This window comes from Pantoea sp. RCC30.1 (assembly GCF_058148845.1).
The window spans coordinates 155135-212020 of sequence record NZ_JBXUHX010000003.1; the positions used below are offsets into that span (position 1 = coordinate 155135).

Below are 56886 nucleotides of genomic sequence, written 5' to 3' on the forward strand. Positions count from 1 at the left end.
CTTCTTAGTAACAGACTGTAATAAGATTATAAATTTATCGATTGTTATGCGTAAATGCAACTATCACCCACTCAAAACGGTTGTCATTTTGCAACTCTCTTTAAATATATATATGAAATCAATCCGGGTGCGATATCCAGTGATCATTAAGTGTTTTTATATAAAAAAATCGTCCAAAATAATAATTAATGAAAGGATGCCATTACTAATTAAATCCACGAGCAACATTTTTACTCTCAAAAAAACACATGCGCATTTAAAATCCGTTCTGACATTATCGATAGTATTGCTGAAACAGCAGCCTGAATGTCATCCTGTGCATGCGTGGCCAGCCTTAATGTTTATCGTCTCTGTTATCCGCTCATTCCATGATCGCTTCATAGTCCCCACCTGAAAAAATACGACCAATCCCGCCCGACTTTTCTGCTAAGCGAGCCTTCCCATTAAAAAACCATTTACGGATACTCTTTGTTGAAATTACGCATCAAAAAAAGAAAGCAGTGAACCGTTCAACGTTTATTCAGATGATGACCGCAGGAACAGATATGACTGCCCGCTCTGGTTCGGCTTTCAGCAGATTTGAGGGGTAATAAAGTGGTGATGCCATCGGGCCATCTTATGATCAGGCCTGCCTGGTGGCTTATCGGAGAGGAGTAAACTGGCTGTACCCTCTTTTAAGTACAAGTAACACATGCATGCCATTCTCCTTAAAATCTGTGGAAAATGTGTCAAGGCTATTCTGGGCGGGTCACAGAGTAAAAAAGGGGACGATTTCTCGTCCCCTCTGTTTATGTCAACCGGCTTTAATTACTGCAGCAGCGAAATATCCGCGACCTGCAGGAACAGCTCACGCAATTTTGACAGCAGCGTCAGGCGATTGACCCGCACCGCCTGATCGTCGGCGTTAACCATCACTTTATCGAAGAAGTTGTCCACAGCAGTACGCAGTTGCGCCAGTTCGACCAGCGCATCCTGATAGCGGCCTTCAGCGAAGTAAGGCTGCAGCTTGCTGCTCAGCGCGGTGACAAACGTCGCCAGCTGGATCTCTTCGTTCTCTTTCAGCAGTGACGCCTGCACGCTCTCATTCAGCGTTTCAGTCGATTTCGCCAGAATGTTAGAGACGCGCTTGTTCGCCGCCGCCAGTGCTGCAGCGGCCTCCAGGGTACGGAAGTGCGATACCGCTTTCATGCGTGCATCAAAGTCAGCCGGACGGGTCGGACGACGCGCCAGAACCGCCTGCAGCGTGTCGATGCTGTGACCCTCTTCCTGATACCAGGCGCGGAAGCGACCCAGCATAAAGTCGATGACATCATCCACCACGCGGGCGTTGCTCAGCTTGCTGCCATACAGGCGCACCGCTTCTTCGGTCAGGGTTTGCAGATCGAGCGGCAGGTTCTTCTCAACGATGATACGCAGCACGCCCAGCGCCGCACGACGCAGTGCGAACGGATCTTTGTCGCCTTTTGGATGCTGACCAATACCGAAAATCCCGGCCAGCGTATCCATTTTATCGGCAATCGCCAGCGCACAGGCGACCGGGCTGGACGGCAGCTCGTCACCGGCAAAGCGCGGCTGATACTGCTCATTCAGCGCCACCGCCACATCTTCGGCTTCGCCGTCGTGACGCGCATAGTGCATGCCCATCACGCCCTGGGTGTCGGTGAACTCGAAGACCATGTTGGTCATCAGGTCACACTTCGACAGCAGGCCCGCGCGGGTGGCGTGATTCACATCGGCGCCAATTTCACCGGCAATCCAGCCCGCCAGGGCCTGAATGCGATCGGTTTTATCGCGCAGCGTGCCCAGCTCTTTCTGGAACAGCACGGTTTCCAGACGCGGCAGGTGATCTTCCAGACGCTTTTTGCGGTCGGTATTAAAGAAGAACTCCGCATCGGCCAGGCGTGGGCGTACCACTTTTTCGTTGCCGGAGATAATCTGGCGCGGATCGCTGGATTCGATGTTAGTGACGAAAATGAAGTTCGGCATCAGGTTGCCGTCATTGTCATACACCGGGAAATACTTCTGATCGCCTTTCATGGTGTAGACCAGCGCTTCCGCAGGCACCTTGAGGAATTTCTCTTCAAAGGTCGCAGTCAGGACTACTGGCCACTCCACCAGCGACGTCACCTCTTCCAGCAGGCTATCGCTGATATCAGCGTTGCCGCCTAAGCGACGTGCGGCTGCTTCAGCATCGGCTTTGATCATCGCTTTGCGGACCTGATAGTCGGCAATGACCTGGCCGCGTTTTTCCAGCACATCAGGGTACTGATCGGCGTTATCGAGCGTGATTTCGCTTTCTCCCATAAAGCGGTGACCACGAATAATCCGATCTGACTTAATGCCCAGAATAGTGCCTGGAATAAGCTCGTCGCCCAGCAGCATCGTCACGGTATGAACCGGACGGACGAACTGCACATCGCTGTCGCCCCAGCGCATCAGTTTTGGCACTGGTAGCTTGCTGAGTGCGGTCGCAATCATCGCCGGCAGCAGTGCCTGGGCCACTTCGCCTTTAACCTGGGCGCGATAGACCAGCCATTCGCCTTTATCGGTGGCGAGGCGTTCAGCCTGATCGACGGTAATGCCGTTACCCCGCGCCCAGCCTTCAGCAGCTTTGGTCGCGTTGCCGTCAGCGTCAAACGCAGCAGAGATCGCCGGTCCGCGTTTCTCCACTTCCCGATCGGGTTGTGAGGCGCTCAGGTTTGCAACTTTCAGCGCCAGACGACGCGGCGCAGCAAACCAGCTGACCTCGCCGTGGCTCAGGTTAGCGGCATCCAGTTCAGCGGTGACCTGCGCGGCAAAGGCTTCTGCCAGGCTGCGCAGGGCTTTTGGTGGCAGCTCTTCGGTGCCGATCTCCACCAGGAAGGTTTGTTCAGTCATGGCTGCCTCTTACTTTTTGTTATTGCACATCGGGAAGCCCATTGCCTCGCGAGAGGCGTAGTAAGCTTCAGCCACGGCTTTAGTCAGGGTACGAATGCGCAGAATATAGCGCTGACGCTCTGTTACCGAGATCGCTTTGCGGGCATCCAGCAGGTTAAAGCTGTGTGCCGCTTTCAGAATGCGTTCGTAGGCGGGCAGTGGCAGCGGTTTTTCCAGCGCCAGCAGATGCTGCGCCTCTTTCTCGTACTGCTCGAAGCAGGTAAAGAGGAAATCAACGTCGGCGTATTCGAAGTTATAGGTGGATTGCTCCACTTCGTTCTGATGGAACACGTCGCCGTAGGTGGTTTTGCCCAGCGGGCCATCGCTCCAGACCAGATCGTAAACGCTGTCGACGCCCTGGATATACATCGCCAGACGCTCCAGACCGTAGGTGATCTCACCGGTTACCGGCTTACACTCCAGGCCGCCAACCTGCTGGAAGTAGGTGAACTGCGTCACTTCCATGCCGTTGAGCCACACTTCCCAGCCGAGTCCCCAGGCACCCAGCGTCGGGTTTTCCCAGTTATCTTCCACGAAGCGAATGTCATGCACCGTCGGATCCATACCCAGCTCTTTCAGCGAGCCAAGGTAGAGCTCCTGAATGTTGTCCGGTGACGGTTTGATGATCACCTGGAACTGGTAATAGTGTTGCAGACGGTTCGGGTTTTCACCGTAGCGGCCATCGGTAGGACGGCGTGATGGCTGCACGTAAGCGGCAGCGATCGGCTCCGGGCCGAGTGCGCGCAGACAAGTCATCGGGTGTGAAGTGCCAGCGCCCACTTCCATGTCCAGCGGTTGGACAATGGTGCAGCCCTGACGCGCCCAGTAATCCTGCAAGGTCAGGATCAGCCCCTGAAAGGTTTTGGTATCAAACTTTTGCATGTTGAGTGTGCACGCGCTTCGGTTAGATTAAAAAAAGAGGCCGACAGTATACCCTTTGACCGCGCGATGTGCAGCCGTAAATCCCAGGCGGTGCCGGCGCGTTTAAGCGGCGATTCCGGACGCTGGCATACAGATGGCTCCGAATCCTGCTGGCAGCAGTTGTTGCGCTGGTCGCATTTGACTACCCTCTTGCGCACGGAGCGATGCGCAAGAGGACACCATGCCGCAAAAGATTTACTGGATCGACAATTTACGTGCGGTTGCCTGCCTGATGGTGATCGTGATTCACACCACCACCTGGTATATCACCGGGCCGATGGCGGTGACAGGCACGACCTGGGATGTGGCTAATCTCCTGAACTCGGCATCACGCGTCTGTGTTCCGCTTTTCTTTATGATCTCCGGCTACCTGTTTTTCGGCGAACGCAGCGCTCAGCCGCGCCATATGCTCCGGCTAGTGCTCTGTCTGCTGTTTTACAGCGCGGTCTCGCTGGCCTATATCACCTGGCTGACGCCGATCAGCGAAGGACGTTCGATCCTGAAGATGCTGCAGAAGCCGGTGTTCTATCATCTGTGGTTCTTCTTTGCGCTGATCGGCATCTATCTGATGTCGCCGCTGATTCAGGTGAAAACCGTGCAGGCGCGTTACGTCGCGCTGCTGGTGCTGGTGCTGGCGGTGCTCGCCAACCCCAATACGGTCAGCCAGTCGCTGGGCCCGTTTCACTTTCTGCCGGTTAATCTCTATGTCAGCGGCGACAGCATTTACTACCTGCTCTATGCGCTGCTGGGACGGGCGATTGGCACCATGGAGACCAGCCGACGCGGCCTGACGCCGCTGGCTGCCGGGCTGTTTATCGCCTGTGTGATTGGCATTACGCTGGGGACGAAAAAGGCGCTGATCGTCAACGGAGCGTTTAACGATACCTGGTATCTCTACTGCGGACCGCTAGTGTTTATCGCCGCGATCAGCCTGCTGATCGTGTTTAAAAACAGCCTGAACCAGCGCACCCTGCCAGGTTTTACGGTGATTGCACGCTATTCACTGCCGATCTACGGCTTTCATGCGCTGTTCATTCACTACCTGCGTACTCATCACTACGATGATATGTCGCGTCCGTGGCTCGACCTGCCCTGGGTGTTCGGGCTGACGCTGGGCGGCAGCCTGCTGCTGGGAATGGTGCTGAAACGCGTCGATACCCGTCACTTCGTCAGCTGATCGGTTTCGCGCTGGCGGGCGCGTCGTAGCTGGCGTGCCGATGAAAACCCCGCCGCCAGCGCCGCTTTTTCGGCAGATTCACCCTGCTGCTGACGCTGGCGCGCCACGCCAACCCGCAGCTGCTCATGATATTCCCGCACGCTGATCCCCAGATGCTGACGAAACAGCCGCGCCAGATGGCGGCTACTGACATGGGTGCGTCCGGCCAGTTCAGTCAACGTCCAGCCATGCTCTGGATGGGCAATCATCAGATCCTGCGCCCGATGAATGGCCGGATGCATGTGATTGCGATAACGCAGCCAGGGTGAAAGCTGTGGATCGTCACCGGCACGGCGGAACCAGACCACCATTTCCCGCGCCACCGCCAGCGCTGTGGGCGTATCGCAAAGCTGAGAGATCAGATGCAGTGCCAGATCGATTCCCGCCGTGATGCCCGCGCTGGTCCAGATATTTTCATGCCCGACAAACACCCGATTCTCCTGCACCTGCGCGCGCGGGGCCGCCGCTTTCAGACGGGCAATCACATCATGATGAGTGGTGCAGAGTACGTCATCCAGCATACCCGCCTGCGCCGCCAGCAGCGCACCCGAACAGACGCAGACCAGCATAAAGGTCTGCGCGCGCAGCGCGCTGTGCTGACGCATCAGCCATTCGCGTGCTTCTGCGGCCTGCGGTGTGGCATAACAGATCTGCGAGTCATAGACGCCAGGCACCACCAGCAGGCTCCCGGCGGGCAACTCTTTCGGTAAGGGTTCGATGCCACCAATGGTCATGCCGGTGGAGCAGACCACCTCCGGCTGCGGGCCGATGTAGCGCAGCGTAAAGCGATCCCCCGCCAGCTTCAGCGTCTCGGCCGGGCCGGCCAGATCAAGCGCCATGACGCCAGGCAGGGTTAAAAACCAGACGGTGTGTGTCATGCTGGCCCGCGCTACACCAGATCCCAGCCACGGGCGCGCCACAGCGCAGGCAACTGCGCCATGTCGTCGAAACGCGTCACCAGCGGATGATCCAGTTCGGGGTTGTGCGGGTCAGCACAGTAGTAGTAGACCGGAATGCCGGCAGCGATACCGGCGCGGGCACCCGCTTCGGAGTCATCCACCAGAATGCAGCGCTCAATCGGCACCTGCATCTGTTCCGCCGCGTGGTACATCAGTTCCGGATCGGGCTTCCAGTGCAGAATGTCATAACCGCTGTAGAGGTGCTCCGCAAACAGCGGCAGCATGCCGGTTAAGCCCAGCGAGTGCTGCATCTTTTTTACCGTCCCGTTTGAAACCACGCACATCGGCACCTTTATCTGTTCAACCAGCGCTTTCGCGCCTGCGATTGGCTGCAGTTGCTGATCAAACAGTCGCGCGACTTCCGTGCGGTAAGCCGTTTCTACCTCTTCCATCGGCAGCGACACCTGATGCGCGTCGCCCACGTCACGAATGATGTCGTAGAGTTTTACCCCCTTATACTTTTCAAACATCTGCTGCAGCGACAGGTCCAGGCCGTAACGGGCAAAGGTATTGACGTAGGCCTGGGTGCAGAGCAACTCACTGTCCACCAGCGTGCCATCGCAATCAAAAAAGACGCATTCTACTGACATCAGACTCTATCCTTCGATTCAGGGGTGTGCTCCACACTCTACCGTACTCAGCGCAGATTGCGAGACTGGCAATCGGTTGCGAAAAATCATTGTATTGGCCAGGTAAAATCGCCAGGATACGCGCCGATGATTTTTTCTTCTGGATGGATGGCATGAGCAAGCAAGGCGTTTTGCAGCGCATCTTCAGGCTGCAGGAACATGGCACCACGGTGCGCACCGAAGTGATCGCAGGTATCACCACTTTTCTGACGATGGTCTATATCGTCTTCGTCAATCCGCAGATCCTCGGCGTCGCTGGCATGGATACCCAGGCGGTGTTTGTAACCACCTGTCTGATTGCCGCCTTCGGCAGCATTCTCATGGGACTGTTTGCCAATCTGCCAGTGGCGCTGGCGCCCGCAATGGGGCTGAACGCCTTTTTCGCCTTTGTGGTGGTCGGCGCGATGGGCTATTCGTGGCAGGTCGGTATGGGCGCGATCTTCTGGGGTGCAGTCTGCCTGCTGATCCTGACGCTGCTGCGGGTTCGCTACTGGATGATTGCCAATATCCCGCTGAGCCTGCGCGTGGGTATCACCGCCGGTATCGGCCTGTTTATCGCCATGATGGGACTGAAGAACGCCGGTATTATCGTGCCGAATCCCAATACCCTGGTGGCGGTGGGGAACCTGACCTCGCACAGCGTGCTGCTGGGCGCACTGGGCTTCTTTATTATCGCCATTCTGGCATCACGCAATATCCATGCGGCGGTGCTGATCTCGATGGTCGTCACCACGGCGATTGGCTGGATGCTGGGCGATGTGAAATTTGTCGGCCTGTTTTCTGCGCCGCCTTCCATTACTTCGGTAGTCGGGCAGGTCGATATCAAAGGTGCCTTTAACATTGGCATGGCGGGCGTGATCTTCTCCTTTATGCTGGTCAATCTGTTCGACTCCTCCGGCACGCTGATCGGCGTCACCGACAAAGCGGGACTGACCGATGAAACCGGCACCTTCCCACGGATGCAGCAGGCGCTCTATGTTGACAGCATCAGTTCGGTAAGTGGGGCGCTGGCGGGCACTTCATCCGTGACCGCCTATATCGAGAGCACCTCGGGCGTGGCGATTGGTGGCCGTACCGGCCTGATGGCGGTGGTCACCGGGCTGCTGTTCCTGCTGGTGACCTTCCTGTCACCGCTGGCGGCAATGGTGCCGTCCTACGCCGCTGCGGGCGCGCTGATTTACGTTGGCGTGTTGATGACTGCCAGCCTGTCGCGCGTACGCTGGAATGATTTGACCGAAGCCGTTCCGGCATTTGTAACCGCCGCCATGATGCCCTTCAGCTTTTCAATTACCGAAGGCATTGCGCTGGGGTTTATCGCTTATTGCGTCATGAAGCTGGGCACCGGCCGCTGGCGTGAAATCAGCCCCTGCGTGGTGATTGTTGCTCTGCTGTTTGTGCTGAAGATTGTTTTTATCGACGGGCACTAAGCGTATTGAGGGCTATTGAGGGCCGCAATCTCTGGGTTGCGGCTTTTTTATATTTCAGGATGCAGACTGCGCTCGCTGGGCAGGCTGGTCAGCCGCAGGGCATGAGGCCCGATGTTGGGCTTACCCATCTCTATTTCGCGTAATGGGTGCCACTGAAAGGCACTATCCATCTCCCACAAATGCAGACGCTGGGTCGCAGACGACAGCGCGCACGACCAGACCAGCACAAGCTCCGCGTCACACACCACCTGGATGTCGGGATAGAGTGACGATCGCAGCCGACCCGCACCGGGTAACAGGCGCAGCGAATCCAGTCCCCGATCACCTTCTCCCGTCAGCTTGAGAATGCTCTGGCGTAATGTCCAGATCTGCGTCACTGCCTCCATGGCATCCTGCTGGGCATTGATCCAGGCGATCTCGCCCGAGGTTAATCCCTGAATCAGTTGCTCCTGAGTCTGGCGACTCCGAGCATGCACAATCTCCATATCCAGACCGGCACGTCCACCCTCTTCGGCCAGCAGCACACCCACCGTATTACCCGCATAAGCGATACTAAAGTCGGGCAGATCGCTGTCAGCAAATACGGGACGTCCGTTGCTCTGGATAATCAGGCGCGGCAGCTCATTAATGCCATAAACCCGCAGCATCAGCTGTGCCAGCAGGGTACGCGCGGCAAGAAATCGCCCACGGCGTTTGTCAGCAAACTGCTGTGCCGTGTCGGAGATAGCCTGGGGAATGCGTAAATCATTAGCCGGGAAGCCGGGATCGCCCGTCCAGCGTACAAAATGACCAGCCATCTGTCGCTCCGTGAAAATGGTCAGATAATCATCAGAAGCATTGTAGGAATTTTCTTATCGGAATGCACCTGGCAACGCACAGATTAGGTTAAATTCGGAATAGGATGAGCGGAGTAGCGCAGATTGGCGGGATCGATCTTAGATACGCGTCGCGAACCGAATCGCGACGCGGGTAGCATCAGGCGAAGCGGCTCGCCTGCTCAAAGCTCAGGCGCGGCAGGCGCGGATGCAGTTTTGATGCCTCACCGTAGCCGAGGTTAATCAGCAGGTTAACCTGATACTGACCGTCGGGGAAAAAGGCATCATTGACTTTGGCCGGATCAAAACCGGACATCGGACCGGCATCCAGACCCAGCGAACGGGCCGCCAGGATCAGATAACCCGCCTGCAGGCTGCTGTTACGGAAAGCGGTCTCTTTTGCCGCTTCCGGGCTGCCGGTAAACCAGCTGCGTGCATCCGCATGCGGGAACAGCGCGGGCAACTGCTCATAGAACTCGCGGTCCCAGGCCACAATCACCGTGACCGGCGCGCTCATGGTTTTGTCCAGATTGCCGGAAGAGAGTGCCGGTTTCAGCTTCTCTTTGCCTTCCGCCGAGGTCACGAAAACAAATCGCGCAGGCGAGCAGTTCGCCGAGGTCGGGCCCAGTGCCGTTAAGGCATAGAGCTGTTCCAGCAGGGCGTTATCGACGGACTTAGCCTGCCAGTAACTGTGAGTGCGGGCGTCATTAAACAGCGTATCCAGTGCGGCAGTCTCAAGCGGTGTACTCATGCAACTCTCCTGTTTCAGGCGAAAAAGTTCGCCCAAGGGTGTTCACGTAATGGGTTTGCGTCCGGCCCGATGTGGCGGGATGAGGGGGGATTCACTCACCGCAATTCATAGCCTCAGGTCAGATCGGCGCTTCAACCGTTATACGTCAAAGCGGTGCCGCCGCAAAATAACATATCAGCAAGAATCAACGCGGAGGCGGGTATAACAGAGGAGGCAGCGTGGCGGGAATTCAGGCCTGACAGCGCGATGCCGTCAGGCCTGCACGGTTATTTACCGATACAGAAGCTGGAGAAGATACGACCCAGCAGATCGTCAGAGGTGAACTCGCCGGTGATCTCGCTTAACGCCTGCTGAGCGACTCGCAGCTCTTCTGCCAGTAACTCACCGGCGCGGGCACCGAGCAGCTGCGCTTTACCCTGCTGTAAGTGTGTGGCCGCCAGCTCCAGTGCCTGCAGATGGCGGCGGCGTGCCAGGAAGCCACCTTCCATGTTGCCAGCGAATCCCATGCTCTGCTTCAGGTGATCCCGCAGCTCATCGACGCCTTCGCTGGTACGTGCCGACAGGCGAATCAGTGAGTGACCATTTACTTCTGTCAGGCCGGGAGACTCACCGGTGACGTCGGCCTTGTTGCGTACCACGGTAATCGGCAGTTCCGGCGGCAGACGGGAGACAAAATCGGGCCAGATAGCCGCCGCTTCGGTGGCATCAGTGGTGGTGCCGTCTACCATAAACAGCACGCGGTCAGCCTGTTCGATCTCCTGCCAGGCGCGCTCAATCCCGATGCGTTCGACTTCGTCGCTGGCCTCACGCAGACCGGCGGTGTCGATGATATGCAGCGGCATGCCATCTATATGAATATGCTCACGCAGTACGTCACGGGTGGTGCCCGCAATGTCTGTGACGATGGCGGCATCACGGCCCGCCAGCGCATTCAACAGGCTCGATTTGCCCGCATTAGGCCGGCCCGCAATCACCACTTTCATCCCTTCACGCAGCAGGCTGCCCTGACGCGCTTCGGCACGAACCGCATCCAGGTCCCCGATCACCGTATTCAGCTGCGCTTCGATTCTGCCGTCAGAGAGGAAATCGATCTCCTCATCCGGGAAGTCGATAGCGGCTTCGACATAGATCCGCAGGTGAGTAAGTGCTTCCACAAGATGAGTGATGCGGGTTGAGAAAGCGCCCTGCAGCGAATTCACTGCTGAACGTGCCGCCTGCTCCGAGCTGGCATCAATCAGGTCGGCAATCGCTTCGGCCTGCGTCAGATCGAGCTTGTCGTTCAGAAACGCACGTTCAGAAAACTCACCCGGCTGCGCGATACGCACGCCCGGCAGCATCACGATGCGCTTCAGCAGCAGATCGAGGATGACCGGGCCGCCGTGGCCCTGCAGCTCCAGCACATCTTCGCCGGTAAAGGAGTTGGGGCCAGGAAACCACAGCGCAATCCCCTGATCCAGCACGCTGCCGTCGCTATCGGTGAACGGCAGATAATCGGCATAACGCGGCTTAGGCAGTTTACCCAGCAGCTGGCGGGCGACCTCTGCCGCCTGCGCGCCAGAGACGCGCAGAATGCCTACGCCGCCGCGTCCGGGTGGCGTCGCCTGGGCAACAATGGTATCGCTGTGGCTCATAAATTTTCTCTCGCTACAAAAAACACAGGCGGTCGCTTTGACCGCCTGAGAATAGACTATTTTAAGGCGGGATTGCTCCCGCTTTGGATCGCTTACGCTTTCTTCTTGTCGCGGCTATGCAGACCACGTTTTTCCAGGCCGCGATAAATCAGCTGCTGCTGGAGAATGGTGACCAGGTTGCTGACGATGTAGTACAGCACCAGACCTGACGGGAACCACAGGAAGAACACCGTGAAAATCACCGGCATGTAAGTCATGATCTTCTGCTGCATCGGATCGGTCACGGTGGTCGGTGACATCTTCTGAATGAAGAACATGGTGATGCCCATCAGAATCGGCAGGATGTAGTACGGGTCCTGCGCTGACAGGTCATGGATCCACAGAATAAATGGTGCATGACGCAGTTCAACCGAGCCTGACAGCATATAGTAGAGCGCCAGGAAGATTGGCATCTGAATCACCAGCGGCAGACAGCCACCCAGCGGATTCACTTTCTCTGCTTTATACAGCGCCATCATTTCCTGGCTCTGTTTCTGCTTGTCATCACCCAGACGCTCACGCATCGCCTGAATCTTCGGCTGCAGCATGCGCATCTTAGCCATCGAGGTGTACTGCGCTTTGGTCAGCGGGTACATGATGCCGCGCACGATGAAGGTGATCACGATAATGGAGAAGCCCCAGTTACCGATGAAGCTGTGGATGAATTTCAGCAGTTTGAACAGCGGCTGAGAGATAAACCACAACCAGCCGTAATCCACGGTCAGATCAAGGTGCGGCGCAATGGCTGCCATCTTGTCCTGAATTTCCGGGCCGACCCACAGCGTTGCACCCAGATTCTGCTGTGCGCCCGCGGCAATGGTGACCGGTGCAGATTTATAGCCAATCGCCGCTACGCCGTTACCCAGGTTGCTGGTGTAAAGGGTGTTGGTGCCTTCGGTGCGCGGAACCCATGCCGTCGCGAAGTACTGCTGCAGCATCGCAACCCAGCCATTGCTGGTCGTCGCGTTCAGGTTCTCGTTATCCGCGATATTGTCGAATTTATACTTCTCATATTTCGACTCGCTGGTGGAGTAGGCCGCGCCACGGAAGGTGTGCAGAGCAAAGTTGTTGCTGCCGGTATCACGATGCTTAGGCAGATCAATTGTCTGCTTCAGCTGGCCAAACAGCGACACTTCCAGCGGCTGCTGGGTGGTGTTGTTGACATGATAATCGACATTAACGGCATATTCGCCACGCTTGAAGATGAAGGTTTTGGTGTAAACCACGCCATTTTCAGCGGTGTAGGTCATCGGCACACGCAGTTCGGACTGGCCATCTGCCATCTCGAAGTGATCCTGCGCAGCGTTGAACAGCGGACGCGCGCCGTTGTTCGGGTTATCCGGGCCATTACGACCGGTTAAACCGCTCTGTGCCTGATAAAGGAACGCTGGGGTTGTTTCAAGCAGCTGGAATGGCTGACTGGAACCCAGTTTGTCCGGGAAAGTCAGCAGCTGTGCTTGTTCAACATCACCGCCTCGGGTGTTGATATTCAATGACAGGACATCAGTCTTAACGGTGATCGTCTGGCCCTGACCGCTGGCCGGTACACCCTGACTGGCGGTATCACCCGCTACGCTGTTAGTGCCTTGTGTGGTCTGCGTCTGCTGTGGCTGCGGAGCGTGGTCCGTCTGCCAGGCTTGCCAGATCATAAAGGTCACGAACAGAAAAGCGATGAGAAAGAGATTGCGTTGCGAATCCATCGTTAATGTTCTCTGGTATCAAAGGTTTTTGGCGGCACAGGATCGTCACCACCCGGGTTCAAAGGGTGGCATTTTAATACGCGTTTTAATGTCAACCAACTGCCTTTTATCAGGCCGAACCTGCGTAACGCCTCAATTCCGTAATGAGAGCAGGTCGGGTGAAACCGACAGTGTGGTCCCAGTAATGGACTGATACCGCGTTGATAGACGCGTATCAGGACGATCAGGAGCCGCGCGCCAGGCGACAGTGACGACGCCATAATTTCTCCAACGCTTCCGCCAGCATACGGTTATCCAGATCGGCAACCCCCTTCTTCGCGACCACCACGAAGTCCATCGACGGCAGTTCATGTTGACGCAGACGAAAGCTTTCGCGGGTCAATCGCTTGATCCGGTTGCGTTCATGAGCGCGTTTCACATGTTTTTTAGCGACGGTGAGACCGATGCGGGGATGCCCCAGCGCGTTAAGGCGGCCGAGAATAGTAATTTGCGGCGTGCCAGCCCGTTGTGGCTGCTGGAAGACGAAAGTGAAATGAGTGGGAGTTAACAAACGTAACTCCCTGGGAAATGCGAGCTTACCCATCAGGGCTTGCTTTATTACTTAGAAACGGTCAGACGAGAACGGCCTTTAGCACGACGACGTGCCAGAACCTGACGACCATTTTTTGTTGCCATACGAGCACGGAAACCGTGTGAACGGTTGCGCTTCAGTACGGACGGTTGAAAAGTGCGTTTCATGGCGGTTTCTACCTAAACTTGAAAATTTTCACTGGATGACGCGTTTCGGGCCAATAAATCGACCTACGCCTCAATGTGTCTTTAATAAAGAGGCGGGATTGTAATAATTGTACAGTCCCGAGTCAATTTACTTCGCGTGTTGTAGTACCTGAAAACCCGCATACAGTCCGCTGAGTCCCGACGTTGCGCCTTACAGCATAATGTCGGGTGAAGGATTATACGGGCTCCTTACTAAAGCGCAAGGATCGTACGGGATCTTATTGCGATCGGCCTGCCGGATCCTGGGGATAAAATGAGATGTCGCCCGAAAATTTATTGCATTGCGTCAGATCCCTGCTGGTTTTTCCCGCAACTGGCGTAAACTTCTTTGCGCGTCTCTGGCCTGTGGATAAAAAGGATCAAAACTGTGTAGAAAGGGAAGATCTCTGTCTCGCTTTGCGCTATGATCCGCCCTTCCGCTGACGATCCTCCGGTGATTGCAGGACGGAAAACCGCTGATAGCGGTCGCAGGCGCTTTCTTAGCGTCTGTGTCAAAAATGAACGTTTCTTAGAGTAACGCCTACTATTCTTTTCGAATTTGTACGAGTGGAGTCCGCCGTGTCACTTACGCTTTGGCAACAGTGTCTTGCCCGTTTGCAGGATGAGCTTCCTGCCACCGAATTCAGCATGTGGATCCGTCCACTGCAGGCTGAGTTAAACGACAATACGCTTGCCTTGTATGCTCCAAATCGCTTCGTACTCGACTGGGTTCGGGACAAATACCTTAATAGTATCAATGCACTGCTGAATGAATTCTGCGGTCCAAACGTGCCAGCGCTGCGTTTCGAAGTGGGTACGCGTCCGGTTCAGCAGCAGGCGGCAGCGTTCAGCCAGCCAGTCATGGCCAGCGTCAGCGCACCCGTGATGCCCGTGCAGAGTCACATCCGTCCGGCCCCGACGCAGATCATGCGTCCCAGCTGGGATAATGTCCCGGCACCGGCCGACGTCACCTATCGCTCGAATGTGAATAACCGTCATAACTTCGATAACTTTGTCGAGGGTAAATCCAACCAGCTGGCGCGCGCGGCGGCACGTCAGGTGGCGGATAATCCTGGCGGCGCTTACAACCCGCTGTTTCTGTATGGCGGCACCGGTCTTGGTAAAACACACCTGCTGCACGCGGTAGGCAATGGCATCATTGCCCGTAAACCGAATGCAAAAGTGGTTTACATGCACTCCGAGCGCTTTGTTCAGGATATGGTTAAAGCGCTGCAGAACAATGCGATTGAAGAGTTCAAACGCTATTACCGTTCTGTCGATGCGCTGCTGATCGATGACATTCAGTTCTTTGCTAATAAAGAGCGATCGCAGGAAGAGTTCTTCCACACCTTTAATGCCTTATTAGAGGGCAATCAGCAGATCATCCTCACCTCGGATCGCTATCCAAAAGAGATCAACGGAGTGGAAGATCGTCTCAAATCACGTTTCGGCTGGGGTTTAACGGTGGCGATCGAACCGCCTGAGCTGGAAACGCGTGTGGCGATCCTGATGAAAAAAGCGGATGAGAACGACATCCGTCTGCCTGGTGAAGTCGCCTTCTTTATTGCCAAGCGTTTACGCTCTAATGTGCGTGAGCTGGAAGGCGCGCTGAATCGCGTGATCGCCAATGCCAACTTTACCGGTCGGGCAATCACCATCGACTTCGTGCGCGAAGCGCTACGCGATCTGCTGGCGCTGCAGGAAAAGCTGGTCACCATCGATAATATTCAGAAGACCGTGGCTGAGTACTACAAGATCAAGGTGGCGGATCTGCTTTCCAAGCGCCGTTCGCGCTCGGTAGCGCGTCCGCGCCAGATGGCGATGGCGATGGCGAAAGAGTTGACGAACCACAGCTTGCCAGAAATTGGCGATGCTTTTGGGGGTCGCGACCACACAACGGTGCTTCATGCCTGCCGCAAGATTGAGCAGTTGCGTGAAGAGAGCCACGATATCAAAGAAGATTTCTCTAATCTCATCAGAACATTATCTTCCTGACGCTATGAAATTTATTGTTGAACGTGAGCAGCTGCTGAAGCCGCTGCAACAAGTAAGTGGCCCACTGGGTGGTCGTCCGACACTGCCGATCCTCGGAAACCTGCTGCTGCAGGTAACCGAAGGTTCGCTGTTGCTGACCGGTACCGATCTGGAAATGGAGATGGTCGCACGCGTGGCGCTGACTCAGCCGCATGAGCCTGGCTCTACCACCGTTCCGGCGCGCAAATTCCTCGATATCTGTCGCGGATTGCCGGATGGCGCAGAAATCACGCTGGCGCTGGAAGGCGATCGCATGCTGGTCCGCTCTGGCCGCAGCCGTTTTTCGCTGTCGACCCTGCCCGCCAGTGACTTCCCGAATCTTGACGACTGGCAGAGTGAAGTTGAATTCACCCTGCCGCAGGCGACCCTGAAACGGCTGATCGAAGCGACCCAGTTCTCGATGGCGCATCAGGATGTGCGTTACTACCTCAACGGCATGATGTTTGAAACCGAAGGGGAAGAGCTGCGCACCGTCGCGACTGACGGTCACCGCCTGGCTGTCTGCTCCATGCCAATTGGCCAGGCACTGCCGAGTCATTCGGTGATTGTGCCACGTAAAGGCGTGATCGAGCTGCTGCGTCTGCTGGATGGCGGCGATACCCCGCTGCAGGTTCGTATTGGCGGCAGCAATATCCGGGCACACGTCGGTGATTACATCTTTACCTCTAAGCTGGTTGATGGCCGCTTCCCCGATTATCGCCGCGTATTGCCGAAGAATCCCGACAAAGCGCTGGAAGCGGGCTGCGATCTGCTAAAACAGGCTTTTGCCCGCGCGGCGATTCTCTCTAACGAGAAGTTCCGCGGTGTTCGCCTCTATATCACAGAAAATCAGCTGAAAATCACCGCCAATAACCCTGAACAGGAAGAAGCGGAAGAGATGCTGGATGTCAGCTACAACGGTACGGAACTGGAGATTGGCTTCAATGTCAGTTACGTGCTGGATGTGCTGAACGCGCTGAAGTGCGAAAACGTCCGCCTGCTACTGACGGATTCGGTGTCGAGCGTGCAGATCGAGGATGTGGCGAGTCCCGCAGCGGCCTATGTCGTGATGCCCATGCGTCTATAGTCTGTGCCGGGCTAACTTACTCGCCATTTTGCGCCCGGGCAGTACTCGTCCCTGGTCACATACTTCAGTATGCTCCCAGGGCCTGTGCGCTGGCCGTGCGCAAACTTGCTTCGCCGTCGACGCCCTGGATTGTTAAAGGTAAAACCTGAATTTTACAAGGCAAAACCATTTCATCCCGATCATTGCCCTTCACGCTGGATTGATTCATGGCTTTAACCCGCCTTCTTATCAAAGATTTTCGTAATATCGAGCAGGCTGACCTGCAGCTGGCACCCGGCTTTAATTTCCTGGTGGGTGCTAACGGCAGTGGGAAAACAAGCGTTTTAGAGGCGATCCATACGCTGGGGCATGGCCGCTCGTTTCGTAGTTTGCAAGCGGGCCGGGTCATTCGTCACGACGAGGCTGCGTTTGTGTTGCACGGACGTCTGGAAAATAAAGAGCGGGAAATCTCTGTCGGGCTGACCAAAAACCGGGCCGGTGACAGCAAAGTGCGCATTGATGGCAGCGATGGTCACAAGGTCGCGGAGCTGGCGCAGTTGCTGCCGATGCAGCTAATCACCCCAGAAGGCTTTAGTCTGTTGAATGGCGGCCCCAAATACCGCAGAGCCTATGTCGACTGGGGCTGTTTTCATAACACGCCCGGCTTCTTTAACGCATGGAACAACATGCGTCGCCTGCTTAAACAGCGGAACGCGGCGCTGCGCCAGGTTTCACGTTACAGCCAGATTCGTCCCTGGGATCAGGAGCTGGTCCCGCTGGCTGAACAGATCAGCCAGTGGCGTGCTGAATACAGTGCGGCGATTTCCGCGGAGATCACCGCCACCTGTGGCCAGTTCCTGCCGGAGTTTGAGCTGCGCTTCTCCTTCCAGCGTGGCTGGGACAAAGAGAGCGACTACGCCGAACTGCTGGAACGTAACTTCGAGCGCGATCGTGCGCTGACCTATACTGCCAGCGGTCCCCATAAAGCCGATTTTCGTATTCGGGCTGAAGGAACGCCGGTTGAAGATTTACTCTCACGCGGGCAGTTAAAACTGCTGATGTGTGCATTGCGTCTGGCACAGGGCGAGTTCCTGACAAGCCAGAGCGGACGCCGCTGTATTTACCTCATTGATGACTTTGCTTCTGAGCTGGATGAGAGCCGCCGACGCCTGTTGGCGGACCGGTTAAAAGCCACTCAGGCGCAGGTGTTTGTCAGCGCAATTTCTGCCGGACATGTAATCGACATGACCGACGAAAAGGGCAAGATGTTCCGCGTGGAACAGGGTAAAATAGCGGTTCAACCTGAAGATTAAAATGAGCGAGAAACGTTGATGTCGAATTCTTATGACTCCTCAAGTATTAAAGTCCTGAAAGGACTTGATGCGGTACGCAAACGCCCGGGCATGTATATCGGCGATACCGATGACGGTACCGGTCTGCATCACATGGTATTCGAGGTCGTGGATAACGCAATCGACGAAGCGCTCGCTGGTCACTGTAGCGACATTGTGGTCACCATCCACGCGGATAACTCCGTTTCGGTGCAGGATGATGGACGCGGCATTCCAACCGGTATTCACGAAGAAGAAGGCATCTCTGCCGCTGAAGTGATCATGACCGTGCTGCATGCTGGCGGTAAGTTCGATGATAACTCCTATAAAGTCTCCGGCGGCCTGCACGGCGTGGGCGTCTCCGTGGTTAACGCCCTGTCACAGAAGCTGGAGCTGACGATCCGTCGCGAAGGCAAAGTGCATCAGCAGGTTTACGTCCATGGCGTACCGCAGGCTCCGCTGGCCGTGACCGGTGAGACCGACATTACCGGGACCCGCGTGCGTTTCTGGCCGAGCCACGAAACCTTTACCAACGTGCGCGAATTTGAGTATGAGATCCTGGCGAAACGCCTGCGTGAACTCTCATTCCTCAACTCAGGCGTGTCGATTCGTCTGGATGATAAGCGTGATGGCAAAAGTGATCACTTCCACTATGAAGGCGGCATCCGGGCATTTGTTGAGTACCTCAACAAAAACAAAACCCCGATTCACCCTACCGTGTTCTATTTCTCTACCGAGAAAGATGGCATTGGTGTGGAAGTGGCGCTGCAGTGGAACGACGGCTTCCAGGAAAATATCTACTGCTTTACCAACAACATCCCGCAGCGCGACGGCGGTACTCACCTCGCCGGTTTCCGTTCAGCGATGACCCGTACCCTGAATGCCTACATGGAAAAAGAGGGTTACAGCAAGAAGGCCAAAGTCAGCGCCACCGGTGATGATGCCCGTGAAGGTCTGATCGCTGTGGTTTCGGTGAAAGTGCCGGATCCTAAATTCTCCTCGCAGACCAAAGATAAACTGGTCTCCTCCGAGGTGAAAACAGCGGTTGAGCAGCAGATGAACGAACTGCTGGCAGAATACCTGCTGGAAAACCCGTCAGACGCCAAAATCGTGGTCGGAAAAATCATCGACGCCGCCCGTGCCCGTGAAGCAGCACGCCGCGCCCGTGAAATGACCCGCCGTAAAGGCGCGCTGGACCTGGCGGGTCTGCCAGGCAAACTGGCGGATTGTCAGGAGCGCGACCCGGCGCTGTCTGAAATCTACCTGGTGGAGGGTGACTCCGCAGGCGGCTCGGCTAAACAGGGGCGTAACCGTAAGAACCAGGCGATTCTGCCGCTGAAAGGTAAGATCCTAAACGTTGAGAAAGCGCGTTTTGACAAGATGCTTGCCTCTCAGGAAGTCGCCACGCTGATCACCGCGCTGGGTTGCGGCATTGGTCGCGATGAGTACAACCCGGACAAGCTGCGCTATCACAGCATCATCATCATGACCGATGCCGACGTAGATGGTTCACACATCCGTACCCTGTTGCTGACCTTCTTCTATCGTCAGATGCCTGAAATCATTGAGCGCGGCCATGTGTACATCGCCCAGCCGCCACTCTACAAAGTGAAGAAAGGCAAGCAGGAGCAGTACATCAAAGATGACGAGGCGATGGATCAATACCAGATCGCTATCGCGCTTGATGGTGCGACTCTGCACACCAATGCCAGCGCCCCGGCGCTGGGCGGTGAGCCGCTGGAGACGCTGGTTTCTGACTTCAACAGCACCCAGAAGATGATTAAGCGTATGGAGCGCCGTTATCCGATGGCTATGCTGCGTGCGATGATTTATCACGACACGCTGAGCGATCTGAGCAACGAAGCAGAAGTCACCACCTGGCTGAACGGTCTGGTGAGCTATCTGACCGAACGCGAAGCGCACGGCAGCACCTATCTGGCACAGGTGCGTGAAAACCGCGAATCGAACCTGTTCGAGCCGGTACTGCGCGTCCGTACCCACGGTGTGGATACCGACTATCCGCTGGACGCTGATTTCATTCAGGGTCCTGAGTACCGCAAAATCTGCGCCCTGGGCGGCAAACTGCGTGGTCTGTTGGAAGAAGATGCTTACATCGAGCGTGGCGAGCGTCGTCAGCCAGTGGCAAGCTTCGAACAGGCGATTGAGTGGCTGGTTAAAGAGTCGCGTCGCGGCCTCTCCGTCCAGCGCTACAAAGGTCTGGGCGAGATGAACCCGGATCAGCTGTGGGAAACCACCATGGATCCAGACAGCCGTCGTATGCTGCGCGTCACCATTAAAGATGCGATTGGCGCTGACCAGTTGTTCACTACGCTGATGGGCGATGCGGTTGAACCGCGCCGCGCCTTCATCGAAGAGAATGCGCTGAAAGCTGCCAATATCGATATTTAACCGCCAGCGGACGTAACAGGCCATCACTCAGGTGATGGCCTTTTTTTTTGCCGTACGGGCGGAAACCGGTCGGGAAGCGCCTTCCTGCCCGCATGCTGCGATCACCATCACGTTTTAACCCGGTCAGCTCCCTTACTCTTGCCTCTCTTTGCGCTATTCCGGCGCACTATTCATTACAGGGAGTGTCTCCATGATTGTTTGCGATCGTCACGACTGGAACAGAGAACGTCACGCCTTTCATCCGGTAGTCGATCAGGCGATAAGCTGGATTGCCAGAACAGATTTCAGCCAGCTGGAAACCGGAAAAGTTGAGATCCTGCCCGACAATAAAATGTTCTGTCTGGTGCAGGAGATGATGACCGAACCGGTCAGCGCGCGTCGTGCGGAGTCCCACTTCAACTACATCGATATTCAGTATCTGCTGGCAGGCACCGAAAATATCGGCGTGGCCCGCGCTCATCCCGACCAGCACATCACCGAAGATTTCGCCCAGGAGCGTGACGTCGTTTTTTATCAGAAGATATTAAATGAGTCAGTGATTACGCTGATGCCCGGTATGTTCGCGCTCTTTTTCCCGCACGATATTCATCGTCCCTGCTGCGCGCCAGGCGAACCCGCAACTATCCGAAAAGCCGTGATTAAAATCCACCGCGACCTGTTTACCGCCTGAACCTGACGATTTGCTGGCCGTTCTCGCCTGCCATGGAACTGGTCAATGTGCGCTGAATCGCGCTAGCATTGAACAAAACCCATTCGCTACGAGGACTCTATGGCTATTAAATTGATCGCTATCGACATGGATGGCACCCTGCTCAATCCGCAACATGAGATCACACCGGGGGTAAAATCTGCCCTGGATCGCGCCCGCCAGAAAGGCGTGTCGATTGTGCTGACCACCGGCCGGCCATTTGTGGGTATCCAGCGCTATCTGATGGAGCTGGATATGCAGGCACCCGGCCAGTATGCGATCAGCAATAACGGTGCGCTGGTTCACCAGGCCGAAGATGGTGAGTGCGTGGCGGAAGTGACGCTAACCTTTGACGACTACCTCTACATTGAAAATCTGGCGCGTGAGCTTGGCGTGCATTTCCAGGCGTTCGACAAATCCCATCTCTACACGCCGAACAAAGACATCAGCGAATACACCATCCATGAGGCGAGCCTGACCGGCATTCCGGTGCGCTATCGCGCTGTGGAAGAGATGGATCGCGCCACGCGCTTCCCGAAACTGATGATGATCGACCGGCCCGCCTTGCTCGACGCGGCGATTGCCCGTCTGCCCGAACATGCTCACCAGACTTACACCATCCTGAAAAGCGCGCCTTACTACCTGGAAATCCTCGATCGTCGGGTGAATAAAGGTCAGGGCGTCAAAATGCTGGCTGAGAAGCTCGGTCTGAAGCAGGAAGAGGTCATGGCGATTGGCGATCAGGAGAATGACCTGGCGATGATCGACTATGCCGGAACCGGCGTCGCGATGGGAAATGCGATTGATTCCGTTAAGAAAATCGCGCAGTTCATCACCAAAACCAATATGGAAGATGGCGTCGCGCATGCCATCGAAGAGTTAGTGCTGTAACGGCCCTGTTCTCTGCCGGGCCGCACCGGCCCGGCCCGGCTCCATTAACCCGCCAAAAAAGCTGCACCGCAAAACAGAATCGCGTAATTTGTCGGGCAACTCTTTCTCCGCGGGTTTCATCATGTCAGAAAAACAGATCACCTTTGCTGCCCGTCAGCATCAACTCACCAATATCAATGTCTGGACTGCCGACAGCCAGTGGCTGGCGTTTGACGTCCGTCCCTCGGGCGCGTCGTTTACCAGCCAGACCATTGAGCGGGTCAATGTGATGACCGGCGAGGTGGAGGTGCTCTATCAGGCCCGACACGGTGCCCACGTCGGCGTCGTCACGGTCAGCCCCGATCTGCCCCCGCGCTACGCCTGCATTCATGGCCCGGAACATCCCGATGCCAGCTGGCAGTATGACTTCCATCACCGGCGCGGTGTGATCGTTCAGAACGGCGCGGCGGTGAATCTGGATGCCTGTGATATCACGCCGCCCTTTACCCCTGGCGCGCTGCGCGGCGGCTCGCATGTGCACGTTTTCAGCCCCGACGGTTCACGCCTGAGCTTTACCTACAATGACCACGTGATGCATGAGCTGGATAGCCGCCTCGATCTGCGCAACGTCGGCATCGCGGTGCCGCTGCACGCTGTAACGCCGGTTAAACAGCATCCGCGCGAATATGATGGCAGCTATTTCTGCCTGCTGGTGAGCCTGACGCATGTGGAACCGCTGCCAGGCAGTGACCAGATCAATCGTGCCTATGAGGAGTGCTGGGTGGGTGAGCGCGGCTATCAGAAACCGGACGGCAGCTGGCAGCGCTGGGCCATCGCCTTTATTGGCGACACGCTGACGCTGCAGGGCGAGAAGCGGCCTGAAGTTTTTATTGTCGATCTGCCTGACGCGCTGGAGGATTACGCTCTCGCAGGAGACATGCCGCTGGAGGGCAGCAGCCAGCTGTTACCTGCACCACCGGCTGGCGTGCAGCAGCGTTGCCTGACGCACAGCCGTGGCGTGTCTCTGCAACCGCGTCACTGGCTGCGTGCAGCACCGGATGGCAGCAAGATCGCGTTTCTGATGGCGGATGCCGGAGAGGTGATCCAGCTCTGGATGGTGTCACCTAACGGCGGCGAACCGCGTCAGATTACCCAACTCAGCCACAGCATTCAGTCTGCTTTTAGCTGGCATCCTGATGGCCAGGCGATCGCCTTTATCTGCGATAACAGCGTGATGCAATGTGACGTTGAGAGCGGCGCGTGTCAGCGACTGACCCGCAGAACGGAGGAGGCGCCATCAGGTGACGCGGTGGTCTGGTCACCTGATGGTACACAGATTGCTTTTATGCGTGAGGTGAATGGCTGGCGGCAACTCTTTACGGTTACGGCTGTGACCGCATAGGAGGCATAGGCTGCGCCTGCGCCAGGCTTTCGTTGGTATGCGCCAGCCTTTCGCTCTGCAGGATGCGTTCACGTGGTGAGTCGAGAGTTTTGTCTTTATCGCTACGGTAGTAGTCCCACGGCAGCAGCAGCGTATCCAGCACGGCAGAGAAAGGAAGATCGATTAACGCCAGCGGCTTCAGTGCCCAGCTGGTATCACCATCTGCCAGCATATCAGCGCTGGCACGGGTGCCGGGATAGTAGCCCTGACTCGCACCTGTGTGAGACATCACGCTGGAACAGCTGGTTGTTGCCATTGCGCAGCACACCATTCCAGCCAGAGGTAAGGTCTTCATTAATTTCATCATCATCATCCCTTCAGTCATAGCATAAGCCTGGCTGAGTTGGCTTGCCAGACAACGTCAACACTCTGGGGCGAAGTCCGTCTGAGTCTGGCAAAAGTAGTCCTGAGTGTATGTCATTTCCACAATATGGCGAAAAAAATTGCATTTCGCCCTCTTGAAAATCCTTTTCTGACACCCACTTTTATTTTACGGACGCACTCACCGTTGCCGCAAGGGACAGTGAGGTGCCGTATCCAGCCTGTCCAATAGTGGAAGGTTGCCAAAACTTGCTGAACTTCAGGAGTCTTAATATGCGTAATTTTGATCTCACCCCACTTTATCGCTCTGCTATCGGTTTTGATCGCCTGTTTAACCTGCTCGAATCTAATCAGAATCAGAGCAACGGCGGCTATCCTCCTTATAACGTAGAACTGGTCGATGAAAATCACTATCGCATTACCATTGCGGTGGCCGGTTTTTCGCAGAGCGAACTGGATATCACGGCGCACGACAACGTGCTGATCGTGCGGGGTGCCCATCCTGAAGAGCAGGCCGAGCGTAAATACCTGTATCAGGGAATCGCTGAGCGTAACTTCGAGCGTAAATTCCAGCTCGCCGACCACATTGTGGTGCGCGATGCCCGTCTCGAAAATGGTCTGCTAAGCATCGATCTTGAACGACTGGTGCCGGAAGAGGCGAAACCACGCCGTATTGAGATTCTTAAATAATATTGAGATTCTGAAGTCACCATGAAAAAAACGCCGCTTATGCGGCGTTTTTTTAACTTACGGCTGAGTGCGCATCGCTAAACGCTGACCCAGCACGCCACCAAACACATTGACCAGCAGCCCCAGAATAATCACCACCGCCCCCAGCATCTGCTGCCCGGAGAGACGCTCATCCAGCACCAGCGCAGCGGTAATAATCCCCACCACCGGCACCAGCAGCGAGAGCGGTGCGACGCGCCAGGTTTCATAGCGACTTAGCAAATTCCCCCAGATGGCATAGCCCACGATGGTGGCGACAAACGCCAGATAGATCAGCGCCAGCACGGTCTGCAGGCCGATATGCAGCAGACTGTTAACGATGGCGGCTTCGCCATCAAACAGCAGCGAACAGGCAAAGAAAGGAATAATCGGCACCAGTGCACTCCAGACCACCAGCGACATGATCGGCACGCTACGGTTTCGCATGATGATCTTGTTGGTGATATTCCCCAGCCCCCAAGACAGCGCCGCCGACAGTGTCAGCATCATGGTAGTCAACGTAATCCCGGCGCTGGTCTGCCCTTCCATTCCTGCCGTCGCCAGCATAAACATCCCCAGCGTGGCGATGATAATCCCGACGATATGATTCCAGCGCAGCTTCTCCGCCAGCAACAGCGCGCCCAGCAACAGGGTAAAGAATGCCTGTGCCTGCAGCACCAGTGAGGCCAGCCCGGCCGGCATGCCGAGCTTGATCGCCAGGAACAGAAACGCGAACTGACCAAAACTGATGGTCATGCCGTAAACCACCAGCCAGCGCAGCGGGATCGGCGGGCGACGCACAAAGAAAATGGCGGGAAAGGCGACCAGAGTGAAACGCAGTCCGGCGAGCAAAAAAGGCGGCATGCCCTGCAGCCCCAGCTTAATCACCACAAAATTCACGCCCCACGCCACCACCACGCACAGCGCTAACAGCATATCTTTTACCGACATCAGAAACTCCTGGTTCCGCCGTCAGGCGGTGATCGCAATCGGGGACGCGATATCCGCACAGCACGCTTCACCCACGATGCGAAAATAATCGTCTACGGCCAGCGCGATCGACTTCTCCAGCTCGCCCGCGTTAAACCATAACGTGCCGACCTGTTGCAGCCGGGTATCCACCCGCAGCGCCAGCCGGTCATCAAAACTAAACGGTGGCACCGCGCCCATCACACAGCCAGTCAGCGCCTGAGCCAGCTCCGGCGCGGCGAAAGAAGATTTTTTGCCGCCGATGGCGCGCGCCGCGTTTTTGAAATTGATCCGGCAGTCGCCCGGCACAATCGCCAGCAGCTGACGCGACGGCGCACCGTCCGGCATACTGACCTCCAGCACCATCGCTTTGGCCGCCTGACCCAGCGCGTTGTCGCGTATCTTGCTGATCTGCTCGGTCTGCCCTACCGCCTCATGCTCCACCACACGGTAGCTGGCCTGATGCTGATCCAGCAGCGCAGTAATCTTTTCAAATGTCGTCATTCCCTTCTCCTTTTCTGGCACAACGTCTGACACAACCCGGCTTAACTCCAGGCGATAGCATGTTTCATCTTTTTATCGGTCAGCCCGAAAAAGAACCCCATGGTGATGCGGGTATTGCCTTCGACGCGGTCGATCTCATGATAAAAAGCAGGATTAAACAGATAGATATCGCCACTGCGCGGTGAAAACTCACAGATCTCATTGTGATCAATCACCCCACTGCGATAACCCAGCTCACCGGCGGTCTTGAACTGCTCATCCTCCGGCGTCCACTTTTTGTTGTAGATACGCAGCGCCCCGCCCGCATTGCACTCCTGCAGGCAGACCACACAACTGAGCTGATGCAGGATCTGCGTCACCACCAGCGAGCTCTCTGCGGCGTCGCGCACGATATTGTCGTTATGCAGCGGGTTTGCGACGCCATCGGCGTGAAAGCGCACGATTGAACCGGCGTAGTCACCCCGACCCGGTTCATGGGCGATGTTTAAACTTTCCAGCCGCAGCGCATGCTGCACCCAGCGGTAAATCTGTTCGCGCAGCTGGTTCAGCGAGGGTGGCAACGCAGGCTGGATATCACGCAGCTCAGTGAAATAGTTATCGGGTGCCGCAGTATGGCGCGCCAGATAAGGGCCAAGCGTTGTCAGCGCGCCATTGGGGTAGTGCGAGACACGAATCTTTTCCCGGCAGCTCTGCAGGTCAGCCACTACCGCTTGCCGCACTTCGGGCGTCAGGAAATTACGCAGCACCAGCAGCGGCACCCGTGCAGTGACGATGTCATCCAGCCAGGTCGATTCCACAAACATGTTGGGATTAATCACGCGGAACTGATTGAAAATTGCCATGTTTATCACTCCCTAAACGGTATTTCATAGAGTTCATGATTATTCATTCGCCGCCAGCTGCCGGCGCTGCCTGGTATTGCCACGGGTTCAGAGGCGATCAGCGTGCAACCGTCCTGTTGCCGAAAATGCATCGTAAAATAGTCGGGCCAGGGGGTGTCGTGCGGATACCACTGCCACGCCCAGGCTTTGTCGCGAGTGATGAAAATGGCATTGCCTGCGCTCCCGCCGGGCTCAACCTGCGCCATCTTTGCGCGCAGATAGTCGCGGGTGAAATCGGCGGGCGTAGTCTGGTCCACCAGATAGCGCAGATACTCTTCGGAATCGAAGCGTGACTCCGCCAGGCCAAGCTGGCGGTAAATGGTCGGCAGAAAACCGTTATGCATCATGTACCACTGATGTCCGGCGCTGTTGCGCCACAGCGGATGCGAAAACTCTATCCCCTGATTTTTACTCAATGTGGCGTGACGCACATGCACCGCCAGAAAGCGGCTGCGCAGGCGATCAACATCAATGCCCGGCAGGGCGTCTGCGAACGGGCCGGTGCCGTGCAGGGTCCGAATTTCACCCTCTTCCAGCCACAGACAGCCCCAGCCGTTGGGATGCGATTTAATAGGACCATCGTGTTCGGCGCCTTCACCGCAGCTCATGGCGCGCGCCGCCTCCAGAATCCGGGCGCTGTCGAACTGGCCATGCGCCAGAATCATCCTGCACATACTTTGTCTCTCCCCGCGGTGACTGACTGCGCGGCAATCACCTGATGAAACGTGGTCATGATCGGCTCACGCGCCATAGCCGTCAGGCTGAAGGTAGCGAGAATGCCCGCATGACGCGTAAGGTCGGCATAGAGCGATGAGCGTGACGAAACCTGTAACGCAGGCAATCTGAGTGGTGGTAACAGCGCGCCCTGCTGATGCTGATCGATCCAGCGTTCAGCCGCCTGCAGCTGCGCCGGTTGCCGTAAACGCAGCTGACCGACCGCACCGGGTGTGGTGAAGGCAAAGGCGGGCAGTGCGCCGCCCGCTTCCAGCCGGAAAGTGACTTCCGCCCAGTTGATGCCCGTCGCCTCCTGTACCAGCGTCGCTACGCCCATGCCGGAGAGCCGGAACCCCATCTCCAGGAAATGCGGCACGCCGTTGACCACAATGAAATCGATATGAAACGCGCCCTGACGATAGCCAAAGGTTTCGCAGCAGAAGGTCATCAGGCTGCTGAACGATGCTGGCAAGGCCGCTGCCGCCATCGCCACATGGCCCGACTCGTAAAAGCTGACGCAGCCCTCCGCATCACGGTACTGCTCAATCACCTTCTGGCAGCAGGTCAGCGCCTGGGGATGTCCCTGATGCACCACGCCCTGCAGCGAAAACTCCTCGCCGATCAAAGCACTTTCCACAATAAAACCGCTGAAGCCGCGTCCACCGTAGTTCATGGTCTGAACCAGCTGTTTCACTACGCTGTGCAGTTGATCGGCGCGTTCTATCAGCCAGATACCGAGGCCGCCGCCGCCATCCACCGGTTTCACAACGCAGGGATAGATCAGCGCCTGTTCCGCATCCAGAATGCTGAGCGGCGAGGCGAAAAAGCGGAACTCCGGCTGCGGGAAGCGCGGCCAGGCTTTTTTCAGTGCCATGCGCTGCGCATATTTATCCAGCGGAATAAAGGCGGCGGGCGCGTCCGGCCCGGCCAGCATCTCACGCAGTCGCCCGGCGCTGGCGTTGTAGGCTTCAAAGCCCGCCAGCACCACCAGCGGATGCGCCAGCAAACCAGCATGCAGATAAGCCTGCATTACCTCCCACGGATTCTCAGGGCGGTCGAGGCGGATGATCAGATCAAACGGCAGCGCCAGGCTGAGCGACTGATAATCGACAAAATCGCCCATCTCCGCCAGCACGGTAAAATAGCCGTCGCGTTTCGCCACCGCGCAGTAGGGGTTTTGTCCGTCGCGGGTGGCGCCAATTTGCAGGAAAATCTTTTTCATCGCCTCGCCTTACCGGGTTAACGCCCGGAAATGATTTCTGTCACGATGTCATTGAGCACACCGTTATTGACCTGAATCACCGCTTTGTGAGGATCAAAACGCAGGACGCGCGACAGCGGATCGGTGCTTTTGCCCTCCAGCAGCGAACTGACCGGCCTGCTCTGCCAGCAGTGGCGCATCTGCGTCAGCGTCATGCCAGCGAGCTGCGTTAACTGCTGTGCCAGCGCGAGATCCTCACTGCGCTGCTCAAGCAGGTCGCGAATGGCGGCTTCGTCCAGTGCAATCTGCTGTTGCGAAAGCCAGTACCCGAGCTTCGCGCCCTGTGCCAGGAAGGGTGAGTAGATCATGCAGATCAGCTGATCTTCACTGAGGTCAAACGCCTGCATGGCGAAGTCTGCTGCGCGCTGCCGTTGCTGCCGGATGGCGTCGTCATCCTGATAGCGCGCCGCCATCTCATCAATGAGCGCGGGCGGAAAATCCTTCTTCACCATCAGCCCCAGCGCGAAGCGCACATATTCGCGGATCCCTTCGGCATAGTGACGCTGCAACAACGTTTCTGCCCGTAGTCCGCGCAGATGCGCCATCAGCGTCGGATTACCGCAGTCGGACTCGGAAAAGCTGAACATCAGTTCATCGAAACGGAAGCGCATAAATTCGCTGAGCAGCGCCCAGTGCGCGCCCGCTTCATAGGCGGTGTCCTGATAGATGTTGAAAAACAGCGGGTCGCGCGCCAGCTGGTGGGTGATGCGGTGCGCGGGCGTCAGATGATCGGCACCGTAAACATCGCTGAAGTAACGCTCAGCAACGCCGTCCAGCGTCTGCAGAAATCCGCTGAAGCCCCGGCTTTTGTCCGCTACCGGCGCATCAAATAGCCGGGAAAGGTGCCGCGCCCAGGCAACATAGGCAGCCTGCTCCTGCGGCGAGTCACCGGTGATAATCAGATCCACACCTCCGTTGTAGTCTGCTGCCAGGCCAAAGGAGTTCACCATGCTGAGATTGCAGGCGTTGCAGAAGGTCGAGCGCGCATCGGCACGAAAGCGGTGACCATTCATCAGCACGTCATTGCGGTTCTGCTGCCGCACGCTTTCCGGCATCGGCAGATCGCGGGCAAATGGCCGGATCAGCAGACCATCCACCACCAGACATTCCGCCCGTTCATCGTCATGCATCGCCAGCGCCTGATAAACGCGGTGGATATTCTCCATCACGCTCTGATTCATCGCCGCATGGCGGTTAGTGCTGACCCGCAGATGAAACGTGCTGCCCTGCTGCTGCCAGATCAATCCCTGAATGTAACGTACGTAAGCCACCATGTAACTGCTGTCTTTTCCGCCGCCATAAGCAAGCAGAACGCGGTTATTCTCCAGCTGCTGCTGATCCGGCAGCGCCGCCAGCAGACGAACAGAGCAGCGCTGAGCCGATTCAATGATGGCAGGCGACAGATACGCTTCAATCTCCTTCATCATGACGAGCAGATTATTCATTTTTCACGTTTCCCTCAGGTGAACAGAATCACTTTATGGCCTGAAGCCGGGCGGCTGGCGGGGTCGCCGTGCCGTTTAGCGTCATGAATAATTAAGAGATGCAGCCTAAACTACTTTGAATGTACTCTGTTGAATATGCACAGATCAGCGCGATATGGGGTGGAACAGATGGCCGATGTTATCGGGGAACAGGAGAGTCAGAGCAGTCGTTATCGCCAGATCGCAGAACAGATTAAGCAGGCCATTCATGCCGGTTCACTGGCACCCGACAGTCGTCTGCCGTCGGTCAGGACGCTGGCGACACAGTACAATGTCAGCCTCACCACCGCCCTGAAAACACTGCGCACGCTGGAAGATGAGCGCTACGCCGTCGCCCGCCCTAAATCGGGCTTTTTTGTCGCCCCGCAGCGGCCCTCCTCACGTCAGCTGCCCGCCGTCAGCGAACAGCCGCGCGCCATCGCGCCACTGGATGAGCAGACAGAACTGCATCTGGCGATGCTCGGCTCAGACTGCCGGGTACGGCTCGATCTGGCCAACGGCGACAGCGCGCTCTATCCGGTCAAACGCATCGGCCTGCTGATGCGCCAGATGGGCTACAGCAAACCGGCCCTGCTCGGTAATACGGTCAAAGGTACCGGCTATGCGCCGCTGAAAACTGAGATTGCCCGTCGCGCGGTCGATTACGGTTGCAATATCAGCGCCGACGATATTCTGATCACCAACGGCTGCATTGAGGCGATCTCGCTGTCGCTGCGTGCCACCACCCAGCCGGGCGACGTGGTGGCAGTGGAGTCACCCTGCTATTTCGTGCTGCTGCAGATGCTGCATAACCTGAATTTACGGGTGATTGAAGTGGAAGCCGGTCCGGAAGGGTATGTGAATGTGGCGAAGCTGACCGGCCTGTTTCAGCGCAAGGCGGTGCGGGTCTTTCTCACCCTGTGCAACGTCAATAATCCGCTGGGAAAGAGCATTCCCAACGAGCATAAAGCCTATATTGCGCGGCAGGCGGATGAGAACGATGTGGTGATCATTGAGGATGATATTTTTGGCGATACCGCCTTTGGTGAACGTCGCCCCTTCCCGATGCGCGCCTTCAGCCCCAACGCCATTCTCTGCAGCGGCTTCTCTAAAACCGTGGCACCCGGCATTCGTATTGGCTGGGTTCACAGCGTTAACTACATGCGCAAAATCGCCTCACTGAAATATACCTCTACTATGGGCACCTCGGTGCTGTCACAGGCGGCGGTAGCGGAGCTGCTGCGCAGCGGCGGCTATGATGCTCACCTGCGCAAGCTGCGGCGTGAGCTGGCACGACAAATCCGTGAAATGCGTCAGTCGGTGCTGCGGGAATTTCCGGCGGGAACGCGGGTGTCCGATCCGGAAGGAGGCTATGTGCTGTGGGTTGAGATGCCTCGCGAGGCGCTGAACGTGCGCGAGCTGTTTCTGAAAGCGCGCAACGCGGGCATCGGGATTGCGCCGGGCCACATTTTTGCCACCGACCAGCGCTTCGATCACTGTTTCCGGCTGAATGCCGGTTTCGGCTGGAATGCTGAGGTGGAACAGGCCATTAAGCAGCTGGCACAGTGGTGCCAGCTGTCGTTAACCGATCCACAGAAAGAGCAGGATTAGCTGTCGCGCCAGGCGATCTCAACCTCTTCCGCCAGAATCTGCACCGCCCGTTCAATGTTCTCTGCATCCGGCACGTAATTCATCCGCATACATTGATGGGTGTGCGGCCACGCCTGTTCCAGTCCCGGGAAGAAGAAGTGGCCCGGCACCATCAGCACGCCGCGCGCTTTAAGTCGCTGATAAAGCAATTCAGTGGTGATCGGCAGATCGCGGAACCAGAGCCAGAGGAAAATCGCCCCTTCCGGCTTGTGGATCAGGCAGCGCTCTTCCGGCAGATAGCGCCGCAGGATCGCGATGGTCTGCTGCACCTTCTGCTGATAGAACGGCTTAATCACCTCTTCGGAGAGCCGTAACAGATCGCCACGCTGGATCATCTCATTAGCAATGGCCGGACCGATACTGCCTGGCGCCAGACTGATGATGCCGTTCATGTTGCTCAGCGCAGTAATGGTCTTCTCGTCCGCGATAATGATGCCGCAACGCGCACCCGGCAGGCCAAGTTTCGACAGGCTCATGCAGAGAATAATGTTGGGATTCCACAGCGGGCGCACCTCGCTGAAAATGATGCCGGGGAACGGCACACCATAGGCATTGTCGATCAGCAGCGGCACGTCATGCTGCTGTGCCAGCGCATCGAGCTGCATCAGCTCATCATCAGTGATCACATTGCCGGTAGGGTTGGTCGGGCGCGAGACGCAGATCAGCCCGACATCATCGTTCATCGGCAGATGCTCGAAATCGACATGATATTTAAACTGGCCTTCCGGCAGCAGCTCAATGTTCGGCTTCGCCGACACAAACAGCGCCTCTTCCAGACCGGCATCCGCATAGCCCAGATATTCAGGCGCCAGCGGGAACAGCACACGCTTCTTGCTTCCATCGGCCCGGCGACCGGCGTACAGGTTAAACAGATAGAAGAAGGCGCTCTGGCTGCCATTGGTCAGTGCGATGTTCTCTGCGGTGATCGGCCAGCCAAGCTGTTCACGCAGCAATTCAGCCAGCGACGCCAGCAGCGTCGCTTTGCCACGCGGACCGTCGTAATTGCACAGCGCTTCGCTGAGTTTGCCTTCCTCATGCATCTGCTGCAGCAGTTGCTGAAAGTAGTCGTTCATGGCCGGAATTTGCGCCGGATTGCCACCACCCAGCATGATGGTGCCGGGCGTGCGGAGGCCCGCGCCCATATCTTCCATCAGACGTGAGATGCCGGAATGTTGGGTAAATTTGTCGCCGAACTGAGAAAAGGACATAGCGGTTAAATATTTGTGATAACGAATCGGGGGTCCACCATAACGCCCGCCATCGGCGGGCGCAATGGGAAGGCGTGGGGATTACTTCAGCGCCTGCGGGTTAACGCAGTTTTTCCCGACGCTTCCGCCGAGTGCGGCAATGAGATTTTCTACCGCATCCTGCATCATGCCGTAACGGGTTTCGTGAGTAGCAGAACCGATGTGCGGCAGCGTCACCACATTCGGCAGCGACAGCAGCGGAGAGTCGGCTGATACCGGCTCCTGCTCAAACACATCCAGCCCGGCGGCATGCAATTTGCCCGCCTGCAACGCGGCGATTAACGCCTTCTCATCCACCACCGGCCCGCGACCGGCGTTGATCAGCACCGCATCCGGCTTCATCAGTTCCAGCTCGGCGGCACCGATCAGATGGTGCGTCTCTTCGGTCAGCGGCAGGCTGATGCAGACGAAATCACTCTGCTTCAGCAGCGCCTCCAGTTCACAGCGCTGCGCACCAAAGCGCGACTGCGCCTCTTCGTGCTCGCGGCGGGCGTTGTAGAGGATTTTCATGCCGAAGCCAAAGTGGGCGCGCTGCGCCAGCGCCATCCCGATTCGACCCATACCGAGGATTCCCAGCGTTTTATGATGCACGTCGATGCCGAACTGCGCCGGTCCGATGCTCTTCTGCCAGTTGCCCGCTTTAACCCAGGCATCCAGTTCCGGCACCCGGCGCGCCGTGCTCAGCACCAGCGCCATCATGGTGTCCGCCACGGTTTCGGTGAGCACGGTCGGCGTGTGCATCAGCACCACATTACGCTGATTCAGTGCGTCTACATCAAAATTGTCGTAGCCCACAGAGACGCTGGAGCAGACGCGCAGATTGGGCATTTTCGCCAGCAGATCGCCATTCACTTTACCGCCCGATCCCAGCAGACCTTCTGCCTGCTGGAAAGCTGCAGCATGTTCCTGCTGGTTCTCTGGCGAGAGATCGCTGATTTCCGTCACGTCACACTGTTCAGCCAGGCGTGCATAGAGATCGTCAGGCAGTTTTTTATAAAGAATTACAGCGGGTTTCATTCAGTGGCTCCCGGTCAATAAGTTGCGGGCGGCTTCTTGCAGGCCGCCCGGAGAAATAGAGGTTAACGTTTACGCTTTCAGGCTGGTTTCGCGCCCTGCAGCGGTGGCGCTTTATTCTGCGCCGGTTTCACAATCAGCGTCAGCCACACCGAAACCAGCAGGGCCGATCCCATAAAGATGTAGGAGGCAGATGGGCTGCCGGTGGCTCCATTAAGATAGCCGACAATCCATGAACCGATAAACGATCCCAGCGCACCCATACTGTTGATCAGCGCCATCGCGCCACCCGCGACATTACGCGGCAGCATCTCAGGAATAATGGCGAAGAATGGTCCGTAAGGCGCATACATCGCAGCACCCGCAATCACTAACAGGGTGTAAGACATCCAGAAGTGGTTCGATCCCACCAGATACGAGCCGAGGAACGCCAGCGCGCCTATCAGCAGCAGTGGCCAGACGAACAGCTTACGGTTCTGGGTTTTGTCCGACGCCCAGGAGACAATCACCATCGCAATGGTCGCCGCCAGATAAGGCACCGCTGACAGCCAGCCCGCTTCTACCATGCCCATCTGCGTGCCGTTACGCAGAATCGACGGCAGCCACAGCACAAAGCCATACACGCCAATGCTCCAGGCAAAGTACTGCAGGCAGAGAATGATCACGTTGCGGTTACGGAACGCTTCACTGTAATTGCGCACCGCTTTGATGTTTTCCTGCTCTTTCTGCAGTTCAGCCTGCAAGGCCGCTTTCTCGGCATCGCTCATCCAGCGCGCCTGCGCGGGTTTATCCTGCACCAGGAACCACCAGGCGATCGCCCAGACCACCGCAGGAATCCCCTCGAAGATAAACATCTCACGCCAGCCAAAGGATTCGATCAGATAGCCCGACACCACCGACATCCACAGCACCGTGACCGGATTCCCCAGGATCAGGAAGGTGTTGGCGCGTGAACGTTCGGATTTGGTGAACCAGTTACTGATGTAAATCAGCATCGCGGGCATCACAGCGGCTTCCACCACGCCCAGAACAAAGCGAATCGCTGCCAGCATCGGAATATTGCTGACCACGCCGGTCAGGGAGGCGCAACCACCCCACAGAATCAGGCACCAGAAGATCAGTTTCTTGACGCTGCGGCGTTCGGCGTAAATCGCACCCGGGATCTGGAAGAAGAAGTAACCCAGGAAGAACAGCGCACCCAGCAGCGAGGACATGCCTTTGGTGATGCCGAGATCGTCATTAATCCCGGCAGCAGAAGCGAAGCTAAAATTTGCACGATCGAGATACGCCAGGCTGTAGGTGATAAACACGATGGGCATGATGAACCACCAGCGTTTTGGCGCGATTGTCTGCTTTTTCATCGGGAACTCCTGTGTCTGTAGAGGGGCGCGAACTACACGTCGCCCAGTTGCTGACGCGTCGGCAGACCTTCGCTGTCACCAATGACCTGAATCGCCATCGAACCAATTTTGTTGCCGCGACGAATCGCCTGCGGCAGCGACTGACCTTCCAGCAGGGCGCTGATGACGCCAACGGCAAAGCCGTCTCCGGCACCCACGGTATCCACCACGTTGTCGACTTTTATCGCCTCAACCTGGCCCTGTTCGCCCTGCGCCGTTTTAAACCAGGCACCGTCACAACCGGTTTTAATCACGACGGCTTTCACACCCCTGTCGAGATAGAAATCTGCGATTGCTTCTGGCTGGCGATAACCCGTCAAAATCAGCCCCTCTTTTTCGCCCGGCAGCACCCAGTCGGCATACTCCGCCAGCAGATTGAGCTGCTTACGCATCTCCTCTTCGCTCCGCCACAACACCGGCCGCAGGTTAGGGTCAAACGAAATAGTTTTACCGCGCGAACGCATCTCTTTGGCGGTGTGCTTCAGTAGCTCCAGCGAACTCTCTGACAGCGCCGCCGCCACACCGCTCAGGTGCAGATGACGCGCCGAGCCGAAATAGTCCGCGTCAAAATCGTCAACCGACAGATGGCTGGCCGCCGAGCCTTTACGAAAATATTCCACCAGCGGATCGGAACCGTCATCGACTTTGGACTTGAGTTGAAAACCGGTGGGATAGCGCTTATCGACCGTCACACAGGCGTGATCGATACTCTCTTTTTCCAGCTGCTGGCAGATAAACCGACCGAAAGCGTCATCGCCGATACGACTGACCCAGCCCACTTTCAGGCCAAGACGAGCCAGGCCGGTCGCCACATTGAGTTCTGCGCCTGCTGCGCGTTTAACAAAGGTCTCTGCTGCGGCCAGGTCGCCAGTCTCGCGGGCGATGAACATCGCCATCGCTTCACCGATGGTGACAACATCAAGCGGACCGTTGTGATGATTAATGTGCGTCATATCTGTTCCTTACACGTTACGCAGCAGCGACACATAGTGGCGTGTCACCGCAGTCAGATCGTCGCCTTCCAGCGGAAATTCGATACCGCGCGGTGCCTGTGCGGGCAGCTGTTGCAGCAGGGTGCGCCAGTGGTCGTCAGCCTCATCCAGCGCAATCGCCCGGAAGCTATCCTGGTGCGGCACGGCTGCTTTTACATGCACATAGCCCACCTGCGCGGCCAGTTGCTCTGCCGCCTGATCGGCATCTTCCCCGGTCCAGCACCAGTTGCCCATATCAAAGGTCATGCTAATCGGCAGTTCGGCTTCCCTGACTGCCGTGAAAAACGCGACGGACGGTGCCAGTCGGCCATGTTCGGTCTGGTCGTTTTCCACGGTCAGCTCAAACGGCAGATCCGCCAGCAGCGCCTGCAACGTTTCGCGAGGCAACGCACCGGTAAAGTCTCCCAGCGCCACTTTCAGCCGCTGAGCGTTTAACTGGCGTGCTTCTTCAACGTAGTGGGTTATGCGTGGATTGATTTCGCCGCCGTCACAAAACAGCGTATCGGGCACCGAATAACTGGCGTGCAGCTGATGTTGCGCCACCGTCCGGGCTAGCGCGGGCAGATCGGCAAGCGCCGCGTCATCAAGCAGTTCGCGGCGGATTTCGACCCCGTCAGCGCCCGCCTGCTGGATTATTGGCAGCAGCGCACGCTGACCGCCGAGTGCGGCGATCTGCGCGTGGCCATAAGCGGCGGTCACCACGATGATGTCAGGTTTCATGTTCTACTCCATGGCAGGGTTCTGCCGATAACGAATACAAAAACCCTAAATGGAACCGGTTCCAAAGCAAAGCAGCAAACTGTGAAATTATGATCGTGCTCACGAAGCGAGCACGTAAACAGGGTGTGAAGCCCACAATTTCGGGATTTTACGCTAAGGGCATTTTTTAATGCAGATTGGGCCAATATAGAAAATGAGGTTTATATTTATTTTTTACGATTGATGCCAGTATTCATGCAGCTTTCGGCAGATCCGGTGTTAAAAAACAGTAACCTGATTGGCATAATAATGACCGATAGCAGTACGATTTTATAGCATTCAGATCATAGAGCTACGTTCATGCCATACGTTTCCGTTTCATTGAGCATCTATTTCCTGATGATATGATGGCCGAGGCGCGCATCACTGCGGTCCTCGTGCTCGCTATATTCGGAGGAAGGGCTCTGAGCTGTAGACTCTGGTTTTTGATGCGGGAACGTCAGCAGCATGCAATGCCTGAGTTCGTGGTCCGGACATTGTGGTAAATCAGGACAAGGTAGCTTTATAAAGGACGGAATACTCAGGATGAGTAAGCGATCAGAAATTATTGATGGTGCTCAGGCGCCTTATGTTAATAAAGGTATTTTTTATACAGAAGTATTGGGCTGGGTAGATTTAGGGCATGCTCAGGGGACGGATATTAGAGAGCTTCTTAGATTAATTGCGCAGGGTGAATCATCAGGGAAGAAATTTTATGAGGTCAGATATTCACAAGATATGTCCGGGTTTAGTGGGCAGCTCCGTTCAGGAAAAGTGATGACCTGGCGGATCCGGCGCGGTCGGCCTTACTGGGAACAGAAAAGTATCGCTCTGGCGATGATGATGGCTATGGCTCGAAAGTTCGAGATGTTTCAGGGAGCATTTCCCAATGTTCTGGTGACGGATAGTGGTTTTAGTGGTGAGGATCTGGTTTCAGACCTGCTGGGTTTCTACCGGGTCGTTTCGGTTCAGAACCCCTTTGAGATACTTCGTCCGTTGAGTAAACAAGAAGCCCTGGAACGCTGGGATTACTACGGTAAAATCGGCAGCTGGAAAAACGAGATATTTAAACCTCTGCTGTTCCCCGACCCGAAAAAGTTCCCACACTCGCGTCCACGTAATGGGGAATCCCCCCCTTCATGCGAACAATTGTGCCCTATAACGATTTTTTGTCTGGAAACGTCATACTGCCTCAGCACGATAAAACTTTTATGGTCTTAGGCTCAGGTAATGGGAGAATGGGGCTATGAAAAGAAATATAACCGTTCTATTCAGTGTCTTTATTGTTGGTGTTATTGGGCTTGTTGCTGGGTGGCCGTATATACAGATGGATTTTGCAAGCAGTGCTCATTATACCGAGCTGGATAACCGTAAATATGAGTATTTCACGCCTGATATCTAAAGGATATGAGCAGCAAAAGCAATGCCAGACTGAAGCTGAGTGTTGGCGATCGAAGCTAAATAAAGACATTGTATCGTTTTACAGTCTCCCTGAATTAGATCTGGTTGAGGTCGAAATTTACCGACGTGAGCATGAAGATTAAGTCTGACTTTATAAGATGGAAAGGCTCTTCTTGCGCTCCTGCAAGAAGAGAAGTCGTGGTAATTAAATCAGGCGCTGGCTGGAGCCACGCACGATCAGTTCGCCAGAGAAGACCTGCTCGGCAATGGGCAATTCGCTGCCCTCAATGCGCGCAATCAATCGCTCCAGTGCGCTGAAGCCAATCTGCCAGGTAGGTTGTTTCAGCGTGGTGATTCCGACACCGGCCAGCGCCGCCCACTCCAGTTCATCAAAACCGAGCAGGCCGATATCGCGGCCCCAGTGCAGGTTGAGTCGCTGCAGCGATCGCGCCACCTGCAGCGTCAGCGCGCCGTTGGCGACCATTACCGCGCAGCGTTTGCCGGTGTGACGCTCATGGAAGGCCAGCAGCGCCTGATCCAGCGCATCGGGCTGATGCAGCGCCACCTCGGTATTCTCATGCTCAACCTGCGGATACGCCGCCAGCAGCTGGCGGAAGGCGTGCAGACGCTCGCGACGTGTATTAACGCTGCCCAGCGGCTCACTCAGAAACAGCAGCGCGTCATAGCCATTGTCGACCAGATGGCGTGTGGCCGTTTCTGCAGCTTCGGCGTTGTTCAGGCCCACCACATCGCAAGGGAAATCAGGAATTTTACGGTCAATCAGCACCATCGGCAGCAGGGACTGTTGCAGATGGTTCAGCACCTCTTCACGCATCCCGACTGCGTTAACCACAATGCCCTCGACCTGATAGCTGCTCAGCAGTTGCAAATAATGCTGCTCAAGATCTACTTCGTTGTTGGTGTTACACATCAACAGCGTGAAGCCCTGTTCACGGCAGGCGGCTTCAATGCCGCTCATGACATCGACGGAATAGGGATTAGTGATATCGGCGATAATCAGCCCGATCAGGCGAGTACGTCCGCGCTTCAGGCCGCGCGCCATCTGGCTCGGACGATAGCTGAGATCAGCAATGGCCTGTTCAATCCGCGCTTTTAAACCGGCTGAGAGCAGATGCAGTTCACCATTGAGATAACGTGAAACACTGGTTTTACCGGTTCGTGCCGCGTGAGCAACATCGCTGATGGTGGCGCGAGGCGGCCTGATTTTCATGAGATATCCTGCGAAATAAGAAACCTGGCAGAGACTAGCACAAGCAAAGCCCACCTCAAAAAGTGCTACGCCGGTAACTGCAGCCAGGGTTGCCACAGGGTCTGTAACGTTTCCGGCGGCGCGCCATTGATCAACTGCATCACCATTTCAGCAACCTGTTCACCGGCCTGATGCGGCGTCGCCTGGCGAATAGCGACAATGGGATGATCGAGAATCGCATCCCGCGGCAATCCCTCCCAGCCCGCCAGCAGAATGGCACCCTCGCCAGCAACGCGCCCCGCCTGTTGCAATGCAAGAGCGGCCCCTTCAGCCAGCACAGCGCAGTCGGTGATGATCACTTCCGGCGCAGGCGCTTCTGCCAGCCATTGGCGGGTCTGGTGATAGCCGGCACGGCGCGACGGCGTGACAGCCGCCATCGCATAAGGCGCAACGTCCCCCAGCGCCGTCAGATAACCCTGACGTCGGTCACGCACCCGCGTGCTGTTTTCATTGCTGCCGAGCCAGGCTATCCGCTGCCGTCCCTGCGCCAGCGACCAGCTCACCGCCAGCTGTGAACCGGCAAGGTGATCAACATCAAACCAGGCATAAGTGGATGGCAGATCGCTGCGGCCCAGCGCCAGAAAGCGAAAATTGGTCTGGAGCAGAGCGTGAAGCCGACTGTCTTCAGGTGTGGTGTGGCCAACAATCAGGGCATCAACGGCCCCACTGCGCAGCAGGCGTGTCAGAGTCGGCTGACTCTGCTGCTGCTTATCCGCCAGCAACAGCAGGTTAATTTCATAACGGGCAAGGTGATGATCCAGCGCCAGCAACATGTCGCTGAAGTCGCTGCCACTCAGAGGAGATGAATTGATCGGGTAGACAAGTCCCACCGCGTTAGCACGGCCGGTTTTAAGTCGCCGCGCCGCCGCATTTGGCCGGTAGCCACGCCGCTGCGCTTCCTCTTCGATGCGTTTACGCGTCTCGTGAGCGACATCCTGATAACCATTGAGGGCACGGCTGACTGTCGTCACGGAAAGACCTAAAACCGCAGCGATGGCTTTAAGAGACATGGGAGAGGAGTCCGTTGATCAATTTTTGATCAGCCTATCATAAAGCCTCTGCTGGCTCTATTAGCAGAAACATTACTGATACTTCTAGCGCGATGCTTTACAGAAAAAAGCGCCCCCCGGACGGGGGCGCCCGCGATTATCCCAGCGGGCTGAGCGTGATCTCAACACGACGATTTTGTGCTTTGCCTGCTTCGGTGCTGTTAGTGGCAACCGGGTTGTCCGGACCTGCACCCTGCGTACGCAGGCGGTCGCTGGCAACACCCTGCACGATCAACGCGCTGGCGACGCTTTCAGCACGCTGCTGTGACAGACGCATATTCAGCGCGCGGCTGCCGGTGCTGTCGGTGTAACCCACTACGTTTACAGCCGTTTTTGGATACTCTTTCAGCACCATTCCAACACCGGTCAGAGTGTTCGCGCCGGCAGGTTTCAGATTGCTGCTGCTGGAGTCAAAGGTGACATTGTTTGGCATATTCAGGACGATGTTATCGCCATTACGGGTCACGCTGACGCCAGTACCGCGCATTTTGTCGCGCAGTTTCGCTTCCTGAACATCCATGTAGTAGCCCACGCCACCGCCCAGTGCAGCACCGCCAGCGGCACCAATCAGCGCGCCTTTACGACGATCTTTCTTCGACGATGAGAGCACGCCGACACCGGCACCCACTAATGCACCCAGGCCCGCGCCCACGCCTGACTTACCCGCCTGAGATTCGCCGGTGTAAGGATTGGTAGTACAACCTGGCAGGGCCAGACTGCCGCTTAATAACAAGGTGATGGCGATTAATTTCTTCTGCATTTTTGTTCCCTTACATTCCACACACAGGGGAAAACCTTTCCCATAAGTGGCACGATTATGCCGCCTGATGGCTGCGGATGTAGTGAGGAAAAATCCTGATTTAACGGCAATTACGCCTTTTGATTGTCAGGATGGCAAAAACAGTTGCTCTGATGATCGTTTATCAGTCCGCAGGCCTGCATAAACGAGTAGCAAATTGTAGGACCGATGAATTTGAAACCACGCTGCCTGAGCGCCTTCGAGAGCGCAATAGCCTGCTCTGTGGTGGTGGGTGCCTGGCTGTAGTCGGGATAATGGTTTACGATTTGTGCGTTATCGACAAATTGCCAGACGAAGTGGCTGAAATCCTCGCCTTTCGCTTCCATCTCCAGATAAGCGCGGGCATTAGCGATAATGGCGGCGATTTTACCGGCGTGGCGGATAATGCCGCTGTTGAGCATCAGCGTGTCGATATCTGCAGCATCCATCAATGCTATGGCCTGCGGATCAAACTGGTGAAACGCCGCACGATAGTTTTCCCGCTTTTTCAGCACGGTGATCCAGGATAATCCCGCCTGCTGTCCTTCCAGACAGAGCATCTCAAACAGCGCGCGCTTGTCCCGCTGCGCCACTCCCCATTCCCTGTCGTGATAAGCCAGATAGAGGGGATCCTGCGTTACCCAACCACATCGTTGCATCGCTCTGTTCCTTAAATATCGAGAATATTTTAGCGGTCCGCTTGATCTTAGAATTAATGGGTTGATAGTTAAACGATCACCGGTTAAATAACAGAGACGGGCCGAAAAGTTAATTCAGACGCCGGATAATAACTTCAGTTTTGCCCGGAGAAGCGATGTTGCCGAGAAGCGGTTGGAAAGGTCTGTGGACCTGCTGTGCTGTATGCCTTTTAATCTTTACGCAACCGACTTTTGCCCGCGGTGGCGCCTCTGCGCCTCAACATCCTGAGTTTCTTCCCGACTACGACACGATCCTGGCGGAGAAGATCGCCCTGACCCCACTCGCCTTCAGCGATGAGAGCCGCGCCCTGTTTGAAGCCGCCATCAATTCGCCTACCGCATCCCCCATTGCCCTGCACAGTGAAACCGGCAGCGTAGGCACTACGCCGCTGGGAAAACGCTATCGGGCTGGCGTTGACCTGCCCATTGCCCCTTCATTGACCACCGGACCCGTGGCACAGTATGCAGTCGATCCGCAGCAGATGAACTGTCTGCAATGTGACTACAGCGATCAGCAGAGCCGGGAGCAGAGCGCCAGCGTCGGCTGGCGCATTGATTCGCAACAGGGATGGATATCGCCCTGGGCGCAGCTGAGTTATCACTATCTGATGGCAGATTCGCCGCAGAATCCCCGGCATGAAACGACGAACGGCACCGATCAATCCAACGGCATTGATGTGAGCATCGGTGCACAGATGCCGTTGAACAATAATCTGGCGGCTTTTGCTTCATTTTCACAAAGCGAAGCGCTGAATAATCAGGATCAGCAACTTTATACCTTTGGCTTCAGCGCCAGTTTCTAACTGGGGCATCAAATGAGAAAGGATGTTGCGCGCTTGAAATATAATGAGTCCGCTAATCATTATACTGGTAACACTATGCGCAACGATTTGACAATTATTGGCCGCGAAATCGCGGTCTTCATTCTGGCAGCCCTGGTTCTCGCTTTGACTATCGTCCCTGTCTACATTGATGTGGCCTGGATGAACGACGCACTCCACGAAACCTCTTTTACTGAAACCACCCAGGAATGCATGCTGGCGATGATCGCCGCCCTGTTTTTCATTGCGGCTCAACGCCGTCCGGCTCAGCGCGGTGCGCTGACCTTAGTGGCTGGCTTTTACAGCTGCATGCTGATACGCGAGCTCGACTTCGTGTTTGATACCATCCAGCACGGTAGCTGGGTCTGGTTTGCACTGGCGGTCACGGCGGGTTCGCTGGCCGTTGCGCTGCGAACACCGAAGAAAACCCTGCATGCGCTGGCTAACCTGCTGCAACACCGAAGCTGGCCGGTGATGGCCTCCGGCTTTTTAGTGGTGCTGGTCTTCTCCCGACTATTTGGTGTTCATGCGCTGTGGCAGCATCTGATGCTGGGGGACTACAACCGCGTGGTGAAAAACATGGCCGAAGAGGGCACCGAGCTTTTGGGATACAGCCTCTGCTGGCTCGCTTCGCTGCGCTATTTATGGCAGACCCGTCCAGCCGCTGCCGCTGTCAGCGTGCGCGCCACCGAGTCAGCACCGGCCCGCCACAACGCCTCTCCGGTCACATCGCACTGATCTGCACTCTTGCTTTTTAAGCGATCCGCACCCTTAAAACAGGTACAATAAACACTTCTGCGTCGGCGACGGGTTCCCGACGCAAGGTGTTCGTTAACCTCAGGTCTTTTCATGTCAGCTAAAATCTTAACTTCAACGCTCATTGGCCTGGATGCCTTCCGACAGGATCCGCTGACTGCCCTGCAGCAGGCGGAAAAGGGCACGCTGGCGGTGTTAGATAATTATGCGCCGGTGATGTACGCCATTACACCTAAGCGTCTGGCTGAGTTGCTGGCGCTGGAAGCCGCCACCCGGCAGCCAAATGATGTGGCGCTGGATGACAGCCTGTATGACGACGCGCCCGCCGCGATCCACACGCCGGCAGGCAAGTTCGCCATGTATCAGGGCTGGCAGCCGGACGCCGACTTTACGCGTCAGGCCGCCATCTGGGGCGTGGCGCTGAGTGAACCGGTGACGTCCAGCGAGCTGGCGGCCTTTGTGGCCTACTGGCAAGCGGAAGGCCGGATGTTCCATCATGTGCAGTGGCAACAGAAGCTGGCGCGCAGCATTCAGATGAACCGCGCCGCAAACGGCGGGCAACCGAAGCGTGATATCACGCAGTTGCCTGATCCTGACCGTACCATTCCCGATGGTTTCCGAGGTGAATGATGAAAACGCCAGATGATCTCTTTAACCGTCTGAAAAGAATGATGCCTGCGGGCACCCGTCCAAAATTTGCCAATGGCGAAGAGCTGCTGGCGTGGAATCAGGAGCAGGGTCGCCTGCGTTCAGAGGCGATTGTGCGTGAGAACCGCGCAATGAAAATGCAGCGCGTGATGGGCCGTTCCGGCATTCGCGAGCTGCACATGAACTGCTCATTTGATAATTACCGGGTAGAGAACGAGGGACAGCGCAAAGCGCTTGAGCTGGCACGTCAGTACGCTGCCGAGTTTGATGGCAGCATCGCCAGCTTTGTTTTTTCAGGCCGTCCTGGCACCGGTAAAAACCATCTGGCCGCCGCGATTGGCAATGACCTGATCCTGCGCGGTAAAAGCGTGCTGATCGTGACGGTCGCCGATCTGATGTCGAGCATGAAGGGCACTTTCAGCGGCAGCAGCGGCATTACCGAAGAGCGACTGATTCAGGACCTCAGCAGCGTTGATCTGCTGGTGATTGATGAGATCGGTATGCAGAGCGAATCACGCTACGAAAAAGTGATCATCAACCAGATTGTCGATCGCCGTTCTTCGTCAAAACGCCCGACCGGCATGTTATCCAACCTCGACCATGCGGGCATGAATGCGCTGCTGGGCGAACGCGTCATGGACCGTATGCGCCTCGGCAACAGCCTGTGGGTGCGTTTCGACTGGGAAAGCTATCGCAGTCGGGTGCGCGGCGACGAATACTAATCCCGCGCCAGCGGGCGCACGGCTTGCTGTAGCGAACCGGCAGAAAAAAAGACGTTAAAACCGATCGCAGTCACGATCTCAGCCACAGGCGATCCGGTTGTGTGAAACAGCACGCAAAGTGCGGGATGAAGAATCCGCATGGGCTGATACACTCAATTCTTACTCCTCTGTTGAGTGAACCCGTGATGAAAACAAACGGCAAAGGCCCTGCACTACTGCGAATGAATAACCAGAAACGGGTGATGACTCAGCTGCGTAAACTGCGCGTGACATCGCGTCAGGATCTGGCGGAGGCGCTGGTACTCAGTAAAAACACCGTCTCATTAATCATTGATGACCTGCTCGAACAGGGGCTGATAGAGGAGCTGGGGCCGGTTAGCGTGGCGGCCGCAGGACGGCCCAAAATCGGCATTACCCTGCGACCGGAAAAGCTCAAGAGCGCAGGCATCATGGTGGAACGTAACGTCATCCACTGGCGGGTCTGCGACTACTTTTCCCAGGTGCTGGCTGAAGCAACGCTGCGCACTGATACCAGTAACCCGACGCGACTGCTGGCTGAGCTGGCCATGCTGTGCCGGGAACTGATAGAGCACTATCCCGATTTGCTCGGCATTGGCCTGGGCTTCCCCGGCATCGTCGATCCCCGGCGCGGCTGGATGCACATTTCATTGCCGCTTGAATGGCAGGATGTTGACCTGCTGAGCGCACTACGCAAACACGTTCGTCTGCCCATTCGCATTATGAACAATGTTAAAGCCGCTGCGTTACTGGCTGTAGAGCAGCATGGATTATCGGTGGAGAGCGGTCACTTTTATCTGCGTATTTCCGAGGGGATTGGCGGCGCTCTGGTACAGCATGGCGAAGTGTTTACCGGGCACAGCTGGACGGCGGGTGAAGCGGGACATCTGGTTGTCCAGCCCGAAGGACCGCGTTGCAGCTGCGGCCGCCGGGGTTGCCTTGAAGTGCTGGTCAGCCAGCCTGCGGTTAAACAGCAACTGGCGCAGCGTCAACCGGGCCTGAGCTGGCAGAACCGCGACAGCGCGCCACGTGTAGTAGATGAGGTGATAGCGCAGGCGGGTGGCTATCTGGGTGCGGCGCTGAGTCAGATTATGCTGCTGCTCAATCCCGCCACCATCATCATTGATTGTCCGTGGAGCGTCAGTGAGGCCTTCTGCAAAGCGGTGCGTGAGACCGCACACGGTAACGCGCTGGGCTTTACCGCCGCGCATACCCAGCTGCACTTCCCGGAAAACCGGATTGACCCGGCTAACGGGCTGGCGCTGGCAGTGCTGGAGCAGAGTGAGCAGAGGATAATCTAGCAGCGCAGGCCGCACGGTTTTCATACGGTCTCACTTCACGCCAGACTCAACCTGTTCCCCTACAACAAATTCTCCCCAAAATGCTGGCGATACTCTTTTGGTGTGGTGTCGTAGCTTTTGCGGAACACCGAATAGAAGTACTGCAGCGAAGGATAGCCGCACATCTGCGAGATCTCGTTGATGTTAAGCGATGAAGAAGCCAGCAGTTCCCGAGCTTTTTCCAGTTTTTCGCGGTGGATCATCGCATGAATGGTGTCGCCGGTCTCATCCCGAAAACGTTTTTCCAGATTAGATCGCGACAGCCCGACAGCATCCAGCACCTGCTCCACTTTAATCCCTTTACAGGCGTTAAAGCGGATGTAGTGCATCGCCTGAATCACCGCCGGATCGCGTAGCGAGCGGAAGTCGGTAGAGCGTCGGGCGATAACTTTTACCGGCGGCACCAGAATGCGCTGAAGCGGCAGGGGCTGGTTATCCAGCAGCCGATGCAGCAGTTTGGCTGCCTGATAACCCATCTGTCGTGAACCCTGCGCCACGGACGAGAGCGCCACGCGTGACAGATAGCGGGTCAGCTCCTCATTATCAATCCCGATCACCGTAAGCTTCTCCGGCACCGGTATTTTCAGATGCTCACAGGCTTGAAGCAGATGTCGCGCCCGCGAATCAGTCACAGCGATGATGCCGGTTTGCGGCGGCAGCGTCTGTAGCCAGTCGGCGAGTCGGTTCTGGGCGTGCTGCCAGTTTTCCGGCGCGGTTTCCATGCCCTGATAAACCACGCCCTGGTAACGTTCACGCCCCACCAGCTGGCGGAACGCCTGTTCCCGCTCCTGCGCCCAGCGCTTGCCGCTGGAAGCGGGTAAACCATAAAAAGCAAAGCGGTTGATGCCCTTCTCTTTAAGGTGCAGAAAGGCTTTCTCCACCAGCGCGGCGTTGTCAGTGGCGATGTAATGCACCGGAGGATAATCTTCCTGCCGATGGTAAGAGCCGCCAACGCCGACAATCGGGACAGAAACATTCGACAGCAGGGTTTCGATAGAGCGATCGTCGTAATCGGCGATCACCCCATCGCCCAGCCACTCGCGGATGTTGTCGATGCGGCAGCGGAAATCTTCTTCAATGAAGATATCCCAGTCAGTCTGCGACGCCTGTAAATACTCACCGACGCCCTCCACAACCTGACGGTCATACACTTTGTTGGCGTTAAACAACAGCGTAATGCGATAACGTTTATCATGCATGGTGGTGCGTTCCCTTAAATCCTCAGCGCATTGCATAACACGGCTGAAAGGGGCAAAAAAATTGTTTGCGCCACAATGTGATCGCCCACGCGATTACACCCGACGCCGCGTTGCGGTATCCATCCACACCGCCAGCAGCAGAATCGCGCCTTTGACGATGTACTGCCAGAAAGTCGGCACATCCATCATGCTCATGCCGTTATCCAGCGAGGCCATGATAAAGGCTCCCATTACCGCGCCCGCAACCGAACCCACGCCGCCCGCCAGGCTGGTGCCGCCAATTACGCAGGCGGCGATAGCATCGAGTTCCGCAATATTTCCCGCCGACGGCGAACCTGCACCCAGCCGCGAACTGAGGATCAGTCCGGCAATCGCTACCATCACGCCGTTGATGGCAAATACCGCCAGCTTGGTACGCGCCACGTTAATGCCAGACAGTCGGGCAGCGTCAATGTTGCCGCCGATAGCATAGATACGACGGCCAAATGCGGTCCGGGTTGCCATAAACATGCCCGCCAGCAACAGAACTGCCAGCAGTAACACCGGGGTCGGCACGCCGCGATAATCGTTGAGCAACCAGATGGCACCGAGCACTAAGATTGCGGTAATCGCCTGACGTCCCACGGTGCTGCTGGCAGCGCCCTGCGGCAGCCCGAGCTGCTGACGACGCAGGCGCAGTCGCCATTGCCACAGTGTAAACAGCGCCAGACCGGCAACGCCAAAGCCGAAACCGACGCCGCCGGGCAGATAACTCTGTCCAATCTGCGACATGCCCGGCGTGATCGGGGCAACCGTGGTGCCATCCGTAATCCCGACCAGAATGCCACGAAATGCCAGCATTCCCGCCAGCGTCACGATAAACGATGGCACTTTGCGGTACGCCACCCACCAGCCATTCCAGGTACCGAGCAGCAGCCCCATCACCAGCGTCACCACGATGGTCAGCGGCAGCGGCCAGCCGAGCCAGACGTCGAAAATCGCCGCCGCGCCACCCAGCAGGCCCATCATAGAACCCACTGACAGATCGATCTCCGCCGAGATAATCACGAACACCATGCCGACCGCCAGAATGCCGGTGATGGCGGTCTGGCGCAGCAGGTTGGAGACGTTACGCGCGCTGAGCCACGAGCCGTCGGTGGTCCAGGTAAAGAACAGCGCAATCAGCACTATCGCGCCCAGCATCACCAGAACCTGCAGATTAGGCAGCGTGAACCTGCCCGGTGACGGTTTGCCCGGCGTGCCGGAGAGGCGGCTTTGGGTACTTTCACTTTTAAGCATAATGTTCACTCCGCAGGGCAGCTTCCATCACCTGCTCCTGAGTCAGGTTATCGTTAATCAAATCAGCTTTGATCTGCCCTTCATGCATCACCAGCACCCGATCGCTCAGGCCCAGCACTTCCGGCAGCTCAGATGAAATCACAATCACCGCGATACCCTGCTGAACCAGCGCATTGATCAGCAGGTAGATCTCCTGACGGGCGCCCACATCGATGCCGCGTGTCGGTTCATCCAGGATCAGGATTTTTGGATTGAGCAGCAGACACTTCGCCAGGATCGCTTTCTGCTGGTTGCCGCCGCTTAAGCGGCCAATTGGCAGCTCCGATGAGGAGGTTTTCACCCGCAGTCGGCTAATTGCGTCGTTGATCGCCTGCTGCTCCTGCGCTTCATCCAGCGTAGAGAGTCGGTGGCTGAATTGGTCCAGCGCCGCCAGGGTAATGTTTTTGCCCACCGCCATCAGCGGCACGATGCCATCCTTTTTGCGATCTTCCGGCACCATAGCAATGCCGTGCGCAATGGCGGCGCGACAATCGGTAATATTGACCTGTTTTTCATTGATCCAGATATCGCCCTGCCAGCGTCCTGGCCAGACGCCAAACAGACACTGCACCGTTTCGGTCCTGCCTGCGCCCACCAGCCCGGCAATGCCAAGGATTTCACCGCGTCTGAGCGTGAATGAGACATTGTTGACGCGGCGGATGTGGCGGTTAACCGGATGCCAGGCGGTGAGGTTCTCCACTTTGAGTATCACATCGCCAATCTGATGCGGCGCGTGGGGATAAAGCGCGGTCAGCTCGCGTCCTACCATCATGGTGATGATGTCATCTTCGCTCAGGCCCGCCGCCGGACGGGTCGCAATATGCTGGCCGTCACGGATCACGCAGATGGTGTCAGAGATCGCCTTAACCTCATTCAGCTTGTGCGAGATGTAGATGCAGGCGATACCGTGTTCACGCAGATTACGGATGATGCCAAGCAGCACATCCGTCTCCTGCTCCGTCAGGGAAGAGGTCGGCTCATCCAGAATCAGCAGCCGGACCTGTTTGTTAAGGGCGCGGGCAATCTCCACCAGCTGCTGCTGGCCCAGGCCTAACTCACCCACGCGGGTTGCGGGAGAGACATTCAGCCCGACCCGCGCCAGCAGTTGCTGGCAGCGCAGGGTCATGGTTTCATCATCCACCATGCCGAAACGGCTCAGTTCGGCACCGAGGAAGATGTTCTCCATCACCGTCAGTTGCCGCACCAGCGCCAGCTCCTGATGGATAATAACAATGCCTTTACGCTCAGTATCGCGAATGGTCTGCGCCTGAATGTCGTCGCCAGAGAAGTGAATCTGCCCCTCAAAATCGCCGTGCGGATAGAGTCCGCACAGGATTTTCATCAGCGTCGATTTGCCCGATCCATTCTCACCGCACAGCGACATCACTTCGCCCGCCTCAAGTTGCAGGCTGACATCATTCAGCGCCTTCACAGCACCGAAACGCTTGGTGATGTTTTTCATTTCCAGCAGCATCGACTGTTCTCCCTCACGCTATGCGCGGTCAGAGTTCGCTCTGTTTGTGGAAACCGTCTTTCACCACGGTGCTTTCGATATTGTCTTTGTTGACCGGAATCGGCTTCAGCAGTCGGGACGGCACATCTTTCAGGCCATTATTCAGTTTGCTGTTGCTGGCAGGCATTTTGCCATCGCCAAGCTCAACCGCAATTTTCGCCGCTTCAGTGGCCAGCTCGGTGATCGGTTTGTAAACCGTCATGGTCTGCGTGCCCGCTTTGATACGTTTAATCGCGGCCAGATCGGCATCCTGTCCGGAGATCGCCACTTTTCCGGCCAGCCCCTGCGCGCTCAGTGCCTGAATCGCGCCGCCTGCGGTGGCATCGTTAGAGGCTACGACTGCATCGATATGGTTACTGTTAGCAGTCAGCGCGTTTTCCATAATTTTCAGGGCATTTTCTGGCAGCCAGGCGTCGACCCACTGATCGCCGACAATTTTAATGCTGCCATTATCGATATAAGGTTTTAGCACTTTCATCTGTCCGGCGCGGAACAGGCGGGCATTATTATCCACAGGCGATCCGCCCATTAAAAAATAGTTGCCCTTAGGCACCTGTTTCACAATGCTTTCAGCCTGCAACTCGCCCACTTTTTCATTATCGAAAGAGATATAAAAATCGATATCAGCGTTATTTATCATTCTGTCATAGGCCAGTACTTTAATGCCTTCCCGTTTTGCTTCAGCGACAACGTTACTCAATACCTGACCGTTGTAGGGAATAATCACCAGCACATCGACACCGCGGTTGATCATATTTTCAATCTGCGACATCTGGGTCTCTTCGTTGCCGTTTGCAGACTGAACAAACACTTTAGCGCCCAGCGTTTCCGCCTGTTTAACGAAAATATCGCGGTCTTTCTGCCAGCGCTCGAGGCGCAAATCGTCAATCGCCATGCCGATCTTCACTTCTTTTGCCACGCTGGTCTGGCTGAACAGCGCCAGCGCTGCGCAGGCGGCTAACAGTGCATGTTTCATCTTCATTGGGATTATCCTGTAGGTTGAGGCTATTGTCGTTTCAGGCCTATAAACCAGGCGGATGAATTGTTGCCCTTCTTTTCCGGTTACAGCAATTACTGATTTTTATCCGGCTATTACGTTTTTTGGTTTATTTCATTTTTTATGAGCGCGATCGAGGTTTCATCTTTTTAGGACAAGAGAGTGATAATGATAAATGACCCTGCAAATAACATTATTTTGCGAGCCAGCGCACAAATAATAATTATCGGATACCCGGAATGAAATATCGTAATTGAGATGACGCAGCAGCCCATATTGAATATTGCTTCAACGCAGACCATTCGGGTACTGATGCTAAGGAGCAAACCATGCACGCTTATTTCGATCAGATCGATCGGGTTCGTTATGAAGGCACCCAGTCGACTCATCCTCTCGCTTTCCGCCACTACAACCCTGATGAGGTGATCCTCGGCAAGACCATGGCGGAACATCTGCGCTTTGCTGCCTGTTACTGGCACACCTTCTGCTGGAATGGCGCGGATATGTTTGGTGTCGGCGCTTTTGATCGTCCGTGGCAGAAAAGCGGGGATGCGCTGCAGCAGGCAAAACTGAAAGCGGATGTGGCCTTTGAGTTTTTCCACAAGCTGAATGTGCCGTGGTACTGCTTCCATGACGTTGATGTCTCACCAGAAGGCGATTCGCTACACAGCTACAAAGAAAACTTAGCCGCCATGACTGATAAACTGCTGGAGAAACAGCAGGAAACTGGCGTGAAACTGCTGTGGGGCACGGCCAACTGCTTCACTCATCCGCGCTACGGTGCTGGCGCTGCGACCAATCCCAATCCGGAAGTCTTTGCCTGGGCAGCGACGCAGGTGTGCAGCGCAATGCAGGCGACCAAAACCCTGGGCGGCGAAAACTATGTGTTGTGGGGCGGACGCGAAGGTTATGAAACCCTGCTGAACACCGATCTGCGCCAGGAGCGCGAGCAGATTGGCCGCTTTATGCAGATGGTGGTCGAACACAAACACAAAATTGGCTTCCAGGGAACGCTGCTGATCGAACCGAAACCGCAGGAGCCGACCAAACATCAGTATGACTATGATGTCGCGACAGTTTATGGCTTCCTGAAACAGTTCGGTCTGGAGAAAGAGGTCAAGGTTAACGTTGAGGCGAACCACGCCACGCTGGCTGGTCACTCTTTCCATCATGAAATAGCGACGGCCATTGCACTGGGTATTTTCGGTTCCGTGGATGCCAACCGCGGCGATCCGCAGTGCGGCTGGGATACCGATCAGTTCCCGGTCAGCGTGGAAGAGAATGCGCTGGTAATGTACGAAATCCTCAAGGCAGGCGGCTTTACCACCGGCGGCTTAAACTTTGATGCCAAAGTGCGTCGTCAGAGCACGGATAAATATGATCTCTTCTACGGTCACATTGGCGCGATGGACACCATGGCGCTGGCGCTGAAAGTAGCGGCTCGCATGATCAGTGATGGTGAACTCGATAAGCGTGTGGCACAGCGCTACAGCGGCTGGAATGGTGAGTTCGGCCAGCAAATTTTGAAAGGTGAGTTTTCACTGGAAGCCCTTGCGGCGCATGCTCAGCAGCAGCAGCTCAATCCGAAGCATCAGAGCGGACGTCAGGAGCAGCTGGAAAATCTGGTGAATCACTACCTGTTTGATTTCTAACCCTTCAGGAGCAGAGCATGTTTATCGGGATCGATTTAGGGACCTCTGGCGTCAAAGTGGTGCTGATGGATGCACAGGGCAACGTGGTGGCGACAGAGACGTCGCCACTGCAGGTGTCGCGTCCACAGCCCTTGTGGAGCGAGCAGGATCCCGAAAGCTGGTGGCAGGCGCTGGATTTGACCATGCAGGCGCTGAGCGCGCAGCAGGACCTGCGCGCGGTGCAGGCCATCGGGCTGAGCGGACAGATGCATGGTGCGACGCTGCTCGACAGCGCTAACCAGGTATTACGTCCTGCCATGCTCTGGAATGACGGACGCAGCGAGGCGCAGTGCCGTGAGCTGGAACAGAAGGTGCCGGATTCACGTTCGATTACCGGCAACCTGATGATGCCCGGCTTTACGGCCCCCAAGCTGCTGTGGGTGCAGCAGCATGAACCGGCCATCTTCAGTCAGATTGCTCACGTGCTGTTGCCCAAGGATTATCTGCGCTGGCGATTGAGTGGTGACTTCGCCACCGATATGTCAGATGCCGCAGGCACAATGTGGCTGGATGTGGCGCAGCGCGACTGGAGCGATGTGATGCTGCAAGCCTGTGATCTCAGCCGCGATCAAATGCCGCAACTCTATGAAGGCAATGCCCTGACCGGCACTTTACATACCGAACTGGCCGCACGCTGGAAGATGAATGCGGTGCCGCTGGCCGCGGGTGGTGGCGACAATGCTGCGGGTGCGATTGGCGTTGGCATGACCGAACCAGGACAGGGAATGCTCTCGCTGGGGACGTCGGGCGTCTATTTCGTGGTGAGCGACGGCTATCTCAGCAATCCGGAACGCGCGGTGCACAGTTTCTGTCATGCGTTACCGCAGCGCTGGCATCTGATGTCGGTGATGCTCAGCGCGGCCTCCTGTCTCGACTGGGCAGCAACGCTGACCGGTTGCAAAGATGTCCCTGAGCTGCTGGCTGAAGCGGATCGTGCGCGCGGCGATGACGTGCCCGGGTTATGGTTTATGCCCTATCTTTCCGGTGAACGCACGCCGCATAACAACCCCAATGCCCGGGGCGCTTTCTTTGGCTTTACCCACCAGCATGGCCGTCCCGAACTGGCGAGAGCGGTGCTGGAAGGCGTAGGGTTTGCGCTGGCGGAGGGCATGGACGTGCTGCATGACTGTGGCGTCCAGCCAGAGAGCATTATGCTGATCGGTGGCGGCGCACGCAGCGCGCTGTGGCGTCAGATGCTGGCGGATATCAGTGGCCAGACGCTGGATTATTGCCACGGCGGTGAGGTTGGTCCGGCACTGGGGGCCGCAAGGCTGGCGCAGCAGGCGTTGTATCCTGCAGTTACCGTGCCGACGCCGGTTCTGGTGCAGCGACATCAGCCGGATCCGGGCAGGCTGGCACATTACCAGTCGCGTCGCGAGACCTTCGCGAACCTGTACCAGCAGCTCCTGCCGCTGATGAAGTAAAGAGGACGGCAGGCAAAATTAACCGTTTTGCCTGCCGTTCTGCTTCACCGGTGACAACGATCACGCATCCGTAATCGCTGGGATCACACGCATCCCAGCGTCACTCTCAAAGCAGCATCAGCCAATGGCGCCCAGCGTATCTTCCTGACTCTGCTTCTTCGGCAGCAGGAACAGCGTCGCCGCAATATCCAGCAGATAAATCAGCGCCAGCAGGGTAATTGCTGCCGTGAATGAGAACTGGCTCGCCAGCAGACCAATCACTACCGGGCCAAAGCCGCCCACGCCACGACCCAGGTTGAACAGGACGTTTTGCGCGGTGGCACGCACTTGCGGCGGGAAGGTATCGGAAATCAGCGCACCGTAGCCGCCAATCATGCCGTTAACAAACATCCCCATGATCGCGCCGGTAAACAGCATGATATTCGGGTCGCGCAGCTGTGCATACACCACCACCATCACCACAGCGCCAAACTGATAGAGCAGGAAGATTTTCCAGCGCGCAAAGCGGTCGGCCAGCACGCCAAACAGCCAGATGCCAAAGGTCATCCCCACCACCGTTACTGCGGTCCAGAGGCCCGACTTCGTCAGGCTGAAGCCAAAGCTGGAAGAGAGGTAGCTCGGCATCCAGATCATCAGCCCGTAGTAACCGAAGTTCTGCACTGAACAGAGAATAAAAATACCGAGACTGGCTTTAGCGGTAGCGCGATCGCGCACCAGTAGCTTCAGGCGTGCCGGAAACGAGAGTGACGGCACATGTTTAACCTGCCGCTGATATGCCTCCGGTTCGCCCATCCCGCGACGAATGACGAACGAGACCAGCGCAGGCAACAAACCGACCAGAAACATGCCGCGCCAGCCGATGATATTCAGCAGCGGTGGCGTGATAAAGGCTGCCATCAGCACCCCCAGCTGCCAGCCGATACCGACCCAGGCTGATGCGCGATTACGCTTCTCTGCGGGCCAGGCTTCAGCAATTAGCGCCATGCCAATACCAAATTCACCACCCAGCCCCACACCCGCCAGCGTTCGCCAGGCGAGCAGATCCCAGTAGCCCTGCGCCACCGCGCACAGGCCGGTAAAAACCGAGAAGACCAGAATCGTGACGGTCAGCATGCGGATGCGGCCATAACGGTCGCTGAGATGACCAAAGACGATGCCACCGATGACTGCGCCAATCAGCGTCCAGGTCACCAGCGATCCCGCCTGTGATGGATTGAGCGCCAGCGAAACACTAATAGCCGGCAACATAAAGCCAAGTATCAGCAGGTCAAATCCATCCATGGCATAACCGCTGACCGCAGCCAGCATCGCTTTGCCCGGCGTTACACCCGGCTTAGATTGGGGAAAAGGGGACATCATTGCGCACCTCAGAGAGTAAAGTGCCGCAATTATAAAGAGAGTTCAGGATGTGACCAATTGAAAAGGCTTATCCCTGCGCCGATCAGGCGCAGAGATGAGGTTTATCAGGAAGGTTTGTTGCTGCCGTCGTCGCCCGACAGTAATTCATCGAGACGGTCACCGCCAACGTGACGGAAATCCTGACCTTTGACGAAATAGAAGATGATTTCGCAGATGTTCTGGCAACGATCGCCGATGCGCTCAATGGCGCGAGCGCAGAACAGCGCCGTCAGCACGCTGGGAATCGTGCGAGGATCTTCCATCATGTAGGTCATCAGCTGACGCACAATGCCTTCGTACTCTTTATCCACCTTTTTATCTTCACGGTAGATAGTGATCGCTTCATTGAGATCCATGCGGGCAAAGGCGTCCAGCACATCATGCAGCATCTGCACGGTGTGACGAC

52 protein-coding genes and 1 pseudogene (1 of these 53 running past the window's edge) are annotated in these 56886 nt (G+C 56.4%); 19 read left to right on the forward strand and 34 right to left on the reverse strand.

Annotation, left to right across the window (positions count from 1 at the left end; all coding sequences use genetic code 11):
* Positions 1 to 807: 807 nt before the first annotated feature.
* Complete coding sequence (gene glyS, locus AC2LB6_RS04765; RefSeq protein WP_490092648.1) at positions 808 to 2877, reverse strand: glycine--tRNA ligase subunit beta; 2070 nt, start codon at positions 2875 to 2877, stop codon at positions 808 to 810.
* A 9-nt stretch (positions 2878 to 2886) separates the two neighbouring features.
* Complete coding sequence (glyQ, locus tag AC2LB6_RS04770) at positions 2887 to 3798, reverse strand: glycine--tRNA ligase subunit alpha (protein ID WP_003849680.1); 912 nt, start codon at positions 3796 to 3798, stop codon at positions 2887 to 2889.
* A 220-nt stretch (positions 3799 to 4018) separates the two neighbouring features.
* On the opposite strand from glyQ, the gene AC2LB6_RS04775 reads away from it, so the two are divergent.
* Positions 4019 to 5014 carry an acyltransferase gene (locus AC2LB6_RS04775; RefSeq protein WP_490092649.1) on the forward strand — a complete coding sequence of 332 codons (996 nt, stop codon included), beginning with the start codon at positions 4019 to 4021 and terminating at the stop codon, positions 5012 to 5014.
* Here the strand turns inward: AC2LB6_RS04775 and AC2LB6_RS04780 are convergent.
* Both AC2LB6_RS04780 and yieH read right to left on the reverse strand, forming a co-directional pair.
* Positions 4999 to 5931, reverse strand: a complete 933-nt coding sequence (locus AC2LB6_RS04780; protein WP_490092650.1) for a GlxA family transcriptional regulator — start codon at positions 5929 to 5931, stop codon at positions 4999 to 5001. The two genes, AC2LB6_RS04775 and AC2LB6_RS04780, sit on opposite strands and share 16 nt — an antisense overlap.
* A gap of 11 nt (positions 5932 to 5942) precedes the next feature.
* The gene (gene yieH / locus AC2LB6_RS04785) at positions 5943 to 6602 is read right to left on the reverse strand and encodes a 6-phosphogluconate phosphatase (protein ID WP_490092651.1); all 660 of its coding nucleotides are present in this window, start codon (positions 6600 to 6602) and stop codon (positions 5943 to 5945) included.
* Positions 6603 to 6754: 152 nt separating this feature from the next.
* On the opposite strand from yieH, the gene AC2LB6_RS04790 reads away from it, so the two are divergent.
* A complete protein-coding gene (locus tag AC2LB6_RS04790; RefSeq protein WP_490092652.1) occupies positions 6755 to 8068 on the forward strand; it encodes an NCS2 family permease in 1314 nt (437 codons plus the stop codon).
* A gap of 47 nt (positions 8069 to 8115) precedes the next feature.
* On the opposite strand, the gene AC2LB6_RS04795 is transcribed toward AC2LB6_RS04790, so the two are convergent.
* From AC2LB6_RS04795 to rpmH, 7 genes are all read right to left on the reverse strand, one after another.
* A complete protein-coding gene (locus AC2LB6_RS04795) occupies positions 8116 to 8865 on the reverse strand; it encodes a 4'-phosphopantetheinyl transferase family protein (RefSeq protein WP_490092653.1) in 750 nt (249 codons plus the stop codon).
* A gap of 178 nt (positions 8866 to 9043) precedes the next feature.
* Positions 9044 to 9634, reverse strand: coding sequence for a malonic semialdehyde reductase (locus tag AC2LB6_RS04800; protein WP_490092654.1), 591 nt, complete (start codon positions 9632 to 9634; stop codon positions 9044 to 9046).
* Positions 9635 to 9900: 266 nt separating this feature from the next.
* Complete coding sequence (gene mnmE / locus AC2LB6_RS04805; protein ID WP_490092655.1) at positions 9901 to 11265, reverse strand: tRNA uridine-5-carboxymethylaminomethyl(34) synthesis GTPase MnmE; 1365 nt, start codon at positions 11263 to 11265, stop codon at positions 9901 to 9903.
* 92 nt (positions 11266 to 11357) lie between these two features.
* A complete protein-coding gene (gene yidC / locus AC2LB6_RS04810; protein ID WP_090966557.1) occupies positions 11358 to 13004 on the reverse strand; it encodes a membrane protein insertase YidC in 1647 nt (548 codons plus the stop codon).
* A gap of 2 nt (positions 13005 to 13006) precedes the next feature.
* Positions 13007 to 13264, reverse strand: a complete 258-nt coding sequence (yidD, locus tag AC2LB6_RS04815; RefSeq protein ID WP_008926397.1) for a membrane protein insertion efficiency factor YidD — start codon at positions 13262 to 13264, stop codon at positions 13007 to 13009.
* On the reverse strand, positions 13228 to 13587 hold the full coding sequence (gene rnpA, locus AC2LB6_RS04820; RefSeq protein WP_008926396.1) for a ribonuclease P protein component: 360 nt from the start codon (positions 13585 to 13587) through the stop codon (positions 13228 to 13230). The genes yidD and rnpA overlap by 37 nt, the downstream gene beginning before the upstream one ends.
* Before the next feature lie 14 nt (positions 13588 to 13601).
* A complete protein-coding gene (gene rpmH, locus AC2LB6_RS04825; protein WP_003849659.1) occupies positions 13602 to 13742 on the reverse strand; it encodes a 50S ribosomal protein L34 in 141 nt (46 codons plus the stop codon).
* Between the two features lie 597 nt (positions 13743 to 14339).
* Between rpmH and dnaA the strand changes: the two genes are divergently transcribed.
* Both dnaA and dnaN read left to right on the forward strand, forming a co-directional pair.
* Positions 14340 to 15755, forward strand: coding sequence for a chromosomal replication initiator protein DnaA (dnaA, locus tag AC2LB6_RS04830; RefSeq protein ID WP_490092656.1), 1416 nt, complete (start codon positions 14340 to 14342; stop codon positions 15753 to 15755).
* 4 nt (positions 15756 to 15759) lie between these two features.
* Entirely contained in the window at positions 15760 to 16860 is a 1101-nt protein-coding gene (dnaN, locus tag AC2LB6_RS04835) for a DNA polymerase III subunit beta (RefSeq protein WP_090966562.1), read from the forward strand.
* 64 nt (positions 16861 to 16924) lie between these two features.
* Here the strand turns inward: dnaN and AC2LB6_RS04840 are convergent, their stop codons facing one another.
* Positions 16925 to 17068: a hypothetical protein gene (locus AC2LB6_RS04840; RefSeq protein WP_490092657.1), complete on the reverse strand. Its 144-nt coding sequence runs from the start codon at positions 17066 to 17068 to the stop codon at positions 16925 to 16927.
* On the opposite strand from AC2LB6_RS04840, the gene recF reads away from it, so the two are divergent.
* From recF to AC2LB6_RS04865, 5 genes are all read left to right on the forward strand, one after another.
* Positions 17067 to 18152 carry a DNA replication/repair protein RecF gene (gene recF / locus AC2LB6_RS04845; protein WP_136196920.1) on the forward strand — a complete coding sequence of 362 codons (1086 nt, stop codon included), beginning with the start codon at positions 17067 to 17069 and terminating at the stop codon, positions 18150 to 18152. The two genes, AC2LB6_RS04840 and recF, sit on opposite strands and share 2 nt — an antisense overlap.
* 18 nt (positions 18153 to 18170) lie before the next feature.
* Entirely contained in the window at positions 18171 to 20579 is a 2409-nt protein-coding gene (gene gyrB, locus AC2LB6_RS04850) for a DNA topoisomerase (ATP-hydrolyzing) subunit B (RefSeq protein ID WP_490092658.1), read from the forward strand.
* Positions 20580 to 20769: 190 nt separating this feature from the next.
* Positions 20770 to 21249: a NanQ anomerase/TabA/YiaL family protein gene (locus AC2LB6_RS04855; RefSeq protein WP_490092659.1), complete on the forward strand. Its 480-nt coding sequence runs from the start codon at positions 20770 to 20772 to the stop codon at positions 21247 to 21249.
* Between the two features lie 99 nt (positions 21250 to 21348).
* Positions 21349 to 22158, forward strand: a complete 810-nt coding sequence (yidA, locus tag AC2LB6_RS04860) for a sugar-phosphatase (protein WP_490092660.1) — start codon at positions 21349 to 21351, stop codon at positions 22156 to 22158.
* Positions 22159 to 22279: 121 nt separating this feature from the next.
* The gene (locus tag AC2LB6_RS04865) at positions 22280 to 23539 is read left to right on the forward strand and encodes a YidR family protein (RefSeq protein WP_490092661.1); all 1260 of its coding nucleotides are present in this window, start codon (positions 22280 to 22282) and stop codon (positions 23537 to 23539) included.
* Here the strand turns inward: AC2LB6_RS04865 and AC2LB6_RS04870 are convergent.
* Entirely contained in the window at positions 23520 to 23882 is a 363-nt protein-coding gene (locus tag AC2LB6_RS04870; RefSeq protein WP_490092705.1) for a YceK/YidQ family lipoprotein, read from the reverse strand. The genes AC2LB6_RS04865 and AC2LB6_RS04870 overlap by 20 nt on opposite strands.
* Positions 23883 to 24172: 290 nt before the next feature.
* Between AC2LB6_RS04870 and ibpA the strand changes: the two genes are divergently transcribed.
* Positions 24173 to 24589 (forward strand): small heat shock chaperone IbpA, encoded by a 417-nt coding sequence (ibpA, locus tag AC2LB6_RS04875; protein WP_003849623.1) that lies wholly within the window; start codon positions 24173 to 24175, stop codon positions 24587 to 24589.
* 57 nt (positions 24590 to 24646) lie between these two features.
* Here ibpA and AC2LB6_RS04880 read toward each other — a convergent pair whose 3' ends face one another.
* The 6 genes from AC2LB6_RS04880 to AC2LB6_RS04905 are packed head-to-tail and all read right to left on the reverse strand — an operon-like array spanning position 24647 to position 30381.
* Entirely contained in the window at positions 24647 to 25558 is a 912-nt protein-coding gene (locus AC2LB6_RS04880; RefSeq protein ID WP_490092662.1) for an EamA family transporter, read from the reverse strand.
* A gap of 21 nt (positions 25559 to 25579) precedes the next feature.
* Complete coding sequence (locus AC2LB6_RS04885) at positions 25580 to 26080, reverse strand: YbaK/EbsC family protein (protein WP_490092663.1); 501 nt, start codon at positions 26078 to 26080, stop codon at positions 25580 to 25582.
* Positions 26081 to 26121: 41 nt separating this feature from the next.
* Positions 26122 to 26922: a 2OG-Fe(II)-dependent halogenase WelO5 family protein gene (locus AC2LB6_RS04890; RefSeq protein WP_490092664.1), complete on the reverse strand. Its 801-nt coding sequence runs from the start codon at positions 26920 to 26922 to the stop codon at positions 26122 to 26124.
* 5 nt (positions 26923 to 26927) lie between these two features.
* Positions 26928 to 27635 carry a class II glutamine amidotransferase gene (locus AC2LB6_RS04895; protein ID WP_490092665.1) on the reverse strand — a complete coding sequence of 236 codons (708 nt, stop codon included), beginning with the start codon at positions 27633 to 27635 and terminating at the stop codon, positions 26928 to 26930.
* On the reverse strand, positions 27623 to 28897 hold the full coding sequence (locus AC2LB6_RS04900; protein ID WP_490092666.1) for an ATP-grasp domain-containing protein: 1275 nt from the start codon (positions 28895 to 28897) through the stop codon (positions 27623 to 27625). Before AC2LB6_RS04900 ends, AC2LB6_RS04895 begins: the two co-directional genes overlap by 13 nt.
* Before the next feature lie 17 nt (positions 28898 to 28914).
* Entirely contained in the window at positions 28915 to 30381 is a 1467-nt protein-coding gene (locus AC2LB6_RS04905) for a hypothetical protein (RefSeq protein ID WP_490092667.1), read from the reverse strand.
* Between the two features lie 168 nt (positions 30382 to 30549).
* On the opposite strand from AC2LB6_RS04905, the gene AC2LB6_RS04910 reads away from it, so the two are divergent.
* Positions 30550 to 32010 (forward strand): aminotransferase-like domain-containing protein, encoded by a 1461-nt coding sequence (locus tag AC2LB6_RS04910; protein ID WP_490092668.1) that lies wholly within the window; start codon positions 30550 to 30552, stop codon positions 32008 to 32010.
* On the opposite strand, the gene AC2LB6_RS04915 is transcribed toward AC2LB6_RS04910, so the two are convergent.
* The 5 genes from AC2LB6_RS04915 to AC2LB6_RS04935 all read right to left on the reverse strand — a co-directional run bounded on the left by AC2LB6_RS04915 (position 32007) and on the right by AC2LB6_RS04935 (position 37422).
* Positions 32007 to 33257 (reverse strand): valine--pyruvate transaminase, encoded by a 1251-nt coding sequence (locus AC2LB6_RS04915; RefSeq protein WP_490092669.1) that lies wholly within the window; start codon positions 33255 to 33257, stop codon positions 32007 to 32009. The genes AC2LB6_RS04910 and AC2LB6_RS04915 overlap by 4 nt on opposite strands.
* Before the next feature lie 81 nt (positions 33258 to 33338).
* Positions 33339 to 34313 (reverse strand): glyoxylate/hydroxypyruvate reductase GhrB, encoded by a 975-nt coding sequence (gene ghrB, locus AC2LB6_RS04920; protein ID WP_490092670.1) that lies wholly within the window; start codon positions 34311 to 34313, stop codon positions 33339 to 33341.
* A gap of 77 nt (positions 34314 to 34390) precedes the next feature.
* Complete coding sequence (locus tag AC2LB6_RS04925) at positions 34391 to 35671, reverse strand: MFS transporter (protein WP_090966591.1); 1281 nt, start codon at positions 35669 to 35671, stop codon at positions 34391 to 34393.
* 32 nt (positions 35672 to 35703) lie between these two features.
* Entirely contained in the window at positions 35704 to 36663 is a 960-nt protein-coding gene (locus AC2LB6_RS04930; RefSeq protein WP_490092671.1) for a sugar kinase, read from the reverse strand.
* A gap of 9 nt (positions 36664 to 36672) precedes the next feature.
* Positions 36673 to 37422, reverse strand: coding sequence for a sugar phosphate isomerase/epimerase (locus AC2LB6_RS04935; RefSeq protein WP_490092672.1), 750 nt, complete (start codon positions 37420 to 37422; stop codon positions 36673 to 36675).
* A 564-nt stretch (positions 37423 to 37986) separates the two neighbouring features.
* Here AC2LB6_RS04935 and AC2LB6_RS04940 point away from each other — a divergent pair.
* A pseudogene (locus tag AC2LB6_RS04940) lies at positions 37987 to 38690 on the forward strand (hypothetical protein).
* A 356-nt stretch (positions 38691 to 39046) separates the two neighbouring features.
* Here AC2LB6_RS04940 and AC2LB6_RS04945 read toward each other — a convergent pair.
* From AC2LB6_RS04945 to AC2LB6_RS04960, 4 genes are all read right to left on the reverse strand, one after another.
* Positions 39047 to 40072: a LacI family DNA-binding transcriptional regulator gene (locus AC2LB6_RS04945; RefSeq protein ID WP_490092673.1), complete on the reverse strand. Its 1026-nt coding sequence runs from the start codon at positions 40070 to 40072 to the stop codon at positions 39047 to 39049.
* Positions 40073 to 40137: 65 nt separating this feature from the next.
* Complete coding sequence (locus AC2LB6_RS04950; protein ID WP_490092674.1) at positions 40138 to 41121, reverse strand: LacI family DNA-binding transcriptional regulator; 984 nt, start codon at positions 41119 to 41121, stop codon at positions 40138 to 40140.
* 136 nt (positions 41122 to 41257) lie between these two features.
* Positions 41258 to 41920: an OmpA family lipoprotein gene (locus AC2LB6_RS04955; RefSeq protein ID WP_490092675.1), complete on the reverse strand. Its 663-nt coding sequence runs from the start codon at positions 41918 to 41920 to the stop codon at positions 41258 to 41260.
* Between the two features lie 110 nt (positions 41921 to 42030).
* A complete protein-coding gene (locus AC2LB6_RS04960) occupies positions 42031 to 42597 on the reverse strand; it encodes a DNA-3-methyladenine glycosylase I (protein WP_490092676.1) in 567 nt (188 codons plus the stop codon).
* A gap of 155 nt (positions 42598 to 42752) precedes the next feature.
* On the opposite strand from AC2LB6_RS04960, the gene AC2LB6_RS04965 reads away from it, so the two are divergent.
* The 5 genes from AC2LB6_RS04965 to AC2LB6_RS04985 all read left to right on the forward strand — a co-directional run bounded on the left by AC2LB6_RS04965 (position 42753) and on the right by AC2LB6_RS04985 (position 46902).
* Complete coding sequence (locus tag AC2LB6_RS04965; protein ID WP_490092677.1) at positions 42753 to 43439, forward strand: autotransporter; 687 nt, start codon at positions 42753 to 42755, stop codon at positions 43437 to 43439.
* A gap of 75 nt (positions 43440 to 43514) precedes the next feature.
* Positions 43515 to 44195, forward strand: coding sequence for a hypothetical protein (locus tag AC2LB6_RS04970; protein ID WP_490092678.1), 681 nt, complete (start codon positions 43515 to 43517; stop codon positions 44193 to 44195).
* 111 nt (positions 44196 to 44306) lie between these two features.
* Positions 44307 to 44843 carry a primosomal protein DnaT gene (gene dnaT, locus AC2LB6_RS04975; protein WP_490092679.1) on the forward strand — a complete coding sequence of 179 codons (537 nt, stop codon included), beginning with the start codon at positions 44307 to 44309 and terminating at the stop codon, positions 44841 to 44843.
* A complete protein-coding gene (gene dnaC, locus AC2LB6_RS04980; RefSeq protein ID WP_033734618.1) occupies positions 44843 to 45583 on the forward strand; it encodes a replicative helicase loader DnaC in 741 nt (246 codons plus the stop codon). Before dnaT ends, dnaC begins: the two co-directional genes overlap by 1 nt.
* A gap of 185 nt (positions 45584 to 45768) precedes the next feature.
* Complete coding sequence (locus tag AC2LB6_RS04985) at positions 45769 to 46902, forward strand: ROK family protein (protein WP_490092706.1); 1134 nt, start codon at positions 45769 to 45771, stop codon at positions 46900 to 46902.
* 59 nt (positions 46903 to 46961) lie between these two features.
* Here AC2LB6_RS04985 and xylR read toward each other — a convergent pair whose 3' ends face one another.
* From xylR to xylF, 4 genes are all read right to left on the reverse strand, one after another.
* Positions 46962 to 48140, reverse strand: a complete 1179-nt coding sequence (xylR, locus tag AC2LB6_RS04990; protein ID WP_490092680.1) for a D-xylose utilization transcriptional activator XylR — start codon at positions 48138 to 48140, stop codon at positions 46962 to 46964.
* A gap of 93 nt (positions 48141 to 48233) precedes the next feature.
* Entirely contained in the window at positions 48234 to 49418 is a 1185-nt protein-coding gene (gene xylH / locus AC2LB6_RS04995; protein WP_490092681.1) for a xylose ABC transporter permease XylH, read from the reverse strand.
* Entirely contained in the window at positions 49411 to 50931 is a 1521-nt protein-coding gene (locus tag AC2LB6_RS05000) for a xylose ABC transporter ATP-binding protein (protein WP_490092682.1), read from the reverse strand. The genes xylH and AC2LB6_RS05000 overlap by 8 nt, the downstream gene beginning before the upstream one ends.
* Positions 50932 to 50959: 28 nt before the next feature.
* Positions 50960 to 51952, reverse strand: a complete 993-nt coding sequence (gene xylF / locus AC2LB6_RS05005; protein WP_490092683.1) for a D-xylose ABC transporter substrate-binding protein — start codon at positions 51950 to 51952, stop codon at positions 50960 to 50962.
* Positions 51953 to 52296: 344 nt separating this feature from the next.
* Between xylF and xylA the strand changes: the two genes are divergently transcribed.
* Both xylA and xylB read left to right on the forward strand, forming a co-directional pair.
* On the forward strand, positions 52297 to 53619 hold the full coding sequence (xylA, locus tag AC2LB6_RS05010; RefSeq protein ID WP_490092684.1) for a xylose isomerase: 1323 nt from the start codon (positions 52297 to 52299) through the stop codon (positions 53617 to 53619).
* A 17-nt stretch (positions 53620 to 53636) separates the two neighbouring features.
* On the forward strand, positions 53637 to 55082 hold the full coding sequence (gene xylB, locus AC2LB6_RS05015) for a xylulokinase (protein WP_490092685.1): 1446 nt from the start codon (positions 53637 to 53639) through the stop codon (positions 55080 to 55082).
* 117 nt (positions 55083 to 55199) lie between these two features.
* Here xylB and AC2LB6_RS05020 read toward each other — a convergent pair whose 3' ends face one another.
* Both AC2LB6_RS05020 and phoU read right to left on the reverse strand, forming a co-directional pair.
* Entirely contained in the window at positions 55200 to 56441 is a 1242-nt protein-coding gene (locus AC2LB6_RS05020) for an MFS transporter (RefSeq protein ID WP_490092686.1), read from the reverse strand.
* A gap of 104 nt (positions 56442 to 56545) precedes the next feature.
* Positions 56546 to 56886, reverse strand: partial view of a phosphate signaling complex protein PhoU gene (gene phoU / locus AC2LB6_RS05025; protein WP_003849553.1) — the end only. 394 nt of this gene lie beyond the right edge of the window; 341 of the gene's 735 nt are visible here — the last part of the coding sequence; its start codon lies off the right edge, out of view; its stop codon occupies positions 56546 to 56548.

What these genes read in the sequence shown, in the direction of transcription:
- glyS (WP_490092648.1), bottom strand. Translation starts at nt 2,877, where the DNA reads ATGACTGAACAAACCTTCCTGGTGGAGATCGGCACCGAAGAGCTGCCA.
- glyQ (WP_003849680.1), bottom strand. Translation starts at nt 3,798, where the DNA reads ATGCAAAAGTTTGATACCAAAACCTTTCAGGGGCTGATCCTGACCTTG.
- AC2LB6_RS04775 (WP_490092649.1), top strand. Translation starts at nt 4,019, where the DNA reads ATGCCGCAAAAGATTTACTGGATCGACAATTTACGTGCGGTTGCCTGC.
- AC2LB6_RS04780 (WP_490092650.1), bottom strand. Translation starts at nt 5,931, where the DNA reads ATGACACACACCGTCTGGTTTTTAACCCTGCCTGGCGTCATGGCGCTT.
- yieH (WP_490092651.1), bottom strand. Translation starts at nt 6,602, where the DNA reads ATGTCAGTAGAATGCGTCTTTTTTGATTGCGATGGCACGCTGGTGGAC.
- AC2LB6_RS04790 (WP_490092652.1), top strand. Translation starts at nt 6,755, where the DNA reads ATGAGCAAGCAAGGCGTTTTGCAGCGCATCTTCAGGCTGCAGGAACAT.
- AC2LB6_RS04795 (WP_490092653.1), bottom strand. Translation starts at nt 8,865, where the DNA reads ATGGCTGGTCATTTTGTACGCTGGACGGGCGATCCCGGCTTCCCGGCT.
- AC2LB6_RS04800 (WP_490092654.1), bottom strand. Translation starts at nt 9,634, where the DNA reads ATGAGTACACCGCTTGAGACTGCCGCACTGGATACGCTGTTTAATGAC.
- mnmE (WP_490092655.1), bottom strand. Translation starts at nt 11,265, where the DNA reads ATGAGCCACAGCGATACCATTGTTGCCCAGGCGACGCCACCCGGACGC.
- yidC (WP_090966557.1), bottom strand. Translation starts at nt 13,004, where the DNA reads ATGGATTCGCAACGCAATCTCTTTCTCATCGCTTTTCTGTTCGTGACC.
- yidD (WP_008926397.1), bottom strand. Translation starts at nt 13,264, where the DNA reads ATGGCGTCGTCACTGTCGCCTGGCGCGCGGCTCCTGATCGTCCTGATA.
- rnpA (WP_008926396.1), bottom strand. Translation starts at nt 13,587, where the DNA reads ATGGGTAAGCTCGCATTTCCCAGGGAGTTACGTTTGTTAACTCCCACT.
- rpmH (WP_003849659.1), bottom strand. Translation starts at nt 13,742, where the DNA reads ATGAAACGCACTTTTCAACCGTCCGTACTGAAGCGCAACCGTTCACAC.
- dnaN (WP_090966562.1), top strand. Translation starts at nt 15,760, where the DNA reads ATGAAATTTATTGTTGAACGTGAGCAGCTGCTGAAGCCGCTGCAACAA.
- recF (WP_136196920.1), top strand. Translation starts at nt 17,067, where the DNA reads ATGGCTTTAACCCGCCTTCTTATCAAAGATTTTCGTAATATCGAGCAG.
- AC2LB6_RS04840 (WP_490092657.1), bottom strand. Translation starts at nt 17,068, where the DNA reads ATGAATCAATCCAGCGTGAAGGGCAATGATCGGGATGAAATGGTTTTG.
- gyrB (WP_490092658.1), top strand. Translation starts at nt 18,171, where the DNA reads ATGTCGAATTCTTATGACTCCTCAAGTATTAAAGTCCTGAAAGGACTT.
- AC2LB6_RS04855 (WP_490092659.1), top strand. Translation starts at nt 20,770, where the DNA reads ATGATTGTTTGCGATCGTCACGACTGGAACAGAGAACGTCACGCCTTT.
- yidA (WP_490092660.1), top strand. Translation starts at nt 21,349, where the DNA reads ATGGCTATTAAATTGATCGCTATCGACATGGATGGCACCCTGCTCAAT.
- AC2LB6_RS04865 (WP_490092661.1), top strand. Translation starts at nt 22,280, where the DNA reads ATGTCAGAAAAACAGATCACCTTTGCTGCCCGTCAGCATCAACTCACC.
- AC2LB6_RS04870 (WP_490092705.1), bottom strand. Translation starts at nt 23,882, where the DNA reads ATGAAATTAATGAAGACCTTACCTCTGGCTGGAATGGTGTGCTGCGCA.
- ibpA (WP_003849623.1), top strand. Translation starts at nt 24,173, where the DNA reads ATGCGTAATTTTGATCTCACCCCACTTTATCGCTCTGCTATCGGTTTT.
- AC2LB6_RS04880 (WP_490092662.1), bottom strand. Translation starts at nt 25,558, where the DNA reads ATGTCGGTAAAAGATATGCTGTTAGCGCTGTGCGTGGTGGTGGCGTGG.
- AC2LB6_RS04885 (WP_490092663.1), bottom strand. Translation starts at nt 26,080, where the DNA reads ATGACGACATTTGAAAAGATTACTGCGCTGCTGGATCAGCATCAGGCC.
- AC2LB6_RS04890 (WP_490092664.1), bottom strand. Translation starts at nt 26,922, where the DNA reads ATGGCAATTTTCAATCAGTTCCGCGTGATTAATCCCAACATGTTTGTG.
- AC2LB6_RS04895 (WP_490092665.1), bottom strand. Translation starts at nt 27,635, where the DNA reads ATGTGCAGGATGATTCTGGCGCATGGCCAGTTCGACAGCGCCCGGATT.
- AC2LB6_RS04900 (WP_490092666.1), bottom strand. Translation starts at nt 28,897, where the DNA reads ATGAAAAAGATTTTCCTGCAAATTGGCGCCACCCGCGACGGACAAAAC.
- AC2LB6_RS04905 (WP_490092667.1), bottom strand. Translation starts at nt 30,381, where the DNA reads ATGAATAATCTGCTCGTCATGATGAAGGAGATTGAAGCGTATCTGTCG.
- AC2LB6_RS04910 (WP_490092668.1), top strand. Translation starts at nt 30,550, where the DNA reads ATGGCCGATGTTATCGGGGAACAGGAGAGTCAGAGCAGTCGTTATCGC.
- AC2LB6_RS04915 (WP_490092669.1), bottom strand. Translation starts at nt 33,257, where the DNA reads ATGTCCTTTTCTCAGTTCGGCGACAAATTTACCCAACATTCCGGCATC.
- ghrB (WP_490092670.1), bottom strand. Translation starts at nt 34,313, where the DNA reads ATGAAACCCGCTGTAATTCTTTATAAAAAACTGCCTGACGATCTCTAT.
- AC2LB6_RS04925 (WP_090966591.1), bottom strand. Translation starts at nt 35,671, where the DNA reads ATGAAAAAGCAGACAATCGCGCCAAAACGCTGGTGGTTCATCATGCCC.
- AC2LB6_RS04930 (WP_490092671.1), bottom strand. Translation starts at nt 36,663, where the DNA reads ATGACGCACATTAATCATCACAACGGTCCGCTTGATGTTGTCACCATC.
- AC2LB6_RS04935 (WP_490092672.1), bottom strand. Translation starts at nt 37,422, where the DNA reads ATGAAACCTGACATCATCGTGGTGACCGCCGCTTATGGCCACGCGCAG.
- AC2LB6_RS04945 (WP_490092673.1), bottom strand. Translation starts at nt 40,072, where the DNA reads ATGAAAATCAGGCCGCCTCGCGCCACCATCAGCGATGTTGCTCACGCG.
- AC2LB6_RS04950 (WP_490092674.1), bottom strand. Translation starts at nt 41,121, where the DNA reads ATGTCTCTTAAAGCCATCGCTGCGGTTTTAGGTCTTTCCGTGACGACA.
- AC2LB6_RS04955 (WP_490092675.1), bottom strand. Translation starts at nt 41,920, where the DNA reads ATGCAGAAGAAATTAATCGCCATCACCTTGTTATTAAGCGGCAGTCTG.
- AC2LB6_RS04960 (WP_490092676.1), bottom strand. Translation starts at nt 42,597, where the DNA reads ATGCAACGATGTGGTTGGGTAACGCAGGATCCCCTCTATCTGGCTTAT.
- AC2LB6_RS04965 (WP_490092677.1), top strand. Translation starts at nt 42,753, where the DNA reads ATGTTGCCGAGAAGCGGTTGGAAAGGTCTGTGGACCTGCTGTGCTGTA.
- AC2LB6_RS04970 (WP_490092678.1), top strand. Translation starts at nt 43,515, where the DNA reads ATGCGCAACGATTTGACAATTATTGGCCGCGAAATCGCGGTCTTCATT.
- dnaT (WP_490092679.1), top strand. Translation starts at nt 44,307, where the DNA reads ATGTCAGCTAAAATCTTAACTTCAACGCTCATTGGCCTGGATGCCTTC.
- dnaC (WP_033734618.1), top strand. Translation starts at nt 44,843, where the DNA reads ATGAAAACGCCAGATGATCTCTTTAACCGTCTGAAAAGAATGATGCCT.
- AC2LB6_RS04985 (WP_490092706.1), top strand. Translation starts at nt 45,769, where the DNA reads ATGAAAACAAACGGCAAAGGCCCTGCACTACTGCGAATGAATAACCAG.
- xylR (WP_490092680.1), bottom strand. Translation starts at nt 48,140, where the DNA reads ATGCATGATAAACGTTATCGCATTACGCTGTTGTTTAACGCCAACAAA.
- xylH (WP_490092681.1), bottom strand. Translation starts at nt 49,418, where the DNA reads ATGCTTAAAAGTGAAAGTACCCAAAGCCGCCTCTCCGGCACGCCGGGC.
- AC2LB6_RS05000 (WP_490092682.1), bottom strand. Translation starts at nt 50,931, where the DNA reads ATGCTGCTGGAAATGAAAAACATCACCAAGCGTTTCGGTGCTGTGAAG.
- xylF (WP_490092683.1), bottom strand. Translation starts at nt 51,952, where the DNA reads ATGAAGATGAAACATGCACTGTTAGCCGCCTGCGCAGCGCTGGCGCTG.
- xylA (WP_490092684.1), top strand. Translation starts at nt 52,297, where the DNA reads ATGCACGCTTATTTCGATCAGATCGATCGGGTTCGTTATGAAGGCACC.
- xylB (WP_490092685.1), top strand. Translation starts at nt 53,637, where the DNA reads ATGTTTATCGGGATCGATTTAGGGACCTCTGGCGTCAAAGTGGTGCTG.
- AC2LB6_RS05020 (WP_490092686.1), bottom strand. Translation starts at nt 56,441, where the DNA reads ATGATGTCCCCTTTTCCCCAATCTAAGCCGGGTGTAACGCCGGGCAAA.